This is a genomic window from Bradyrhizobium sp. WSM1743 (assembly GCF_000473065.1).
Lineage (GTDB): Bacteria > Pseudomonadota > Alphaproteobacteria > Rhizobiales > Xanthobacteraceae > Bradyrhizobium.
The window spans coordinates 1-57,671 of sequence record NZ_AXAZ01000010.1; the positions used below are offsets into that span (position 1 = coordinate 1).

Annotated in this window: 49 protein-coding genes and 1 pseudogene (1 of these 50 running past the window's edge); 19 read left to right on the top strand and 31 right to left on the bottom strand. The window is 65.4% G+C overall.

The window, feature by feature from the left end:
* The 10 genes and pseudogenes from YU9_RS49550 to YU9_RS0108085 form a co-directional block, all read left to right on the top strand.
* Positions 1–202 (top strand): annotated as a pseudogene (locus YU9_RS49550) (group II intron reverse transcriptase/maturase); the annotation flags it as partial.
* 429 nt (positions 203–631) lie between these two features.
* Positions 632–1,612 (top strand): signal peptide peptidase SppA, encoded by a 981-nt coding sequence (sppA, locus tag YU9_RS0108045; RefSeq protein ID WP_027572337.1) that lies wholly within the window; start codon positions 632–634, stop codon positions 1,610–1,612.
* 172 nt (positions 1,613–1,784) lie between these two features.
* The gene (locus YU9_RS0108050) at positions 1,785–2,090 is read left to right on the top strand and encodes an integration host factor subunit beta (RefSeq protein ID WP_008539997.1); all 306 of its coding nucleotides are present in this window, start codon (positions 1,785–1,787) and stop codon (positions 2,088–2,090) included.
* A 156-nt stretch (positions 2,091–2,246) separates the two neighbouring features.
* Positions 2,247–2,639: a lipopolysaccharide assembly protein LapA domain-containing protein gene (locus tag YU9_RS0108055; RefSeq protein ID WP_027572338.1), complete on the top strand. Its 393-nt coding sequence runs from the start codon at positions 2,247–2,249 to the stop codon at positions 2,637–2,639.
* A 63-nt stretch (positions 2,640–2,702) separates the two neighbouring features.
* On the top strand, positions 2,703–3,374 hold the full coding sequence (locus YU9_RS0108060) for a phosphoribosylanthranilate isomerase (protein WP_027572339.1): 672 nt from the start codon (positions 2,703–2,705) through the stop codon (positions 3,372–3,374).
* Positions 3,371–4,585: a tryptophan synthase subunit beta gene (gene trpB / locus YU9_RS0108065; protein WP_027572340.1), complete on the top strand. Its 1,215-nt coding sequence runs from the start codon at positions 3,371–3,373 to the stop codon at positions 4,583–4,585. The genes YU9_RS0108060 and trpB overlap by 4 nt, the downstream gene beginning before the upstream one ends.
* Entirely contained in the window at positions 4,582–5,418 is an 837-nt protein-coding gene (trpA, locus tag YU9_RS0108070) for a tryptophan synthase subunit alpha (RefSeq protein ID WP_027572341.1), read from the top strand. The genes trpB and trpA overlap by 4 nt, the downstream gene beginning before the upstream one ends.
* Positions 5,419–5,529: 111 nt before the next feature.
* Positions 5,530–6,471, top strand: a complete 942-nt coding sequence (gene accD, locus YU9_RS0108075) for an acetyl-CoA carboxylase, carboxyltransferase subunit beta (RefSeq protein ID WP_027572342.1) — start codon at positions 5,530–5,532, stop codon at positions 6,469–6,471.
* On the top strand, positions 6,468–7,811 hold the full coding sequence (locus tag YU9_RS0108080) for a folylpolyglutamate synthase/dihydrofolate synthase family protein (protein WP_027572343.1): 1,344 nt from the start codon (positions 6,468–6,470) through the stop codon (positions 7,809–7,811). Before accD ends, YU9_RS0108080 begins: the two co-directional genes overlap by 4 nt.
* 142 nt (positions 7,812–7,953) lie before the next feature.
* Positions 7,954–8,694, top strand: a complete 741-nt coding sequence (locus tag YU9_RS0108085) for a metallophosphoesterase (protein WP_027572344.1) — start codon at positions 7,954–7,956, stop codon at positions 8,692–8,694.
* 148 nt (positions 8,695–8,842) lie between these two features.
* On the opposite strand, the gene YU9_RS0108090 is transcribed toward YU9_RS0108085, so the two are convergent.
* From YU9_RS0108090 to ubiE, 12 genes are all read right to left on the bottom strand, one after another.
* Complete coding sequence (locus YU9_RS0108090; RefSeq protein WP_256375867.1) at positions 8,843–9,901, bottom strand: ATP-dependent DNA ligase; 1,059 nt, start codon at positions 9,899–9,901, stop codon at positions 8,843–8,845.
* Between the two features lie 93 nt (positions 9,902–9,994).
* Positions 9,995–10,315 (bottom strand): thioredoxin, encoded by a 321-nt coding sequence (trxA, locus tag YU9_RS0108095; protein WP_008540017.1) that lies wholly within the window; start codon positions 10,313–10,315, stop codon positions 9,995–9,997.
* A 70-nt stretch (positions 10,316–10,385) separates the two neighbouring features.
* Positions 10,386–13,895, bottom strand: a complete 3,510-nt coding sequence (addA, locus tag YU9_RS0108100) for a double-strand break repair helicase AddA (RefSeq protein ID WP_027572346.1) — start codon at positions 13,893–13,895, stop codon at positions 10,386–10,388.
* Positions 13,889–17,035: a double-strand break repair protein AddB gene (gene addB / locus YU9_RS0108105; RefSeq protein WP_027572347.1), complete on the bottom strand. Its 3,147-nt coding sequence runs from the start codon at positions 17,033–17,035 to the stop codon at positions 13,889–13,891. The genes addA and addB overlap by 7 nt, the downstream gene beginning before the upstream one ends.
* A 275-nt stretch (positions 17,036–17,310) precedes the next feature.
* Positions 17,311–18,033: a nucleotidyltransferase family protein gene (locus tag YU9_RS0108110; protein ID WP_027572348.1), complete on the bottom strand. Its 723-nt coding sequence runs from the start codon at positions 18,031–18,033 to the stop codon at positions 17,311–17,313.
* A gap of 119 nt (positions 18,034–18,152) precedes the next feature.
* Positions 18,153–18,470 (bottom strand): PilZ domain-containing protein, encoded by a 318-nt coding sequence (locus YU9_RS0108115; RefSeq protein WP_027572349.1) that lies wholly within the window; start codon positions 18,468–18,470, stop codon positions 18,153–18,155.
* Between the two features lie 86 nt (positions 18,471–18,556).
* Positions 18,557–20,089, bottom strand: coding sequence for a tRNA (adenosine(37)-N6)-threonylcarbamoyltransferase complex ATPase subunit type 1 TsaE (gene tsaE / locus YU9_RS0108120; RefSeq protein WP_027572350.1), 1,533 nt, complete (start codon positions 20,087–20,089; stop codon positions 18,557–18,559).
* Entirely contained in the window at positions 20,086–22,590 is a 2,505-nt protein-coding gene (locus tag YU9_RS0108125; RefSeq protein ID WP_027572351.1) for a PAS domain-containing sensor histidine kinase, read from the bottom strand. Before YU9_RS0108125 ends, tsaE begins: the two co-directional genes overlap by 4 nt.
* Positions 22,591–22,968: 378 nt before the next feature.
* Entirely contained in the window at positions 22,969–23,427 is a 459-nt protein-coding gene (dut, locus tag YU9_RS0108130; RefSeq protein ID WP_027572352.1) for a dUTP diphosphatase, read from the bottom strand.
* The gene (coaBC, locus tag YU9_RS0108135; RefSeq protein ID WP_027572353.1) at positions 23,424–24,875 is read right to left on the bottom strand and encodes a bifunctional phosphopantothenoylcysteine decarboxylase/phosphopantothenate--cysteine ligase CoaBC; all 1,452 of its coding nucleotides are present in this window, start codon (positions 24,873–24,875) and stop codon (positions 23,424–23,426) included. Before coaBC ends, dut begins: the two co-directional genes overlap by 4 nt.
* Positions 24,876–24,931: 56 nt before the next feature.
* Positions 24,932–26,506 (bottom strand): 2-polyprenylphenol 6-hydroxylase, encoded by a 1,575-nt coding sequence (ubiB, locus tag YU9_RS0108140; protein WP_027572354.1) that lies wholly within the window; start codon positions 26,504–26,506, stop codon positions 24,932–24,934.
* Complete coding sequence (gene ubiE / locus YU9_RS0108145; RefSeq protein WP_027572355.1) at positions 26,503–27,264, bottom strand: bifunctional demethylmenaquinone methyltransferase/2-methoxy-6-polyprenyl-1,4-benzoquinol methylase UbiE; 762 nt, start codon at positions 27,262–27,264, stop codon at positions 26,503–26,505. Before ubiE ends, ubiB begins: the two co-directional genes overlap by 4 nt.
* Before the next feature lie 81 nt (positions 27,265–27,345).
* Here ubiE and mutM point away from each other — a divergent pair, with 81 nt between their 5' ends.
* Positions 27,346–28,227, top strand: a complete 882-nt coding sequence (mutM, locus tag YU9_RS0108150) for a bifunctional DNA-formamidopyrimidine glycosylase/DNA-(apurinic or apyrimidinic site) lyase (protein WP_027572356.1) — start codon at positions 27,346–27,348, stop codon at positions 28,225–28,227.
* 267 nt (positions 28,228–28,494) lie between these two features.
* Here the strand turns inward: mutM and YU9_RS0108155 are convergent, their stop codons facing one another.
* Both YU9_RS0108155 and YU9_RS0108160 read right to left on the bottom strand, forming a co-directional pair.
* On the bottom strand, positions 28,495–29,238 hold the full coding sequence (locus YU9_RS0108155) for a ParA family protein (protein WP_027572357.1): 744 nt from the start codon (positions 29,236–29,238) through the stop codon (positions 28,495–28,497).
* 379 nt (positions 29,239–29,617) lie between these two features.
* Complete coding sequence (locus YU9_RS0108160) at positions 29,618–30,976, bottom strand: serine protease (RefSeq protein WP_027572358.1); 1,359 nt, start codon at positions 30,974–30,976, stop codon at positions 29,618–29,620.
* 209 nt (positions 30,977–31,185) lie between these two features.
* Between YU9_RS0108160 and YU9_RS0108165 the strand changes: the two genes are divergently transcribed.
* Together YU9_RS0108165 and YU9_RS0108170 are read left to right on the top strand one after the other, a co-directional pair.
* Positions 31,186–31,989: a molybdopterin-synthase adenylyltransferase MoeB gene (locus tag YU9_RS0108165; protein WP_027572359.1), complete on the top strand. Its 804-nt coding sequence runs from the start codon at positions 31,186–31,188 to the stop codon at positions 31,987–31,989.
* A 96-nt stretch (positions 31,990–32,085) separates the two neighbouring features.
* Positions 32,086–32,361, top strand: a complete 276-nt coding sequence (locus YU9_RS0108170; protein WP_027572360.1) for a DUF3303 domain-containing protein — start codon at positions 32,086–32,088, stop codon at positions 32,359–32,361.
* Positions 32,362–32,442: 81 nt separating this feature from the next.
* Here YU9_RS0108170 and YU9_RS0108175 read toward each other — a convergent pair whose 3' ends face one another.
* Positions 32,443–33,444 (bottom strand): D-glycerate dehydrogenase, encoded by a 1,002-nt coding sequence (locus tag YU9_RS0108175; protein WP_027572361.1) that lies wholly within the window; start codon positions 33,442–33,444, stop codon positions 32,443–32,445.
* A 326-nt stretch (positions 33,445–33,770) separates the two neighbouring features.
* Between YU9_RS0108175 and YU9_RS0108180 the strand changes: the two genes are divergently transcribed.
* Positions 33,771–34,301, top strand: coding sequence for an SH3 domain-containing protein (locus YU9_RS0108180; RefSeq protein ID WP_027572362.1), 531 nt, complete (start codon positions 33,771–33,773; stop codon positions 34,299–34,301).
* A gap of 177 nt (positions 34,302–34,478) precedes the next feature.
* Here the strand turns inward: YU9_RS0108180 and irrA are convergent, their stop codons facing one another.
* Positions 34,479–34,970: an iron response transcriptional regulator IrrA gene (gene irrA / locus YU9_RS0108185; RefSeq protein WP_008131763.1), complete on the bottom strand. Its 492-nt coding sequence runs from the start codon at positions 34,968–34,970 to the stop codon at positions 34,479–34,481.
* A gap of 354 nt (positions 34,971–35,324) precedes the next feature.
* On the opposite strand from irrA, the gene fabA reads away from it, so the two are divergent.
* The 3 genes from fabA (at position 35,325) to fabI (ending at position 38,045) form a co-directional block, all read left to right on the top strand.
* Positions 35,325–35,846: a 3-hydroxyacyl-[acyl-carrier-protein] dehydratase FabA gene (gene fabA / locus YU9_RS0108190; protein ID WP_027572363.1), complete on the top strand. Its 522-nt coding sequence runs from the start codon at positions 35,325–35,327 to the stop codon at positions 35,844–35,846.
* Positions 35,847–35,885: 39 nt separating this feature from the next.
* On the top strand, positions 35,886–37,109 hold the full coding sequence (gene fabB, locus YU9_RS0108195) for a beta-ketoacyl-ACP synthase I (protein ID WP_027572364.1): 1,224 nt from the start codon (positions 35,886–35,888) through the stop codon (positions 37,107–37,109).
* A 135-nt stretch (positions 37,110–37,244) separates the two neighbouring features.
* Entirely contained in the window at positions 37,245–38,045 is an 801-nt protein-coding gene (gene fabI, locus YU9_RS0108200; protein ID WP_027572365.1) for an enoyl-ACP reductase FabI, read from the top strand.
* On the opposite strand, the gene YU9_RS0108205 is transcribed toward fabI, so the two are convergent.
* From YU9_RS0108205 to YU9_RS0108225, 5 genes are all read right to left on the bottom strand, one after another.
* Positions 38,042–38,638, bottom strand: coding sequence for a glutathione S-transferase family protein (locus tag YU9_RS0108205; RefSeq protein WP_027572366.1), 597 nt, complete (start codon positions 38,636–38,638; stop codon positions 38,042–38,044). The genes fabI and YU9_RS0108205 overlap by 4 nt on opposite strands.
* A gap of 114 nt (positions 38,639–38,752) precedes the next feature.
* On the bottom strand, positions 38,753–39,484 hold the full coding sequence (locus YU9_RS41145) for a hypothetical protein (protein ID WP_156951757.1): 732 nt from the start codon (positions 39,482–39,484) through the stop codon (positions 38,753–38,755).
* 94 nt (positions 39,485–39,578) lie between these two features.
* Positions 39,579–40,217, bottom strand: a complete 639-nt coding sequence (locus YU9_RS0108215; protein ID WP_245266327.1) for a hypothetical protein — start codon at positions 40,215–40,217, stop codon at positions 39,579–39,581.
* A gap of 281 nt (positions 40,218–40,498) precedes the next feature.
* The gene (locus tag YU9_RS0108220; RefSeq protein WP_027572368.1) at positions 40,499–40,966 is read right to left on the bottom strand and encodes a GNAT family N-acetyltransferase; all 468 of its coding nucleotides are present in this window, start codon (positions 40,964–40,966) and stop codon (positions 40,499–40,501) included.
* A 7-nt stretch (positions 40,967–40,973) separates the two neighbouring features.
* Positions 40,974–41,900 (bottom strand): hydrogen peroxide-inducible genes activator, encoded by a 927-nt coding sequence (locus YU9_RS0108225; protein WP_027572369.1) that lies wholly within the window; start codon positions 41,898–41,900, stop codon positions 40,974–40,976.
* Positions 41,901–42,013: 113 nt separating this feature from the next.
* Between YU9_RS0108225 and katG the strand changes: the two genes are divergently transcribed.
* On the top strand, positions 42,014–44,179 hold the full coding sequence (gene katG, locus YU9_RS0108230; protein ID WP_027572370.1) for a catalase/peroxidase HPI: 2,166 nt from the start codon (positions 42,014–42,016) through the stop codon (positions 44,177–44,179).
* 195 nt (positions 44,180–44,374) lie between these two features.
* Here katG and pnp read toward each other — a convergent pair whose 3' ends face one another.
* The 8 genes from pnp to rimP form a co-directional block, all read right to left on the bottom strand.
* Positions 44,375–46,537 carry a polyribonucleotide nucleotidyltransferase gene (gene pnp / locus YU9_RS0108235; protein WP_027572371.1) on the bottom strand — a complete coding sequence of 721 codons (2,163 nt, stop codon included), beginning with the start codon at positions 46,535–46,537 and terminating at the stop codon, positions 44,375–44,377.
* 377 nt (positions 46,538–46,914) lie between these two features.
* On the bottom strand, positions 46,915–47,184 hold the full coding sequence (gene rpsO, locus YU9_RS0108240; protein ID WP_008540131.1) for a 30S ribosomal protein S15: 270 nt from the start codon (positions 47,182–47,184) through the stop codon (positions 46,915–46,917).
* Positions 47,185–47,186: 2 nt separating this feature from the next.
* Positions 47,187–48,305: a tRNA pseudouridine(55) synthase TruB gene (truB, locus tag YU9_RS0108245; RefSeq protein ID WP_027572372.1), complete on the bottom strand. Its 1,119-nt coding sequence runs from the start codon at positions 48,303–48,305 to the stop codon at positions 47,187–47,189.
* Complete coding sequence (gene rbfA, locus YU9_RS0108250) at positions 48,302–48,733, bottom strand: 30S ribosome-binding factor RbfA (protein ID WP_027572373.1); 432 nt, start codon at positions 48,731–48,733, stop codon at positions 48,302–48,304. The genes truB and rbfA overlap by 4 nt, the downstream gene beginning before the upstream one ends.
* Positions 48,734–48,890: 157 nt before the next feature.
* On the bottom strand, positions 48,891–51,569 hold the full coding sequence (gene infB, locus YU9_RS0108255) for a translation initiation factor IF-2 (RefSeq protein WP_027572374.1): 2,679 nt from the start codon (positions 51,567–51,569) through the stop codon (positions 48,891–48,893).
* A gap of 70 nt (positions 51,570–51,639) precedes the next feature.
* Positions 51,640–52,323: an RNA-binding protein gene (locus tag YU9_RS0108260; RefSeq protein WP_027572375.1), complete on the bottom strand. Its 684-nt coding sequence runs from the start codon at positions 52,321–52,323 to the stop codon at positions 51,640–51,642.
* A gap of 77 nt (positions 52,324–52,400) precedes the next feature.
* Entirely contained in the window at positions 52,401–54,011 is a 1,611-nt protein-coding gene (nusA, locus tag YU9_RS0108265; RefSeq protein WP_027572376.1) for a transcription termination factor NusA, read from the bottom strand.
* Positions 54,012–54,013: 2 nt separating this feature from the next.
* Entirely contained in the window at positions 54,014–54,769 is a 756-nt protein-coding gene (gene rimP / locus YU9_RS0108270) for a ribosome maturation factor RimP (protein ID WP_027572377.1), read from the bottom strand.
* 357 nt (positions 54,770–55,126) lie between these two features.
* Here rimP and YU9_RS0108275 point away from each other — a divergent pair, with 357 nt between their 5' ends.
* On the top strand, positions 55,127–56,209 hold the full coding sequence (locus YU9_RS0108275) for a DUF2336 domain-containing protein (protein ID WP_027572378.1): 1,083 nt from the start codon (positions 55,127–55,129) through the stop codon (positions 56,207–56,209).
* Between the two features lie 95 nt (positions 56,210–56,304).
* On the opposite strand, the gene trmB is transcribed toward YU9_RS0108275, so the two are convergent.
* Positions 56,305–57,015: a tRNA (guanosine(46)-N7)-methyltransferase TrmB gene (gene trmB, locus YU9_RS0108280; protein ID WP_027572379.1), complete on the bottom strand. Its 711-nt coding sequence runs from the start codon at positions 57,013–57,015 to the stop codon at positions 56,305–56,307.
* Positions 57,012–57,671, bottom strand: the 3' portion of a protein-coding gene (locus YU9_RS0108285; RefSeq protein ID WP_036017171.1) for a M20 family metallopeptidase. The gene runs 498 nt beyond the window's last position; the window shows 660 of its 1,158 coding nt (coding positions 499–1,158); its start codon lies off the right edge, out of view; its stop codon occupies positions 57,012–57,014. The genes trmB and YU9_RS0108285 overlap by 4 nt, the downstream gene beginning before the upstream one ends.

Sequence of the window (57,671 nt, forward strand, 5' to 3'; positions counted from 1 at the left end):
CTGGAAGCAATGGAAGCGTGGGAGCACCCGCTTCGCCGAGTTGCGACGTCGCGGCGTCGGCCGGAATCTGGCGGCACAAACCGTCGGCAACCCACATGGCCCTTGGCGGCTCGCGAACAGCCCCGCGCTCACCATCGCCATGCCAATCGCGTTCTTCAGGGCACTCGGCTTGGCTTCCGTCGCGGCACAGCAACCAGCATAATCTACCGAACCGCCGGATACGGACCCGTATGTCCGGTGGTGTGGGAGGGGAGAAGCCGCGAGGCTTCCCCCTATCCCGATTGCAGCGGCATACTCCGCTGTCGTCCCGGACAAGCGCGCCGTAAACGCGCGCAGATCCGGGACCCAGCCACAGGAGTAGCCGTTGCGCGAAGCTCGCAACTTCGAGTCTTCGCCAAACCACTCCCTGTTGGGTATGGGTCCCGGATCGGCGCTCCGCCCTGGACAACGCTGCGCGTTGCCAAGAGCTGCGCTTGTCCGGGACGACAGCGAGGCTGTGGCGGCGCGGCGGCCCTCACCCAGCTCCCAGCCTTCATTTCTTCAAATTGCGCCGCAATTGATGTATCCAGATAAGCCAATGGTCACGCTGTGACGGCACAACGCGCCCAGCCTTTCATTTGGAGATATTCCGATGTCGCTCGATTCGGACATCATCGTCGATCGCCGCAGGATCCGCCGCAAGCTGACGTTCTGGCGTGTGATCGCCGCGCTGATCGCGATCGCGGCGATTGCGAGCTTCGCGCTGATTGCGACACCCGGCGCGCGCGGCACCTTCGCATCCGCCGGCTCGATCGCGCGCGTTCATATCGATGGATTGATCCGCAGCGATTCCGATCGCACGCAGGCGCTGGAGCGGCTCGAGAATTCGCAGGCCGCTGCCGTCATCGTTCATATCAACTCACCGGGCGGCACCACCGCCGGCTCCGAGCAGCTTTACGATTCGCTGGTCCGGCTCAAGGCGAAGAAGCCGCTCGTCGTCGTGGTCGAGGGTCTCGCTGCCTCCGGGGGCTACATCACGGCGATCGCGAGCGATCACATCATCGCCCAGCAGAGCTCGCTGGTCGGGTCGATCGGCGTGCTGTTCCAGTACCCCAACCTCACCGATCTGCTGAAGACCATCGGCGTCAAGGTCGAGGAGGTGAAGTCCTCGCCGCTGAAGGCCGCGCCCAACGGTTTTGAGCCGACCAGTCCCGAGGCCCGCGCCGCGCTCGATGCGCTGGTGAAGGATTCCTATGCCTGGTTCAAGGGCCTCGTGAAGGAGCGGCGTGGCATGGATGACACGCAGCTCGAAAAAGTCGCTGATGGCCGCGTCTTCACCGGCCGCCAGGCGATCGATCTCAAGCTGATCGACCAGATCGGCGACGAGAAGACGGCCGTGACCTGGCTGGTCGAGCACAAGAGCGTCAAGAAGGGGCTGCCCGTGCGCGATTACAAGCTCGAGCCGCGCTTCGGCGATCTGCCGTTCCTCAAGACCGCCGCCGCCGTGACGCTGGAAACGCTGGGTTTGGGGTCGATTGCGCATCAGATCGGGCAAACCGGCGTCGCACAGGCGGTCGATCGGCTCGGAATGGATGGAATGCTGGCGTTGTGGCAGCCGGCTGCGTCGAACTGACCGGAGACAGGCGAGTTCCGAAAGCTTTTCCCGTCCGGCGCGTGCCGGCGCAGCCCGCTTTTTCGGCATTTGTCACGCATTTTCACGACGCTCAACCTTGATTTAGCGTCTTGACAGATCACGGTATTTTCACGGAAATGGTCATCCGCACGCTTCCGGGTCCTATCTCTCGATGATCAAATCCGAACTTGTTCAGCGTATCGCCGAGCACAACCCGCATCTGTACCAGCGGGATGTCGAGAACATTGTGAATGCGATTCTCGAAGAGATCGTAGCGGCGCTTGCACGCGGCGATCGCGTCGAGCTGCGCGGCTTCGGTGCCTTCTCGGTCAAGCATCGCCCAGCGCGCGCAGGGCGCAATCCACGCACCGGCGCCCATGTGCCCGTCGATCAGAAGAGCGTTCCGTTCTTCAAGACCGGCAAGGAAATGCGCGAGCGGCTGAACCGCGACCATCCGGATCCCGGCGCGGCAGACTAAGGCGCGATGTGATCGCGCTTTAGTTTATCGTCTGAGCATGATCTTTTCGGAAAACCGCTGCACACTTTTCCGGATCATGCTCTAGGGCCGGCCTCAGGGTTTTTCGCGGTCGCGCAGGATGCGGCCGCAAGCTTGATTGATGGCGAGCGAAACGAGATGCGAAAGTTCCTGACCGCGCTGATCGTGATTCCGCTGGGCCTGATCCTGGTGGCGTTTGCCGTCGCCAACCGGCATTTCGTCACGGTATCCTTCGACCCCCTCATTTCCGACGATCCGTCACTGTCGATGACGTTGCCGCTGTTCCTGCTGCTGATCCTGGTGGCGGCCGTCGGGGTCTTCGCAGGCGGGTCTGCCGTCTGGTTCGGCCAGCGGCGCTGGCGGCGCGCGGCGCGCCGGAACGATGCGGAGGCCCGGGCCGCCCGGGCCGAACTGGCCGATCTGCGGGCCCGGGCGACCGCAGCGAAGCCCGAGTCCCAGCGCCTTCCCGTTCCCTCCGGGGTCGGCCTGTACGGGCCCATCGGGCGAGACAAGCAGCGCGCGACGTTGTAGAAGCGGCCCCGACCGAAAAACCTGCTTTCCGGCCGGCTTGCGGCCTCCATTTGCCTTGAGACCATGTCCCTGCTCGTCAAGATCTGCGGCCTGTCCACGCCCGAGACGCTCGAAACGGCGCTCGAGGCGGGTGCCGACATGGTGGGGTTCGTGTTCTTTCCGCCGTCGCCGCGGCATCTCTCCCTGGAGCTCGGCCGCGACCTCGGCCGCCAGGTGAAGGGGCGCGCGCTTAAAGTGGCGCTCACCGTCGACGCCGACGATGCCACGCTCGACAACGTCATGGACGCGCTGTCGCCGGACATTCTCCAGCTCCATGGCAAGGAGAGCGTGGCGCGGCTGCGCGACATCAAGCAGCGGTTCGGCCGCCCCGTGATGAAGGCGGTGCCGGTCGCAACAGCAGCCGATCTCGTCGTGCTGCCCGGCTACGCCGCGGTCGCCGACCGCATCCTGTTCGATGCGCGTGCACCGAAGGATGCGACGCGGCCCGGCGGCTTAGGTGAGCCGTTCGACTGGCACCTGCTGGAACATCTTGATCTGAAGCTGCCCTACATGGTCTCGGGCGGGCTGCACGCCGACAACCTGGCCGAAGCCCTCCGTGTCACCCGCGCCGGCGGCGTCGATGTGTCCTCCGGTGTCGAGAGCGCCTCCGGCGTCAAGGATCCCGAGATGATCCAGGCCTTCATCCGCGCCGCGCGCGCCACCCAAGATGCAAGTCAAGAGTTGAGCGTTCGATGAACATCGCCAAACCCAATTCCTATCGCAGCGGGCCCGACGAGCGCGGCCATTTCGGCATTTTCGGCGGCCGCTTCGTCGCCGAAACGCTGATGCCGCTGATCCTCGACCTGGAGAAGGCCTACACCGCCGCCAAGGCCGATCCGGCCTTCCAGGCCGAGATGAACGGCTACCTCAAGAACTATGTCGGCCGGCCCTCACCGCTCTATTTCGCCGAACGCCTCACCGAGCATCTCGGCGGCGCAAAGATCTACCTCAAGCGCGAAGAGCTCAACCACACCGGCTCGCACAAGGTGAACAACGTGCTCGGCCAGATCATGCTGGCACGGCGCATGGGCAAGAAGCGCATCATCGCCGAAACCGGCGCCGGCCAGCACGGCGTCGCCACTGCAACGCTGTGCGCGCGCTTTGGCCTGGAATGTGTGGTCTATATGGGCGCCGTCGATGTCGAGCGGCAACAGCCCAACGTCATCCGCATGGAGATGCTGGGCGCGAAGGTGTTTCCGGTGCAGTCGGGCACGCGCACGCTCAAGGACGCCATGAACGAGGCGCTGCGCGACTGGGTCACCAACGTGCATAACACCTTCTATTGCATCGGCACGGTGGCGGGCCCGCATCCCTATCCGACGCTGGTGCGCGACTTCCAGTCGATCATCGGCAACGAGACCAAGGCGCAGATGCAGGAGATCGAAGGGCGCCTGCCGGATTCGCTGGTCGCCTGCATCGGCGGCGGCTCCAATGCGATGGGCCTGTTCCATCCGTTCCTCGATGATCCCAGCGTTGAGATCTTCGGCGTCGAAGCCGCGGGCCATGGCCTCACGCAGCTGCACGCGGCCTCGATCGCGGGCGGCCGTCCCGGCGTGCTGCATGGCAACCGCACCTACCTCCTGATGGATGCCGACGGCCAGATCCAGGACGCGCATTCGATCTCCGCCGGCCTCGATTATCCCGGCATCGGCCCGGAGCATTCCTGGCTGCACGAGGTCGGCCGCGTGAACTATCTCTCCGCGACCGACGACGAGGCGCTCGCGGCGTTCCAGCTGCTGTCGAAGCTCGAAGGCATCATCCCCGCGCTCGAGCCCGCCCATGCCATCGCCAAGGTGATGGAGCTCGCGCCGAAACGGCCGAAAGACCACCTGATGGTCGTCAATCTCTCCGGCCGCGGCGACAAGGACGTTCCGCAGGTCGGCGACATCCTGAGGGGCAAGAAGTGACCACGCGTATCGATACCCGTTTTGCCGAGCTGAAAAAGGCCGGCCGCTCGGCCTTCGTGACCTTCCTGATGGCCGGCGATCCCGATCCCGCGACGTCGCTCGAGATCATCAAGGCGCTGCCGAAGTCCGGCGCCGACGTGATCGAGATCGGCATGCCTTTCACCGATCCGATGGCCGATGGCCCGTCGATCCAGGCTGCCGGCCTGCGGGCACTCAAGGCCGGCATGACGCTGAAGAAGATGCTGGAACTGGTGCGCGGCTTCCGCAAGGATGACGACGCGACGCCGATCGTGCTGATGGGCTATTACAATCCGATCTACATCTACGGGGTCGACAAGTTCCTGGTTGACGCGAAGAGCGCCGGCGTCGACGGCCTCATCATCGTCGACCTGCCGCCGGAGGAAGACGACGAGCTGTGCCTGCCCGCGATGAAGGCCGGCCTGAACTTCATTCGCCTGGCGACGCCGACCACCGACGACAAGCGTCTGCCGGCCGTGCTCGCCAACACCTCGGGGTTTGTCTACTACGTCTCGATCACCGGCATCACCGGCGCTGCGGCTGCGGACTCCACGGCCGTCAGCGAGGCGGTTGCCCGCATCAAGCGACACACAAAACTGCCGGTCTGCGTCGGCTTCGGCATCCGCACGCCGGAGGCCGCCCGCGCCATCGCATCCCATGCCAACGGCGCGGTGGTCGGGACCGCCTTGGTGGATGCGCTCAAGAACAGCCTCGATGCGGAGGGGCGCGCCACCGCCAAAACCGTTAACGCCGTGGCTGAGCTGACGGCGGCCCTGGCCCACGGCGTCAAGGGCGCGCAACAGGCGGCCGAATAGGCCATAATTCCGCTGCCAAGGCGGCCGACACGGCGGCTTGCCGGGCAGACGTCCGGCCGCCATATATCGTTCAGGCGATCCGCGAGGCGGGTTCGCACATCGGAGCAAACCATGAACTGGCTTACCAATGTGGTCCGGCCGAAGATCCGCAACATGCTGCGGCGGGAGACGCCGGAGAATCTTTGGATCAAGTGCCCGGATTCCGGACAGCTCGTGTTCTACAAGGACGTCGAGGCCAACCAGTTCGTCATTCCCGGCTCGAACTACCACATGCGCATGGGCGCGGTGGCGCGCCTGAAGTCGATTTTCGACAACGAGACCTGGTTCGATGTCGCGTTGCCTGAGGTCACGCCCGACCCGCTCAAGTTCCGTGACGAGAAGAAATATGTCGACCGCATCAAGGATGCGCGGGCGCGGACCAATCTGAACGACGCGGTCAAGGTCGGCTACGGCAAGCTCGAAGGTGCCGCCGTCGTCGTCGCCGTGCAGGATTTCGACTTCATGGGCGGCTCGCTCGGCATGGCCGCGGGCGAAGCCATCGTGCGCGGAATGGAACTCGCGGTCGAGAAGAAGTCGCCCTTCATCGTGTTCGCCGCATCAGGCGGCGCCCGCATGCAGGAGGGCATCCTGTCGCTGATGCAGATGCCGCGCACCACCGTGGCGGTGCAGATGCTGCGCGAGGCAAAACTGCCCTACATCGTCGTGCTGACCAACCCGACCACCGGCGGCGTCACCGCCTCCTATGCGATGCTCGGCGACGTGCAGATTGCCGAGCCCGGCGCGCTGATCGGCTTTGCCGGCGCGCGCGTGATCGAGCAGACCATCCGCGAGAAGCTGCCCGAGGGCTTCCAGCGCGCCGAATATCTCAAGGAGCACGGCATGGTCGACATGGTCGTGCATCGCCACGATCTGCGTCCGACCCTGGCGCGGCTGTGCCGCCTGCTGACCAAGGCGCCGGCGCAGGAAGGCGCTTCGAAGCCGGCGCAGCCGGTGACGAGCCCGGCGCAGATCGTATCGGCCGCCGAGACGGCGCCGGCCGCGCCGCACGCGTGAACGCCTCCCCTGACACTGCAAAGACACCGCTCGGCGAATTGATCGGGCGGCTGTCGGCCCTGCATCAGAAGCGCATCGATCTCGGGCTGGAGCGGATGCACCGCCTGCTCGAACGGCTCGGTCATCCCGGACGCAAGCTCCCGCCGGTGATCCATGTCGCCGGCACCAACGGCAAGGGCTCGACGCTCGCTTATCTGCGCGCGACGCTGGAGGCTTCAGGCTCGCGGGTCCATGCCTACACCTCGCCCTATCTGGTCCGCATCAACGAATGTTTCCGGCTCGGCCGCGTGGGCGGCGGCGTGCTCGTCGATGACGACGAGTTGCATGCCGCGCTTGAAGAGGTCGAGCGCGTCAATGCCGGCGAGGCCGCAACATTGTTCGAGCTGAAGACCGCCGCCGCTTTCCTGCTGTTTGCGCAGAATCCGGCCGACGTGGTGCTGCTCGAGGTCGGTCTCGGCGGGCGGCTCGATTCGACCAATGTGGTCGATACGCCGGTGGCCTGCGTGATCACGCCCATCAGCATGGATCACATGGATTTCCTCGGTGATACCCTGGCCTCGATAGCCGGCGAGAAGGCCGCGATCATCAAGCGCGGCGTGCCCGTGATTTGCGCCGAGCAAATGCCGGAGGCGATGGCCGCGATCGAAGCGCAGGCGAAGCGCATGCGTGCGCCGCTGTTTGCCGCAAACGAGAGCTGGCACGTCAATGTCGAGCGCGGGCGTCTGGTCTATTCCGACGAGCGGGGCTTGATGGATCTGCCGGCGCCGCGTCTGTTCGGCCGCCACCAATTCGCCAACGCCGGGCTCGCGATCGCGACGCTGCGCGCGATTCCGACCTTCAAGATCCCCCACGCCGCGTTCGAGGCCGGCATCGTCGGCGCTGAATGGCCGGCGCGGATGCAGCGCCTCACCTCGGGCGAGCTGCTGTCCTGGGGTCCGCAGAACTCGGAGATCTGGCTCGACGGCGGCCACAATGCCGAGGGCGGGCGCGTTGCGGCGGCCGCGCTCGGCGATCTCGAAGAACGCGTGTCGCGGCCGCTGGTGGTCATCGCCGGCATGATGGCCAACAAGGACGCGCAAGGCTTTCTCGCCAATTTCGCCGGCCTCACCCGTCACATCATCGCAGTGCCGATTCCCGATACCGAGAACGCGATGCCGGTCGACCGCCTCGCGGATGCCGCGCGCAGCCTCGGCATGCGCGTCGAGCCCGCGCCCTGCATCGAAGCCGCGCTGCGCGCGTTGGCGAAGCTCGCCTACGAGGTGCCGCCGCGCATCCTGATCACCGGCTCGCTGTATCTTGCCGGCCACGTGCTGGCGATCAACGGCACGCCGCCTGCATAGTCTCCTGTCCCGGACAAGGCGCATCGCGTAAGCGATGAGCCGCAGAGCCGGGACCCAGAATGCCGCCATATGGGCCCCGGCTCTGCAGCGCACCGCGAAAGACGCGCTGCGCTGCGTCCGGAGCACGAAAGAGAGACTGCACATGCGTTTTGCCGCCATCGCCGATATCCACGGAAACTACCTCGCGCTGGAAGCCGTCCTCGCCGATATCCGCGCGCTTGATATCACCGACATCGTCAATCTCGGCGACATGCTGAGCGGTCCGCTCGATGCGCGCCGCACCATCGAGATATTGATGACGCTCGACGCCGTGCATGTGCGCGGCAATCACGACCGCTATCTGCTCGACCGTCCACCCGAGAAGATGGGCCCGTGGGATCGTCCCGCGCATGCGCAGCTCGACGCCGCGCAACTCGACTGGCTGCGCGCGCAGCCGACGACGCGCGTCTTCCGCGAGCAGGTGTTTCTCTGTCACGCGACGCCCGGCAGCGACGAGGTCTACTGGCTCGACACCGTGCATCCCGACGGCGCGGTGGCGCTGTCGCCGCTCGATCGGATCGAGCAATTCGCGGGAGGCATCACGCAACCGCTGATCCTCTGCGCCCACACCCACCTCGCCCGTGCCGTGCGCTTGCGCGACGGCCGGCTGATCGTCAATCCCGGCAGCGTCGGCAGCCCTGGTTTTCGCGACAAGCATCCATTCCCGCATGTCGTCGAAGCCGGCACGCCGCATGCGCGTTATGCGATCCTCGAATTCGCTGAGGGCGACTGGCAGGTGACGTTCCGACACGTCGTATATGATCACGAAGCCATGGCCGCGCTGGCGCGGCGCAATGGTCAGCCGGAGCTGGCGAACGCGCTGGCGACGGGATGGATTGGGTAGTCATGCCTCGTGTCCCGGACGCGGTGCGGCATGAAATGACGCGACGCAGAGCCGGGACCCATGCTTCAGCGTACGCGCGGCCCCTGGGTCCCGGCTCTGCGGTGCACCGCTTGCGCGCTGCACCTTGTCCGGGACACGAGAGCGAACCTCACCCGAACAGCTTCATCGGATCGGCCGCCTTCTGCTTCAACTGCTCGAAGCGGCATTGCCGCGGCGCCTTGTCGGGGCGCCAGCGCAGGATCGAGGTGCCGTGGCGGAAACGCTCGCCGCTGAAATGATCGTAGCAGACCTCGATCACCAGCTTCGGCTTCAGCGGGCACCATTTGGCCGAGCGCTCGGTCGACCAGCGGCTCGGTCCACCCGGCGCATTGCCGGTGAAGCCGGGCTCGCCAATCAATGCCTCGAGCCGATCGGTCAAGGCCGGCTTCTCCTCTGCCTTGATAGCCGAGGTGAAGCCGACATGGTGCAGCAAGCCCTTATCGTCGTAGAGACCGAGCAGCAGCGAGCCGACGACTTTCCGGCCGACGATCTTGTTGGTGGCGTAGCGGAAGCCGCCGACCACGCAATCGGCGCTACGGAATTTCTTGATCTTCTGCATGCCGTCGCGCGTGCCGGCCTGGTAGGGCAGGTCGATGCGCTTGGCGATGACGCCGTCCGAGCCGCCGCCGGATTGCGCCAACCATTTCTTGGCGGTGGCGTAGCTGGCCGTCGCCGGCGAAAGACGGAAGATGCTGCCTTTGAGGTTGGCCCGTGTGAAGGCTTCCAGCGTCGGCCGGCGCTCGCGCAGCGCCTTCGCAGCCAGGCCTTTCTCCCGCGACGTCGCGAGTAAATCGAAAACAAGATAGAGCGCCGGTGTCTCCACCGAGAGCTTCTTCACGCGGCTCGCAGCCGGATGAATGCGTTGCAGCAGCGCCTCAAAGGAAAAGCTCTTGCCGTGCGGCACGACGAGCTCGCCGTCGAGCGTGAAGCGATCAGCTTTCAACTTAAGCGCAGCGGCGACGATCTCGGGGAAATAGCGCGCGAGGTCCTCGCCGGATTTCGAGCGCAGGTCGACGTCGCCGCCGTCGCGCGACAGCAGGCAGCGGAAGCCGTCCCACTTGGGTTCATATTGCCAGTCCTTGCCGCGCGGGATCTCGTCGACCGAACGCGCCTCCATCGCGACGAGAGGGCTCGATCTTCGGACGCGCTTTGCGGGAGGAGCTGGCAAGGGCGGGACTCGTCATACGCTGAACACGTCCCATCAACGCAAAACGGCCGGCTTTCGCCGGCCGTTTTCGAAAATAATCCTGCGCGAGGCAGATCACACCGCGGAGGTGATCCACTGCTGGAGCTTCGCCTTCGGCGCGGCGCCGACTTGGCGCGAGGCCATCTCGCCGCCCTTGAAGATCATCAGGGTCGGGATCGACATCACGCCGTATTTGGACGCGGTCTTCGGGCTCTCGTCGACGTTGAGCTTGACGATCTTGACCTTGTCGCCCATCGCACCGGCGATCTCGTCGAGCGCGGGCGCGATCATGCGGCAGGGGCCGCACCATTCGGCCCAGAAATCGACGACCACGGGGCCGTTCGCCTTGAGCACTTCGGCTTCGAAATCGGCGTCGGAAACCTTGCTAACGGCCATTGGGAGTACCTCACTCGGTTGAAAGAGAATCGGCGCGACCTGGAATCGCGCCCGGGATCATGCGGTCAACCTATGAACGGCTCCTTGCCGGGTCAAGGACGCTCACACCGAGATGAAGGGATGCCAGCGCCGCGTCCAGCGCGGGGGCCGAAATCTCCATATATTCAAGGGCCTCGGTCCAGAGCAGCACGGCCCGGATGGGCTTTTGGGGATAAAGCCGCGCCAGCACCGCGCGGTACAGCGCAAGCTGGCGGACATAGGCCGCGGGCGCCTCAGCCGCGCTTTTGGGAGCTGCCTGGTTGGTCTTGAAATCGATGATCAGGACCTCCTCGGGGCCAACGACCAGCCGGTCGATCTGCCCTGACACCAGCGCAGGCGGTCGGCCCGGCCGCTCCAGCCGGCCGGCAATGGCGACCTCCGCTCGGCTGCCGGCGCCAAACACCGGGGCAAACCGCGGCTCGGTGATCAAGGCGAGCACCTTGTCGACCAGTGCGGTGCGGTCGGCCTCCACCCAGTCCGAGGCGTTGCGCGCCATGAAGCCGAGCGCGGCCTCGGGCCGGCGCTGCATGGCGATGTCGGGCAGGGATTGCAGCAGACGGTGCACCAGCGTGCCGCGCTGCAGCGCCAGCGCGCGGGACTGGATTGATTCGCCTGATCGTACGCTGCGGCCCTCCTCGGCAGACTGGCCCGAGGGACGCACGGGATCGTCATCCATGGTCTCGCGCGGCGCCGGTGTCCGCAGCCAGTCCGGTAACGCGATGGTCTGGTGCACTGACGTCGCCGGCGTGCCGAGTGCCGCGACATCCTCCGGCCGGGCGAATCGGGTCACCCTGCCGAGCGGCGTCTCGATTACCTGCTTGTCGAGGCCTGAGCCGGCGAGCCCGGTGTCGATGAGGTCGTACCAGCTCAGCTTGCGCACCGTCTTCATGTTGCCGGGCATGCAGCCGCCAACGATGAGGCGATCGGCCGCGCGCGTCATCGCGACATAGAGCAGGCGGCGATACTCGTCCTCGGTCTCCTCGATCATCGCCTTGCGCGCCTCGGCAACGGGCTTGGGATCGTCCGCCTTTCGCCCGGCCCAGACCACGATCTCGCCGCCATTGCCGCGCGGCACCTGGATCAGCCGCAGCCGCTGCGAATCCGCGGGCGACGACGTGGTGTCGACCATGAACACCACGGAGGCCTCCAGGCCCTTGGCGCCGTGCACGGTCATCACGCGCACCTCGTCGCGCGAGATCTCCATGTCGCGCTTCACCTCGGTGTCGGCCGAACGCAGCCAGGCCATGAAGCCCTGCAGCGAGGCCGGCGCCTTGCGCTCGTAATTCAGCGCCAGCTCCAGGAATTCGTCGAGCGCATCGTTAGCCTCATGGCCGAGACGGCGCAGGATGCGGGCGCGGCCGCCATCGCCCCCGAGCAGCCAGGCGTAGAAGGCGAACGGCGTCTCCTCGCGGGCGAGGATCTCGCAGGCTTCCAGGCGCCGCAACGCCGTCGCGAACTTCTCGCTTCCAGCTGCATGCTCACCGAGCGCGCGGCGTAGCGACCCCTTGCGATTATGGGCAAGCTGAAACAAATCGTCGTCGTCGAGCCCGAACAGCGGGCTCTTCAGTGCCACCGCGAGTGCGAGATCGTCCTGCGGCAGCAGCAGCGCGTCCGCAAGGTTCATCAAGTCGATGATCGCGATATGCTCGGTCAGCTTGAGCCGGTCGGCGCCGGCGACCGGAATGCCGGCGTGCTTCAGCGCCTGGATCACGGCGTCGAACGCGTTGCCGCGCCGGCGCACCAGGATCAGCATGTCGCCATAACGCAGCGGACGGCGCTCGCCCTCGTGGCCCGTCAGCGTGCCGCTCTCGACCAGCCGCTTGATCTCGGCCTGGATGCGGCGGGCGAGCTTGACCTCGGGACTGGTGACGGCGACGCCGTCGAACGGCGCGCGCCAGCCCTCGATGTCCTGCCGATCGTCGGCCTCGGCGAGATCCCACAGTTCGATCACGCTCGGGCCGGCGTCCGCGAGCGCATTGTGCAGGGGATGACCGATCTCGACCGAGTGGATGCTCTTGTAGATATCCGGTTCGCGGAAGACGTGGTCGACTGAGTGCAGGATCGTCGCGCCCGAGCGGAACGAATAAGTGAAGGCGACCGGATCGAATTTCAGCCCGGCGGCGGTGAACTTGCGATGCAGCTCGCGTCGGCGCGCATCGAATTCATGGGGGGCAGCGCCCTGGAATGAGAAGATCGACTGCTTCTCGTCGCCGACGGCGAAGATGGTGCGGTTGAGCCCCTCGCGCGCGCCCTCGCCGGCGGTGAACTCGGAGATGATGTGCGCGACGATGTCCCATTGCCGCGGGCTGGTGTCCTGGGCCTCGTCGATCAGGACGTGATCGACGCCGCGGTCGAGCTTGTAGTGCACCCAACTCGAGGAGACGCGATCCAGCATCGCCAGCGTCTTGTCGATGAGGTCGTCATAATCGAGCAGCCCGCGCTCCTGCTTCTCGCGGCGGTAGTTCGCGGCAGCCGCGGTCGCGATGTGGAGCAGGGCCGCGGTACGGTCGCGCATGGTCACGGCGCGGCGCTTCTCGATCAATCCGCCGAGGCGCTGCGCCTCGGCTTCGAACAAGCGTGCGACGGACGGGTTGTGATCGCAAAACTTCTTGGTCAGGACCGCCTTGCGCGGCAGCTTGTCGTCGGTGAGGAAGACGCAGAGATAGGCATCGACCTGCGCGCTGCCGGAAAACACCTTGGCCTCGCGCAGGCGGGCCGCCTGGTCGTTGTCCGATTTGCTGCCGTCCTCCAGCGCGAATGCGATGTCGTCCCAGCGCGATCGCGGCAGGAACGGGCCATCCAGAATGTCCGTCTCGACGTCTTCGATCCGGTCGCTCGCGTCGACGCCGAGCACCGCGGCCATCTGCGCCGCTGCGGCCTCCGCATTGCCGGCCTCGTCGGTCCAGGCCATGAAATGGTCGCGACTGAGACAAGCCTCGCGCACGACCTCCTTGAAGGTGACGTCGGCAGCGCTCGCCATTGCCGTCAGCAGTGCGCGGCCGGTGACGCTGTCGGGATCGCGCGCAGCCTCCAGCAGCACCTTCAGATTGGCGCGCTCCATCATGTCGGTCTGGTCGCGCTCGTCGATGACCGAGAAGCGGGCGGGGACATTGGCCTCGAACGGAAATTGCTGGAGCAGGCGCGTGCACAGCGCGTGGATGGTCTGCACCTTCAAGCCGCCCGGCGTTTCCAGCGCACAGGCGAACAGTTTTCGCGCGTCGCGGCGCAGTTTTGCGCCGGGATGCGGGATGCCGACCGCACGGATCGCCGCGTCCAGCGCATCATCGTCCAGCGTCACCCAATGGCCGAGCGTGGTGAACACGCGCTCGGCCATATTGGCAGCGGCAGCCTTGGTGAAGGTGATGCAGAGAATCTTCTCCGGCGGCACGCCCGACAGCAAGAGGCGGATCACCCGCTGCACCAGCACATGGGTCTTGCCGGAGCCGGCATTGGCCGACACGAAGGCCGATGCGGTCGGATCGGACGCACGCGCCTGCCGTGCGCGCACCTCGTCGGGGATGGGACGCGGCAGCTTCACCATTCCTCGATCCCCAATCCGCCGGCAGCCGACCATTCCTTGATCCGCGCGAGATCGTCATATGTGCCGTAGCGATTCGCCCACATCGGCAGGTTCAACGAGGTGTAGGGCTGATTCTCGTCGTCGAAGGCGCGGATCAGGGCCTCCAGCTTGGCGCGTGCTTCGGCTGCTGCCGTATCCGGCGGCTGCGGCTCGTCCCCCGGCTTGTACTTCAATTCGAGGATGCGTTCCTCGCCCGGCGGATTGTTGCCGCTCAGGCGGACATAGACGAGCTGGCTCACGGAGGAGCCGGCGTCGATATCAGGGAAACCGCCCTCGCGCAGGATCGCGGCTTCCAGCGTGAGCTGCGGCGACAGGCCCATGCGGACCTGCTTGCCGGTGGGCGGCTGCCCGGTCTTGTAGTCGAGAATGGCGTAGCTGCCGCCCTGGCGCCGCTCGATGCGGTCGGCGCGGGCGGAGAGCTTAAAGCTGCGCTGATGATCGAGCATGATCGAGATCTCGCCATGGGTCTCCGCGACGATCGCCTCGATCGCATCGCGCCGCGCCGTCTCCCATTCGCCGAACCAGCGCGCGATGCGCTGGAAGCGCGGCCACCACAGCGCCCGCGCCTCGGGTCGCTCCATCAGCGGCGCGAAATGCTTCTCGCCGATCGCGCGCAGCACGCGCGCGGGATCGTCGGGCAGACGCGTCGCATAAACTTCCGTGAATTCGCCGATCGCTTCGTGAATCGCCGAGCCGCGGTCGGCGGCCGACAGCGGCATGTCGACAGGATCGAGCGCATCGAGCCGCAGAATATACCTGGCATAGATCGTGTAGGGATCGCGCAGCCAGTCCTCGATCGCAGTGACGGACATTTTCAACGGCCGCGTCGCGCGCGGCGGTCGCGGCTCCGGCTGCTTGACCGGCCTGACCTCGTCGGGCTGGTCCAGTGCGGCCGCGAACTGCACATATTTCTCGCCGGCGCGAATGGCCGCCTTCCAGAGCTCGTCGCCCGCCACCGCCTCCAGCCGATGCAGGAAGCGCGAGGCCACCGCCGGCGCGCCGCCGGCCTTGGCCGAGTGGGTGAGGATCACTTCATCCCCGCCGAGCAGCTGCGCGAAGTCATGGGCGGAGAGGCCGATGCGGCGCTCCGGCAGATCGAGCCCGAGTTCGTGCCGCATCGGCCGGCTGAGCCAGGGATCGATGCGTGGCGCCGGCGGCCAGACGCCTTCGATCAGGCCGCCCACGATGATGCGGTCGGCCTGCATCAGGCGCGACTCCAGCGGGCCGTAGATCTGCAAGCGCGCGCCCGGCCTGTCGCGACGCCGCACCGCGCGATCGCCGAACGCAGTCTGGAAGACGTCGGAGTAATCCGGCAGCGGCACCATCAATCCGCTGGTCGTGCCGCCGCGCAGGAGATCGTCAAAGGCGCTGGCGAGCGAAAGACCATCGCGCTCCTCGAAGGCAAGCGGGATGCCCTGCTCGTCGCGCGACAGCTCGATCATGATCTCGCGATGGCGGTGTGCCAGCTCGGCAAAGTCATACGGCTTCGAGGGCGGCAGGCTCTCGATCGGCGCCAATGCCTTTTGCAGGGCATCGATCAGAGTTTGGATGCGATCGAGATCCTCGGCCTTGAGACGCGCGCGGGGCTCGGCCTTGTGGAGCGCGGAGACCTCGCTGCGCCACAGCTTTGCCAGCTCGTCGCGAAAACGATTGAACTCGCGCAAGGGGCCTGCGGTGCCCGCCGGCGGGCGTGTGCCGCGCAGCACGGCAAGCTCGAGGCCCTCGATCGCCGTCTTCCACCCGCCCGCCGCACGGCCGAGCCGGCACAGCGGATGCTTCAGCATCGCCAGCAATGTCGGCGGCTCCAGGCCCTCGGTCGCCGCCTCTGCCGCGAGGCGAGCAAAAGTGCCGGCGGATGCTTCCATCAAGACGTCGCCGCCGGAATCGTCGAAGGCGAGATCCCATCGGGTCAGCGCGGCCATCACCCGCCGCGCCAACGCGCGATCCGGTGTCACCAGCGCCGCCGATTTGTCGAGATGCCGCGCCTCACGCATCGCAATCGCGATCGCGAGCGCTTCCATTTCAGGATTGGGGGCTTCGACGACCGCGAGATTTTTCATGCCGCCCGCGATTTTTGCGGCGACCTCAGGCTGCTTCAGCCGGTCGTGCCAGACTTCGGTCTTGGCCGACGGCCGCATCGATTCGGACGCGAGCAGGTCGCGGCCGCCTTCCGCCGCCGGCTGAAGAATCTCGACGTCGCTGCGCTTGATGCCGAAGCGCTGCAGCAGCGCATGCATGGCATATTGCGGATGGTTCGAGGCCGGATGCTCGGCGAATTTGCCGAGCGAGTCGCGCACGCCGCCGATGCTGCGCCAGGCGTCGTCGTCGAGATCGGTGTCGAGGCCCGGTAGCACCACCGCGCCATGCGGCAGCGCGGCGACGGCATGGAGGAATTTCGCGGTAGCCGGCATCGAGCCGGTCGAGCCCGCTGCGATCACCGGCCCGTTCGGATGCGTGGTCAGGCGCCTCGCCTCCGCCGCGATCAGGAGATCGCGCCGCGCGGCCGGCTCGATGCGGTTGATCTCGGCGAGATGATTGGGCCAGGCAATGCGGGCGATGCGCAAAAATTCGAGCGAGTGCTGCCAGTAACGGTCGAGGTTATCCGGCACCAGGCCGTCGAGCGCGCTCCAGTCGACACCGCGCGTGACCATGTCGTCGATCAGGCGCGCGAGATCGCCGGCGAGAGCAAGCGTCGAGGCGGGGCCGCCCACCACCAGCGGCGCTAGTACCGGGCCCTTGGCCCAGGCGGCGACGAGCTGCGCCAGCGTCAGCCGCCGGTCGAGTTCGCCGAGCCGTGGCGGAATGTCGAGCGGCGCGGCGCCGGAAAACTGTTCGCTCTCGTCGGCGAAAGCGAGCTCGTCCTCGTCGATATCGCCGAGCGCGACGATGCGCGGCAGCACCACCGCGTCCGATTTCATCTCGTCGAGAAAGATCTCACGCACGACGCGCATCGCGCGCCTGGTCGGCAGATAGAGCGTGGCATCGGCCAGCCGCGCCGGTTCCTTGCGCGCCTCGAAGCCGTCCACCAGCCGGCCATCGAGCAGGGCCGTGACGACCGTGCGCAGGAACGGAACTGAGATGGGAACGCTGAAAACGCGCATGGGCTGCCTGATTCGGGAATCAGGGCAATATAGGCAGGCGGGGTCAAATGGTCATGGGTGGGAGTGAGTCATCCCCGCTGTTCGCGAGACCTCCGCTCTCGTGCCCCGGACGCAGCGCAGCACGTAGTGATGCGCTGCTGAGCCGGGGCCCAGTACTTCGTTCCGCAAGTGAGGATGGGCTGGGTCCCGACTCTGCGGAGCGGCACCGTAGCGCGTCAAAGACGCGCGTAAACGCGCTTATGGCGCCGCACCGCGTCCGGGACACGAGAGCGGCCCTACGCCACGCTCTCCAGGAACGCCTCTTCCGCGGCATGCACGGCATCGGGCGTGCCGACATGCATCCAGACGCCGTCGAGGCGGAGGCCGAACAGCCGCTCCTGCTCGTTGGCGCGGTCGAACATTTTTGTCAGCGAGAACTCGCCTTTGGGCGCATCCGCGAAGATCGACGGGGACATGATCGCGGCGCCGGCATAGACGAACGGCACGACCTCTTTTTCCTTGCGCTTGCGCAGGGCGCCGTCGGGCAGCATGCCGTAATCGCCGCGACCGCTATAGCCGATGCTGGTTGCGGTCGGCGCCATCAGCAGCAGAATATCCATGCGATCAGGGTCGAAATTTTCAGCGAGCCGCGTTAGGTTCGAGCGCACGCCGTCGATCCACAGCGTGTCGGAATTGACGTGGAAGAACGGCGCGTCGCCGAGCAGCGGCAGCGCCTTGACCACGCCGCCGCCGGTGCCGAGCACCTGGTCGCGCTCGTCCGAGATGATCACACGTGGAAGCTGACGCGATGCGACGTGGTCGATGATCTGGTCCGGCAGGTAGTGCACGTTGACCACCGCCTCGCTCACGCCGGCCCGGCCGAGCTTGTCGAGCACGTGGTCGAGCAGCGGCTGGCCCGCCACCGGCACCATTGGCTTCGGCATCTTGTCCGTCAGGGGGCGCATGCGCAGGCCAAACCCTGCGGCGAGCACCATGGCTTTGGTCGGCTTGACGGACATCCTTTGCTTTCTCAGAACTTTCGTGTTCGCAGCAAATCCTAGCACGGGACTTGATCAGCCGCACCGCGTCTCAACCGCCTTAGCCACCCGCCGTGACGGTTGTACGACGGGTGTTGCCGTCATGCCCCAATGGCTGTGGAACGTGCCTTTTTCTTCTTGTCACCGACCTTGAGGAAATTGACGCCGATCTGGTCGCCATTGACCCAGGCCAGTTCGCAGCGCCGGTACGCAAGTCCCGTGGACGACAGCAGCAGGAAGAATTCCTTCAGGTGCAGGCCTTCGACCGAACCGTCGATGGTCAGCTTGGCGCCGCTCTCGGAGACGTCCTCCATGGTGCAGTCGCGCCGCCAGGTGCCGTCGATTCCCATCATCTGGGCCGGAATGCCGCGTTCGAAAACAACCCGGCTGTTGCCGCGCGGGTCCGTCTTAACCGCCATCTGCTCCGCTCCAGCCCGTATCTATCCGGCTGCCTCGCCGCCAGAATACCGAGGTCTTGGCTAACAGCCGGTAAATCGGGCCCGAATCAGGCCTGGGACGGCGTTTGGGGCGGCGGCACGTTGGCGAGATACCAGTCGCGCAGATGGTTGAGTGAGGGATGCGCCAGCGAGCGCTGGAGATAGGTCCAGATCCGCGGCTGGTGGCGCAGATAATGCGGCTTGCCGTCGCGGCGGTTGAGCCGGGCGAAGGTGCCGAGCAGGCGCGTGTTCCGCTGCGCCGACATGATGGCGTAGAGCTCGGCGAAGCCGGCAGCATCGAAGCTGGTGTCCTGCTTCCGCCGTGCCTTGATGTAGCGCGACAGCAGCGTCAGCTCGAGACTTTCAGGCACGTCGATGCGGGCATCCTGGAGCAGCGACACCACGTCGTAGGATTGCGGCCCGAGCACGGCGTCCTGGAAGTCGATCACGCCGACGCGTTCGATGCCGGTGCGATTCTCAAGCCAGATCAGGTTCGGCGAGTGATAGTCGCGGATGATCCAGGTCCGCGGCGCCGCCAGCGGCTTCCTCAGCAGTTCGCGCCACATCGCGAAAAACTCTGAACGCGCCGTCTCGCTCAGCGGCGCGTTGCGATCGGGCAGATACCATTCCGGCATCAATCCGATCTCGATCAGCAGCGCCTCGATGTCGAAGAGGGGGATCTCGTAGGTCTGCCCGTCCAGCGGCAGCGTCTCCGGCAACGCCCTGCCGTGCAGCATTGCCAGCACATCGGTGGCGGCCTCGTAGCGCTCGGCGATCGGGCGCGGCGGGTCGCCTTCGATTACGCCTTCACTGCCGAAGTCTTCGGTGATCAGGAAGCCGTGGTCGAGATCGGAATGATGGATCGCGGGCGCGGAGATTCCCTGCGCGCGCAGGCCTTCGTCGATGGCGACGAACGGTCTCACATTTTCGGCGAGATGCACCGCAGCGCTGTAGGATTTTCCGTTGTAGAGGGCCGCACCATCGGGCCGCTGCGGAAAGTTCATGAGGATGACGATCTCGTCGTCGCGCAGCAGCCGCGCATAGGAGCGCGTCGAGGCGTCGCCATTCATACGCCGTCGCGTCGCGTCGATGTAGCCGGATGCATCGAGGAATTCGCGCAGCGCCTTCAGTCGGGCGACCTGCGCAGCGCCCTTGCCATGACCGGAGATATCGGCCGCGCGCGCATTCGAGCCCAGCGCGGGGCGATGCGTCAGCGCGATGTCGATGCGGTCCTCAGGCATCGCGGACGGTGCGCGCTCCGGCCATTCGATCAGCACCAGCGTGGCGTCCGGCAGCGGCGACAGCCCGATCTCCTCCAGCTCGCTCTCGTCCTCGACGCGGTAGAGATCGGCATGCATCACCGGAAACGGCGGCAGCTCGTAGCCCTGCACCAGCGTGAAGGTCGGGCTTGGCACTTCCAGCGCCTCGTCGCCGGCGAGGTAGCGGATCAGCGCGCGCGCCGCTGCGGTCTTGCCGGCGCCGAGATCGCCAGTGAGGGTGATGACGTCACCGGGACCGACCAGCAGCGCGAGGTCGGCCATCAGCTGCGCGGTGGCCGTCTCGTTGTGAAGCGCGACGGAGAATGTGGTTGGCGCTGTCATTCGGCGGCGTCGCGATGCGCCGCCTGGTCGGTCGGGAAATCGCAGATCACGACCGTGCCCCGGCCGACGATCGAATCCACCCGCACCTTGCCGCCATGCAGCTCGACGAAGGAGCGCACCAGCGAGAGCCCGAGCCCGGCGCCGCGGTGACGCGAGCCCTGCGAGCGGCTTTCGAACCAGTTGAACACCTTGTCCTTCATGTCGGCAGGTATTCCAGGCCCGGAATCTGTCACGGTGAAGACCACGCTGCGTTCGGTGCGGCGCGCGCTGATGCCGACAGTGGAATCCTGTGGAGAAAACCCGACGGCGTTGGCGAGGAGGTTATAGAGCACCTGCACCACGCGCTTCTCGTCGCCGATGAAGCTGCCGACATCGGGCGCGATCTCGACCTTGAGGCGGATGCGGTCGGTGGCGAGCCGGTCCTGGATGCCCTCGGCGGCGAGCTCGATGGCCTTGCTGACGTCGACTTGCCCGAGTTCCAGCTTCATCGCGCCGGCGTCGATGGTCGCGAGATCCAGGATGTTGTTGGTGAGCGCGAGCAGTGCGTTGGTCGATTTGGTGACGTAGTCGAGATATTCGGCCTGCTTCGGCGTCAGCGGCCCGGTCGAGGGATCGCTGAGGAAATGCGCAAAGCCGATGATGGTGGTGAGCGGCGAGCGCAACTCGTAAGAGACGTGGTGGACGAAATCCACCTTCATCTGGTCGGCGGCCTCCAGCGCCTCGTTGCGCTCGCGCAGCGCGCGCTCGACATTCTCGGTGTCGGTGATGTCCTGGAACGTCAGCATGGTGGCGCCGTCGGGCAGCGGCCGGATCATGCCGTCGAGCACGCTGCCGTCCTTGCGCTCCAGCTTCAGCGGCACGTCGGCGCGGTTTTCGATCGAGGTGATGGCCTCGCGGATCTGGCGCCAGACCACGGGGTCGTCGAACAGCTGATGGCACCAGCCTTCCACCGTCTGGATATGCGGCTCGTCGCGCATGGCGTCGCTCGACAGCTTCCACATCCGGACGAAGGCCGGATTGAACAGCTGCGCCTTGCCGTTGCTGCCGAACACCGCGACGCCCTCGGCGAGGCTGTCCAGCGTCTCGCGCTGAACCCGGATCAGGCCGTCAAAGCGGCGGGCGAGGTCGAGGCTTTCGGTGACGTCATCGAACAGATAGGTGACGCCGCCCTCCGGGTTCGGCGTGGTGACGACCGAGAGCGCGCGGCCGTCAGGCAGAAACCAGGTGTCCTTGGCGGTCTCGACCGCGCGGTAGGCTTCGTGCAGCTTGGCTTTCCAGGCGCGGAAGTCCGGCTGCTCCGGCAATTTGCGCGCGGCGCGGAGCTGGTCGAGTATGCTGGAATCATCGGGATTGGCGTCGAGGAAGTTGCGGTCGAGGTCCCACAGCCGCCGGTAGGAATCGTTGTAGAAGGCAAGGCGGCGGTGGCCGTCGAACACGGCAACGCCGGAGGAGAGCTGGTCCAGCGTGCGACGGTGCGCCTCCGCCATGCGCACCAGCGCCGAGCTCAGCGCATCCGCTTCGCTGGCATCGATGGCGACGCCGACGCTGCCGCTGCCGACATTGACGGCGCGCACGTCGTAGATGCGCCGCTCGCCGCCGATCACGATCGGCAGCCGCGAGTTGAAATTGGCCGCGTCCTTCAGCCCCCGCTCCATCGCGGTGCGGTCGGCGCTGTCGAGCAGCTCGAGCTTGCGGTCCTGGGCATCGGTGACGCTGTTCGCCTCGGTGGCGCGGACATAGGCCGGGTTGGCGTAGGTCAGCGCGCCGTTCTCGCCCTTGGCCCAGATCGGCCAGGGTGCGGCGGCGGCAAAGCCGCGCAGCATCTCGGTCTCGTAGGAGAGCGCGTTGTAACGCAGATTGGTCTCGGCCAGTTCGCGGCGCAATCCGGAGAGTTCACGAATCCGGACGATGGCCTGGCCGCCGATGGCGCGGCCGATGGCCTCCAGCGTGTGGCCATGCGCCGTGGTCAGCGTCAACTGGAACCCGTCGCCGCGGTCGCGCAGCGCGTCGACAGCGTGGTCCATTTGGAGTGCGGGTTCCGGCGGCAGCCAGGTTCCGAACGCCAGCACGCGCTGCGGCGAGGAATCGCGCGGCAGCACCATCGAGACGTCGCCGGAAATCTGCGCGCGATTGTCGCCGGCGGGCCAGGAGATCAGGATCTGCGGCTCGGCGAACAGCAGCGCGCCGAAGCGGTCGGCCTGGAGTTGCAGTTCCCCGATCCGGGCGCGCAGCCGCGCCTCATTCTTGGCCGTGCGCACCCGCGTGCGCATTAACAGGATCGCGGCCACCACGGAGAAGCCGAGCAAGGCCAGCGCGGTGGCGAGCACCGCGAGCTCCTGCCGGTTGAAATCCAGCATGAGGGAGAGGGTGTCGATGAGGTCGGCGGCCTCGGCCGGCGCAGCCGGCAGCAGCGCTGCGAGAGCGCCTCCCACCAAGCCGTTGCGCGCCAGCGATGTGCACGACAGCAGCGTCCGACGCATCGACACGATCACGCCTGACATAGTTGCCCCAAGACCGCACGAATCTACGCGCGGCGACCCCGTCGCGCGCGAATCAAAAGACAATACCCTCACCGCGACTCCGCCGGTAAGAGTCCAGATCGTGAACGCAAAGGCGGCCCCACAAAAATGCCGGGCGCGGTGTTCCGAGTCACGTAGTTCTTCGGATGATTCGGCTGGGATTGCCGTGCGTTAGCGGGGCTGAAGATTTGAGCGAGATCGCCGCCGCGGAGCAGGTGCGCTCCCTCCCCCGCTTGCGGGGGAGGGCTGGGGAGAGGGTGTCTCCGCAACAGGACAGTCCCGGTGTGGAGAGAGCCCTCACCCGGCGCTTCGCGCCGACCTCTCCCGCAGGCGGGAGAGGTGTAACGACTCGCAGCCGTGCTAGCGGCCGGTGGAACCAAAACCGCCGGCGCCGCGATCGGTCGCTGACAAGATGGCCACGGGAACCAGCGCGGCCTGCACCACGGGCGCGATCACCATCTGGGCGATGCGTTCGCCGCGCTTGATCACGAAGGGCGCCGCGCCGTGATTGATCAGGATCACCTTGATCTCGCCGCGGTAGTCGGCGTCGATGGTTCCCGGCGAGTTCAGCACGGTGACGCCGTGCTTGGCGGCGAGCCCCGATCGCGGCCGCACCTGCGCCTCGTGCCCGGGCGGCAAGGCGATGGCGAGGCCGGTCGGCACCAGCGCATATTGGCCCGGCGCGAGTGTCAGCGGCTCGCTGTCCGGAACGGCTGCCATCAGGTCGAGGCCGGCGGCCTCCGCCGTCTGATAGACCGGCAACGGCAGGCCTTCAGCGTGGGCGAGGCGTTGCAGTTCGACGGTGACCTTCGTGCTCAAGATGCCGGCTCCCGGGGTTTCTCAGTCACGCTTCTGGCGATGTGCGCGACCAGTTCGATGGCCACCTGTTCCTTGGTCATCACCGGCCAGGAATCAACTGCAATCTCGCCGTCCTTCGCACCGTTCTTGCGGCTGAGGAGGTGGACCGTGTTGCGGTCGCCGCCCATCACGCCGGTCGCGGGCGAGACGTCGTTGGCGACGATCCAGTCGCAGCCCTTGCGCGCGAATTTTGTTTTGGCGTTCTCGATGAGATGCTCGGTCTCGGCGGCAAAACCGATCACCAGCGGCGGACGCTTGTCGCTCAGCTTCGAGATCGTGGCGAGGATGTCGGGGTTCTCGACCAGCTGAAGCGTCGGCATGCCGGCCGCGGTCTTCTTCAGCTTCTGCTCGCCCTCGTTGGCGACGCGCCAGTCGGCGACAGCGGCGGCGAAGATGGCGACGTCGACGGGCAGGGCGGTCTGCACCTGCTCCAGCATCTGCCGCGCCGATTCGACATGCTTCACTGTGACACCAGCGGGATCGTCGAGATCAACTGGGCCGCTCACCAGAATCACGTCAGCGCCCGCGGCCTGCGCGGCAGCGGCGATGGCAAAGCCCTGCTTGCCGGAGGAACGGTTGGCGATGTAGCGCACCGGGTCGATCGGCTCGTGCGTGGGGCCTGCGGTGATCAGCACTCGCTTGCCGGCGAGCGGCTTCGGCACGGGCGGTCGCAGCAGCCGTTCGGCGGCGTTGGCGATCTCGATGGCTTCCGACATGCGACCGACACCGGCCTCACCCGCTTCGGCCATCTCGCCCGAGTTCGGGCCGATCAGCACCACGCCGTCGCGCTGGAGCTGCGCGACGTTGCGGCGCGTCGCCGCGTTGGCCCACATCAGCGGATTCATCGCCGGGGCGAGCAACACCTTGCGGTTGGTCGCGAGCAGGATGGCGCTGGCGAGATCGTCGGCGTGGCCGTTCGCCATTTTCGCCAACAGGTCGGCCGTCGCCGGCGCCACCACGATCAGGTCGCAGTCGCGCGCCAGGCGAATGTGTCCGGCATCGAACTCGCTCTGCGGGTCGAACAGGTCGGTATAGACGCGCTCATGGGAGAGTGCGCTCACCGCCAGCGACGTCACGAATTGCTGCGCCGCCTTGGTCAGCACGCAGCGGACCTCGATGCGGCGCTCCTTCAGCCTTCGGATCAGGTCGAGCGACTTATAGGCCGCGATCCCGCCGCCGATGATCAGGGTGACGCTGGCCTCGGGAAGCGCGCCGGTGCGATGGGGCGTTGGGGCGATGGATGGCGCTGGCGGCGCCGAAAACGGCGTCAGCGGCTCCTCACGGCCTTCGATCAGCTCCCGCAGGATGACCCGGACCTCTTCCTCGACCGACCTGTGGTTCTTGGCCGAGCGCAGCCGCAAATAGGTTTTGACGGCGTCGTCGAGCTTGCGGATGGTCAGGCTTGCCATGACGCCCTCCAGCACGGAATGATAGCGATGCTATCACCAACGTGATTGCAGTGCAATCACAAATTCCGGACGGCGATCAGGATCCCGATGAAGGTCGCGGCGATAATCCAGAGCGCCACGGTGCGCCAGCGGTTCTTGCGGCCCTCGCTGCGCCCCATGGCGGCGATGCTCTCCGGCGACAGGCCTATGCCCTCCCGCGTCATGGTCTCGAGCTGCTCGAGCACCTTCATCGATCGCTCGGCGATCTCCGGCAGGCGCATCAGCACGCGCGCGATGTCGCCGGTCCCGGTGAGCGCGCCCTGGACCCGGCCCAAGGGTCCGAGATTGCGCTCGATCCATTCGCGCACCACGGGGTCGGCGATCTTCCAGATGTCGAGCTTGGGATCGAAGCCGCGCGCCACGCCCTCGACCACCACCATGGTCTTCTGCAGCAGGATCAGCTCCGGCCGCGTCCTCATATCGAACAGGCCGGTGACCTCGAGCAGCAGCGTCAAGAGCCGCGCCATCGAGATTTCCTCGGCGGTGCGGTTGTGAATGGGCTCGCCGATGGCGCGGATGGCTTGCGCGAAATTCTCCACCGAATGGTGCGCGGGCACATAGCCCGCCTCGAAATGCACCTCGGCGACGCGACGATAATCCCGGGTGATGAAGCCGAGCAGGATTTCGGCAAGGAAGCGCCGCTCCTTCATGCCGAGCCGGCCCATGATGCCGAAATCGACCGCGACGAGGCGGCCGGTATCATCCAGGAACAGGTTGCCCGGATGCATGTCGGCGTGGAAGAAGCCGTCGCGCAGCGCGTGGCGCAGAAAACTCTGGATCACCTTGCGGCCGAGATCTGGCAAATCGACCTGCGCCTCCGCGAGGCGCTTGTGGTCGTTCAGCGCGATGCCGTCGATCCACTCCATCGTCAGCACATTGTGCGTGGTGCGATCCCAGTCGACGGCCGGCACGCGGAAATCAGGGTCGTCGTGCGTGTTCTCCGCCATCTCGGACAGCGCGGCTGCTTCCAGCCGCAGGTCCATCTCCATCGCCACCGAGCGCGACATGGTGTTGATGACTTCGACGAGGCGCAGCCGCCGCGCCTCGGCCGAATAGGCTTCCGCCTTGTGCGCGACGAAGAAGAAATCGGAGAGATCGCGGCGGAAACGTGCGGCGACATTCGGCCTGAGCACCTTAATCGCGACCGGCTTGCGGACGCCGTCGCGCAAGATTTCGCCGCGATGCACCTGCGCGATCGAGGCGGCGGCGACCGGCGGGCCGACGCTCGCGAACACGTCGCTCAGCGGTCGTTCCAGTGACGTCGTGATCGCCGCTTCTGCTTCGGCTTGCGAGAACGGCGGCAGGCGGTCCTGGAGGCTTTCGAGGTCTCGGGCCATGACGACGCCGACCACGTCGGGACGCGTCGCCAGGAATTGACCGAGCTTGAGATAGGCCGGGCCCATCCGTGTCAGAGCGCGCGAGATTCGCGGGCCGTGCTTGGCGCTGCGGCGCTCCACGACGCGCGCGAGCTTCAGCGCGAGCTGTCCGGGCGGCGGCACCAGGCTCGGATCGACCGCGCCGAACACGCCCTCGCGCGCAAACACGAACGCGGCGCGGATCAGGCGCACAATGTGGGTGATGGCAGAGATCACAAACGCCAGCCCGAATGCAGTGCGACGATGCCGCCGGAGAGTGTCTGCCAGCTCACGCGGGAGAAGCCGGCCTCGCGGATCATGTCGGCGAAGATGGCAGGCTTCGGGAATTTGCGGATCGATTCGACGAGATATTGGTAGGATTCGGCATCGCCCGTGACCATGCGCCCGAGCGGCGGGATCACCTTGAACGAGAACAAATCATAGAGCTTGTCGAGACCTGGCATCTCGACGGTGGAGAATTCCAGGCACAGGAAGCGGCTGCCGGGCCTGAGCACGCGATAGGCCTCGCGCAGCGCAAGGTCGATCCGGGGCACGTTGCGAATGCCGAAAGCGATCGTATAGGCATCGAAGCTGCGGTCGGCGAAGCCTAGCGATTCGGCATTGCCTTCGACGAAATCGACCTGGGTCTCGAGATGCCGCTTGGCGGCGCGTTCGCGGCCCACCGCCAGCATGTCGGTGTTGATGTCGCAGACCGTGGCACGGAAGCCGGGGCCGGCCGCCTTGGCGGCGCGGAACGAGATGTCGCCGGTGCCGCCGGCGACATCGAGCAGCGCGAACGGCCGGTCGCCCTTGGGCGGGTCGAGCGCGATGATCATGATGTCCTTCCAGACCCGGTGCAGGCCACCGGACATCAGGTCGTTCATCAGATCATAGCGCGACGCCACGCTGTGAAACACATCGTTCACCAGCGTCTGCTTGTCCCCCAGGGGGACATCCCTGAAGCCAAAATGCGTGGTTTCGCCCGGCCGATCCATTACTCTACTCCACTGGGCGGACCATAGCCCGCCCGCCGCAATGGCGCTATCACACCGCCCTCATAAGGTGAATGCCTGACCATGCCCGAATTGCCCGAAGTCGAGACCGTCCGCCGCGGCCTTCAGCCCGTCATGGAGGGGGCGAAAATCCTCAATGCGGAGGCCCGCCGGCCGGATTTGCGCTTTCCGTTCCAGCCCGACTTCGTGGCCCGGCTCAAGGGGCAGGTCGTCACCGGGCTTGGCCGCCGTGCAAAATATCTCATGGCCGATCTCGCCTCCGGCGACGTGCTGCTGATGCATCTCGGCATGTCGGGCTCGTTCCGCGTCATCAAGCCGGAGAGCGACGCGCAGCCCGGCGCGTTTCACTATCCGAAGGCCAAGGATTCCGCGCACGATCACGTGCTGTTTCGGATGTCCTCAGGCGCCGACATTGTGTTCAACGATCCGCGCCGCTTCGGTTACATGAAAGTGATTGCACGCAATGCGCTTGACGACGAGCCGCTGCTGCGCGGGCTCGGACCCGAGCCGCTCGGCAACGAATTCGACGCCGCGATGCTGGCGCGCTCCTGCGCCGGTAAGACCACCAGCCTGAAAGCGGCACTGCTCGACCAGCGCGTGGTGGCGGGACTCGGCAACATCTATGTCTGCGAGGCGCTGCACCGCTCGCATCTGTCGCCGCGCCGGATCGCGGCAACGCTGTCGACCAAGAAGGGCGAGCCGACCGATCACGCCAAGCGACTGGTCGGCGCGATCCACACCGTGCTGAACGATGCGATCAAGGCCGGCGGCTCCAGCTTGCGCGATCATCGCCAGACCACGGGCGAGCTCGGCTATTTCCAGCACTCGTTTAGAGTCTACGACCGCGAGGGCGAGACATGCACGACCCCGCGCTGCGGCGGCACGATCAAGCGGTTCACGCAGAATGGTCGGTCGACCTTCTGGTGTCCGAAATGTCAGAAGTGAAGATCAGGCTTGCCGCCGAGAGGCCGTGAGTCTCGGCGAAGGTGGCGACCTCGCCACGCCCGTCATTGCGAGCGCAGCGAAGCAATCCAGAATCCCTCCGCGGAAAGACTCTGGATTGCTTCGCTGCGCTCGCAATGACGAGGGGATGGAGTGTTTAGAGCCGCGAAGCGAAGCAATCCGGCCGGGCTGGTGGGCCGGACTGCTTCGTCGCTCGGGCTCTTTCACCGGATAGCGAAGAGCCCACCTGTCATCCGAGCGATCATCCGCTCAGGACGCCAGGGTCGTGGTCCCGTCTGCCGCAAGCTCGGTGGCGGCGTGCAGCGTGCCGTCTGAGGCCGACGTCACTTGGTCGATCAGGACATTGCTCGGGGCTTCGAGCTCGAGCCGGGTCTCGATCCAGCGCCAGAGGCCGCGGATCTCGTCCGCCGACTTGCCGTTCGGCGCGAATTCGCTCACGGCGAGACCATTCGCGAGCGCGTCCTGATGGTCGTTGCGCATCACGATCAGCGGGCGCGCGAGCACCTCGACGAGATCGAGCGCGGCTTCCTCGGCGAGCGCGCCCGCGGCATTGTCGATGCGCTGGCCGCGGATCGGGGTCTGGTTCAGCACGAAGCTGTAGGAACGCTTCCAGGCGCGCGCGACGCTGAGCGTCGAGGCGGTGGCCTCGATGTCGGCGACGCTCGGACGGGCCGGGATCAGGCAGAGGTCGGAATGGCGGATCGCGGCGGTGGTCGCGGCGCTGAGACCGGCCGCGGTGTCGACGATCGCGAACTGCAGGCCGCTATCGGCCAGCATCTTCAGGCGCGGCGCGATGTCGGCGGCGTGGTAGATCGGTTCGACGACGACATCATCGGTGGTGCGGCGGCGCTGCCAGTTGGACAGGGTGCCCTGCGGGTCGGTCTCGATCAGGCGAACGGTGAAGCCGGCCTGCTTGGCCGCCAGCGCGAGGCCGATGGCGAGCGTGCTCTTGCCGCTGCCACCCTTTTGGGTGGCCAGTACGATCGTGTGCATTGAGGATCAATCCTTTGGAGTGCTTGGGTCAGGAATACGCCACGCGAACGTGCATCGATCTCGATGCTGAGCTCTTCTCGCTCAGGACGTGCCGGCCCGATCCAAAGGGGATCGCGGAGGTCCGAATCAACGGTAACGATCATGGCGGAATAGCGAATGCCAGCGAATCCGTACCATTACCGGACCCGTAGTCGTACGTGGGATGTGAGATGATTGGGCTGAACGCGTGCCCCGGACAAAGCGCAGTGCGAAGCACTGCGCTGCAGAGCCGGGGCCCAGAGTGCTGCACTCGATTGTCGGAGACATGGGTCCCGGCTCAGCAGCGCGGCACTATGTGCCGCACTGCGTCCGGGACACGAGCGCTGTGCTTGGCGCCGACTTACTTCCGTACGCAGATCACGCGCACGACGGCGGTCTTCGCGTCTGTCGACGTGCCATTCGCCGTGACGCCATTCGTCTTCAGGAATCCGCGCACCGTCTCCGCGGAGACCATCACGGCCTGCGACGCCGGCACTGACGTCGCAGGTCCTGCAACCATTGCCGGTTTTAAAAGCGCAATGCCGGCGAGCTTACCGTCGGCGTCGATGGCGGGGCTGCCGGAGAATCCGACCGCCGGTGGCGGAGACAGTGCGGAATTGCTTGATGTGATCGGCGCCAGCGCCGCCTTGAGGCTCGACACGCCGGCCGCACCGCCCTGGCTCTGCGGATCGGCGATGCCGACGACATCGACATTCGCCTTCGCTGCACCGCCGGCGAGGCTGAGCGGCTTCAGGCCGCGCGCGCCGTAGATGTGCAGCAGTGCGAGATCGTGCTCCTTGTCCTCGGCGAGACGGTCGGCGCTGCCGTGGCCGGCGATCGTGATCGCGAGACAGCCATCGGTGACGAGGCGGTCGGTGACGATCGCGCCGTCGTCGCTGACGACGATGCCGGTGCCGTATTCGACGGTCTTGCGCGGCGGCGGCCCGGCCAGCGGTCCCGACGGAAATGCATTGAAAGCGCTCGACATCGCGATCACGACCGGATCGACCGTGTTCTCGGTCGCCTGATCGTAGAGGATCGTCATGGTGCGGACCTCGTCGCCTTTGAAGGTGCCGCGCACGTAGAATTTCTTCAGGCCCTGCAATCCCGACAGCACGAAGAAGTCGGGCTTCACCACGGTGTAATCGACCTTGCGCCCGGACGGCTCCTTCTCCAGATCGGCGAGCTTTGCCGAGGTCGGGTTCGCCTCCTTGCGGCGGCTGAGAACCACCTGCACCGTGCCAGTCGGCGAGGTCCATTTCGAGCCGTTGGCGTCGCTTGCCTGCTGCGGCACCAGCTTGCCGGGGATGCCGAGCCGGGCGCCGCTGGTCGGCTCCGTCACGATCTTCCAGCCGACGCTCTCCTGCTTCTTTCGCGCCGTCTCGGCGAGCGCGGCGCGCTCCTGCGGATTGAGCACGCCGGTCGGCTTGCCGCCCTTGGCTTTTTGGTATTCCTTGATGGCATTGACCATGCGCTCGCTGACGTCGCCGGTAATGGCGCCGTTATACTGGCCGACCCAGGCGAGGTCGGACTGGAGCGCCAGCCGCTCGGCTTTTGCCATGGCATCGGCCGTCGCCGACGGCGTCTGCATTGCGGGAGGCTGGACGGGTACGGTCTGGACCGTTTTCGGCTTGGCGCCCGGCACCTGTGGCGCCGTCATCTGGGCGTTCGCGCCCGTGGCGGCCGCAAACATCAATGTTGCCGCAAGCATCGATCTCATGACAAATCCAGCCAGCCCATTGAACGCCAAAACATTGAAAAGCATGCCATTGAAGCACATCTCGTTGGTCGCGAACAATGTTGGGGTGGTTCAGGCCTGTGACCCTCATCCTGAGGAGCCGCGTAAGCGGCGTCTCGAAGGATGCAGGCCGAGCTGAAGCAGCAGGGCCTTTCATGGTTCGCCATGAGGGTTGAGAGGAACGTACGACAATGCTGAGCCCGGACGAACTCGAACGCTATGCCCGCCATATCGTGCTGCGCGATGTCGGCGGTCCCGGCCAGGCCGCGCTGAAGCGGGCCTCGGTGCTGGTGATCGGTGCCGGCGGGCTCGGCGCGCCCGCTTTGATGTATCTGGCCGCCGCCGGCGTCGGCACGCTCGGCGTGGTCGATGACGATGTGGTGTCGCTGTCCAACCTGCAGCGCCAGGTGATCCACACGACGCCCGATATCGGCCGCCACAAGGTCGAGAGCGCCGCCGAGCGGATTGCCGCGCTTAATCCGCATGTCCGCTTCGTCGGTCACGCCACCTGGCTCAACGTCGACAATGCGCTCAGCCTGATCGGCGATTACGACCTCGTGCTCGACGGCTCCGACAATTTCTCGACGCGTTACCTTGTCTCCGACGCCTGTTTCTTCGCGAAGCGGCCGCTGATCACGGCGGCGCTCGGCACCTTCGACGGCTCGCTCACCACCATCCGCGCGCACGAGACGAACGAGCAGGGCGAGTTCAATCCGACCTACCGCTGCCTGTTTCCGGAAGCCCCACCGCCCGGAACCGTTCCAGCCTGCGCCGAGGCCGGCGTCATGGGCGCGCTCGCAGGCGTGCTCGGCTCGATGATGGCGCTGGAGGCGATCCGGGAGATCGTCGGCTTCGGCGACGGCCTCGTCGGCCGCCTCCTGATGATCGATGCGCGCGCGATGCGCTTCGAGACGCTGCGCTACGCGCGCGATCCCGCCAATCCGCTCAACGGCGATGGGCCTGTGTTTGAGGATCTGAGCGTCCATCGCGCGTAGGCGCGTGGCACGAAAATAGACACTTGCAAGCGCCTCTCTTCGTGATTGAATTCACCTCGCCGCAAGGCAAATGGAAATTTCAGATTGGAGATTGCTATGAAGTACATCTCGAGCTGGAAATTGCCGCCGAATTTGATCGACTCTGCAATCGAAAAATTTCTGAAGACAGGGGGAGCGCCACCTGAAGGCGTGAAGATGCTCGGCCGCTGGCACGGAATGAATGGGACGGGCTTTGCAATTTCGGAGAGCAACGACCCGAAGGCCATGTATCAGTGGTATGCCCAATGGGCCAACGTGATGGAGATCACGGTTACTCCATGCGTTGAAGACGCCGAAGCCGGCCCAATCCTGGCCGCCTTGGCGAAGCAGTGACCAGCTCGGAGCGGCCGTAGTACGCTGCGGCCGCTCCGCTCAAATCTGCAAGCCAAATCTGCAAGCCTTGGCGAGCAGCGCTTAGAGCATGCTCGGCAGCACGCGATCCGGCGGCTTGTGGGCGTCGAGGAATGTGCGGATGTTGATGATCACCTTCTCGCCCATCTCGACACGGCCCTCGATCGTGGCCGAACCCATATGCGGCAGCAGCGTCACCTTGCCCGCCTTGGCGAGCCGCACCAGCTTCGGGTTGACCGCGGGCTCGTGCTCGTAGACGTCGAGACCGGCGCCGCCGATCTCGCCGCCCTCGATCAGCTTGATCAGCGTGTCCTCGTCGGTGACCTCGCCGCGCGCGGTGTTGACGATATAGGCGTCTTTCCGGATCAGCTTCAGCCGCCGCGCCGAGAGCAGGTGATAGGTCGCCGGCGTGTGCGGACAGTTCACCGAGATGATATCCATCCGCGCCAGCATCTGGTCGAGGCTTTCCCAATAGGTCGCGCCAAGCTCTTCGGCGATCACAGGGGCGACGGGACGGCGGTTGTGATAGTGGATCTGCAGGCCGAAGGCGCGGGCGCGGCGCGCAACCGCCTGGCCGATGCGGCCCATACCGATGATGCCGAGACGTTTTCCCCCGATGCGGTGGCCGAGCATCCAGGTCGGCGACCAGCCGGCCCAGGATTTTCCTTCGGTCAGGATCGAGGCGCCTTCGATCATTCGCCTGGGCACGGCGAGGATCAGCGCCATGGTCATGTCGGCGGTATCTTCGGTCAGAACCTTCGGCGTATTGGTGACGGTGATGCCGCGGGCATGGGCGGCTGGGACGTCGATATTGTCGACGCCGTTGCCGAAATTGGCGATCAGGCGGAGCTTGCAGTCAGGCTGGTTGATGACATCGGCGCTGATGTGATCGGTCACGGTCGGAACCAGCACGTCGGCGGTGCGCGCGGCTTCCGCGATCTGGTCGGCCGACATCGGCGTGTCATCGAGATTGATTCGCGCATCGAACAGCTCGCGCATTCGCGTCTCGATCGAATCCGGCAGCTTGCGCGTCACCACGACGAGGGGCTTTTTCTTCACCGACATGTCCTGCTCTCATGAGGCATCGCAAGCCGCCTCTGTCGCCAAAGGCCGGTCGTTGAGGCCTCATTAACCCGGTTGTTCGACACTGCCCTTGCCGTGTCCGTCCCCGGCGTTTCCTCCAAGCTCTCCCGACATTTCCGGCCGGAAAATCGGGGCAAACTGGTTGTTCAAGTGCTCGTCCTCTCTAGCAGAAGGCCGGGCCAAGACAAGAACCACGGGCTGAGGAGTTGGAACCCGCGTGGGGCGGGAAACGGGGGCAGACGCGGCAGGGTTCTTGGAATTTGGGGTGAGGATCCGGCCTGGCCGGGTCTTCGACAGGAGACGGGTTGATGGCGTTGGGGCGTTTTTGTTCGGTGATGGCGCTCGTTTGCACTTGGTTGAGCGCCTCGGTCGGACCCTCGCATTCGGCGAAGGATAATACCCCGCAGACCGCCAGCGGCTTGCCGGTGCCGCGCTATGTCAGCCTCAAATCGGATCACGTGAACGTCCGCGCAGGCCCGACCAAGGACAATGACGTCGCCTGGGTCTACACCCGCGCCGGCCTGCCGGTCGAAATCACCGCCGAATTCGAGAACTGGCGCCGGGTGCGCGATTCCGAAGGCGCCGAGGGCTGGGTCTATCACTCGCTGCTGTCGGGCCGCCGCACCGCGGTCGTCACCATGAAGCACAAGGACGACCTCGCCCCGATCTATGACCGGCCCGATCCCGAGGGCGCGATCGCAGCAAAGCTCCAGGCCGGCGTTGTCACGCAGGTCAAGAAGTGCGCCGCAAGCTGGTGCCGCGTCATCGGCAACGGCTTTGACGGCTGGATCCAGCAGGAGCGCCTCTGGGGCGTCTACGCGGACGAGCAGGTGAATTAACGCCGACAGGTGTCATCCCGGAGCGATGCGCAGCATCGAATCCGGGATCTCGAGATTCTCAGGTGCGCAAGCGCGCACCATAGTTCGGTGCTAGCGCACCATCCCGGAATGACAGTGAAAATAGCAATGGCCGGGACAAGCCCGGCCATGAGACGATCTCAGCAGTTTAAGACGATCTCAGCGCTTCTTGCGCAGGCGCACGACCATGTCGATGCGGGCGATCTCGTAGCCCTCGGGCACTTCCGGCATCTTCGACAGCGCCAGATGCGGATCCTCGATGTCAACCAGCTCGTGGCTGTTCTCGAGGTAGTAGTGATGGTGGGTGGTGACGTTGGTGTCGAAATAGGTCTTGGTGCCGTCGACACTCACCTGGCGGAGCAGCCCGGCATCGGTGAGCTGGTTCAGCGTGTTGTAGACGGTCGCCAGCGACACCGGAACCTTGGCCAGCGTGGCTTCCTCGTAGAGCATTTCAGCCGTGAGGTGGCGCGCACCCTTGCCGAACAGGAGCCAGCCCAGCGCCATGCGCTGGCGCGTCGGACGGAGCCCCGCGGACTGGAGCATTTCGTTAACGTCGTGCCAAGGGCAGCCGGTCAGGGCCGGCTGGCGGCCGGACAGGAGGGCCGCGGCATGGACGTCGTCGTCGTGATGGGGCGCGGTATTCTCGCTCATTTCCAGATTTCGGGCACGCGTGAACAATATCTCCCTGTAATATAAGAAGAGAAAGATGCAGATGCAAGTTTCTCGCAACTAGAGAGGTTCTAATCAGGCTTGGAACCGCCTGGGGAGCGCGTCATTTTACCTTCATGGATGCGCTTTGCCACCCGAAATAGCCTGTGTTAGAGAGCGCGCGGTTCCGCTTAGCCGATTTTGGCGCAGCCGGGCATGAAAGCTTGGGGCGCAGTCCATTTCGGGGCTTGCGCGAGTCGCGGCCGGCGGTGGCAATTGGCGTTGCTTTCCGATCGAGACGGGGCCCATTTTCGCCAAAAAACGCCGCTCAACCGGGATTTGAACAGAGGCTCGTGAATGCTGAACAGGCGCAACGGTTACGAATACGAAGATCTGCTGGCCTGTGCCCGCGGCGAGATGTTCGGCCCGGGCAATGCCCAGCTGCCGCTGCCGCCGATGCTGATGTTCGACCGCATCACGGACATCAACGACAATGGCGGTGAGTTCGGCAAGGGCCTCGTGCGCGCCGAGCTCGACGTGAAACCCGACCTCTGGTTCTTCGGCTGCCACTTCAAGAACGATCCCGTGATGCCCGGGTGCCTTGGCCTGGATGCGTTGTGGCAAATGGTCGGTTTTTACCTCGGCTGGATCGGCGGCGAAGGCCGCGGCCGGGCGCTCGGCCTGAGCGAGCTGAAGTTCGGCGGCCAAGTGCTGACCGACGCCCGCAAGGTTGTGTACAACGTCGATATCAAACGCGTGATGCGTTCAAAGCTCGTGCTCGGGATTGCCGACGGGTGGCTTTCGGTCGATGACCAGATTATTTATCGCGCCAAGGATCTGAAGGTCGGCCTGTTCAAGCAGGGCACGAGCCTGGGCTGAGCGCATTATCCAAGAAGACAACGATGAGGCGAGGCTGACATGAGGCGGGTTGTGGTCACCGGAATGGGCATCGTCTCGTCCATCGGAAACAACACCCAGGAAGTGCTTGCGAGCCTTCACGAGGCGAAATCGGGCATTTCGCGGGCTGAGAAATATGCTGAGCTCGGCTTCCGTTCGCAGGTGCAAGGTGAGCCGACGCTCGATCCCTCGACGGTGGTCGACCGCCGCGCGATGCGTTTCCTCGGCCAGGGTGCGGCGTGGAATCACATCGCGATGGAGCAGGCGATCCAGGATTCCGGTCTGTCGCCTGATGAAGTCTCCAACATCCGCACCGGCATCATCATGGGCTCCGGCGGTCCCTCGGCGCGCACCATCGTCGAAGCCGCCGACATCACCCGCTCCAAGGGACCGAAGCGCGTTGGCCCGTTTGCGGTGCCGAAGGCGATGTCCTCCACGGCCTCTGCGACCCTTGCGACCTGGTTCAAGATCAAGGGCGTGAACTATTCGATCTCCTCGGCCTGCGCGACGTCGAACCATTGCGTCGGCAATGCCTATGAGACCATCCAGATCGGCAAGCAGGACGTCATCTTCGCCGGCGGCTGCGAGGAGCTGGACTGGTCGCTGTCGGTGCTGTTCGACGCCATGGGCGCGATGTCCTCGAAGTACAACGATACGCCGGCCACGGCCTCCCGTCCCTACGACCTCAATCGCGATGGCTTCGTCATCGCCGGCGGCGCCGGCGTGCTGGTGCTGGAAGAGCTCGAACATGCCAAGGCGCGTGGCGCGCGCATTTATGGCGAGGTCGTCGGCTACGGCGCGACCTCCGACGGCTACGACATGGTCGCGCCATCAGGTGAAGGCGCCGAGCGCTGCATGCGCATGGCGATGTCGACGGTGAAGACCAAGGTCGACTACATCAATCCGCACGCGACCTCGACACCGGCCGGCGATCCGCCGGAGATCGAGGCGATCCGCAAGGTGTTCGGCGTTGGCGAGAAGTGCCCGCCGATCTCCGCGACCAAGGCGCTGACCGGCCACTCGCTGGGCGCCACCGGCGTGCAAGAAGCGATCTATTCGCTGCTGATGATGAACAACGGCTTCATCTGCGAGAGCGCGCACATCCAGGAGCTCGACCCCGTCTTCGCCGACATGCCGATCGTGCGCAAGCGCATCGACAACGCCAAGATCGGCACCGTGCTGTCGAACTCCTTCGGCTTCGGCGGCACCAACGCCACGCTGGTGTTCAGCCGGCTGGATGCGTGAGGCCTTGGGTACGCACTGGTAGTTTCTTCGTCATGGCCGGGCTCGTCCCGGCCATCCACGTCTTTGCTCTCGGTTGCGGAAGAACGTGGATGCCCGGGACAAGCCCGGGCATGACGGCAGCGGAGTAATCGCAAGATGGAAGGTTTGATGAAAGGCAAGCGCGGTCTGATCATGGGCATCGCCAATGATCATTCCATCGCCTGGGGCATGGCGAGGACGCTGCATGCCCACGGCGCCGAGCTCGCCTTCACCTTCCAGGGCGAGGCCCTCGGCAAGCGCGTCAAGCCGCTCGCCGAGCAGCTTGGCGTGGATCTGGTGCTGCCTTGCGACGTCGAGGATATCGCCAGTGTCGATGCTACCTTCGCGGTGCTGCGCGAGAAATGGGGTCGGCTCGACTTCGTGATCCACGCGATCGGCTTCGCCGACAAGAACGAGCTGAAGGGCCGCTACGCCGACACCAGCCGCGAGAACTTTTCGCGGACCATGGTGATCTCCTGCTTCTCGTTCACGGAAGTCGCAAAACGCGCCGCCGAGCTGATGACGGAAGGCGGCAGCATGATCACGCTGACGTTCGGCGCGTCGGAGCGCGCGATGCCGAATTACAACGTGATGGGCGTCGCCAAGGCCGCGCTGGAAGCCTCCGTGCGCTATCTCGCCGCCGATTTCGGACCGCGCGGCATTCGCGTCAACGCGATCTCCGCCGGCCCCATCCGCACGCTCGCCGGCTCCGGCATCGGCGAGGCGCGGGCGATGTTCGCGTACATGCAGAAGCACGCGCCGCTCCGCCGCGGCGTCACGCTCGACGACCTCGGCGGCTCGGCGCTGTATCTGTTATCGGATCTCTCCGGCGGCGTGACCGGCGAGATCCATTATGTGGATTCCGGCTACAACGTCATCCTGATGCCGCGGCCGGACGACTTGAAGTCGCCGGACTAGCCGGCCGCGATCTTCTCAGCGCGCTGGAATGCTGGCCGCGCCATGCAGCGGGCGAGATAGGCATCGAAAGCCGGGCGTGACGGCACCATCTTGAACAGGCGCACCGCGAAATTCAGGCCGGCGCCGACCGTGATGTCGGCGGCCGAAAATTCCTCGCCGAGAATCCACGGCCCCTTGGCGAGCGCGGCCTCCAGCACGTCGAACACCTGCGTCGCGCTGCCCCAGGCCGCGGTCGAGGTCGGGATCTCGATCTTGGTGAAGATCTGGATGATGGCGGGCTCGATGCAGCCCGGCGAGAAGAACAGCCATTGCAGATAGCGCGCGCGGCGCGGGTCGGTCACGGCGGGCGCGAGCTTGGTCTCGGGATAGCGATCGGCAATGTAAGCGCAGATCGCGGCGGCTTCGCCGAGCGCGGCATCGCCGTCGGTCAGTGCCGGCACCTTGCCCATCGGATTGATCTTGAGATAGTCCGACGTTTTCTGCGCGCCAGTCGAGATGTCGGTCAGCACGCGCTCATAGGGCAGGTGGCTCTCCTCCATCAGCCAGAGCGTCGTGAACGAGCGTGAACGAGGCGAACAATAGAGCTTGATCATGGCGCGGACCTTTCATCGGCAGGAGGCAAACAGCGCGCATTCATGGCGCGTCTGCCGCCCATTCGCAACGCACTACGTCTAGACGGATGAGCCGTTCGGCGAGCGATATCTTGGTCAACGCGACGAAGGCGATGTCGGACGTTGCAACAGAGTTGGAAGCGTCTTGTCGAGGCTCTTGATCAGCATCGTTCGCACGCCGTCCCGCAGCACCGCGTTCTTGACTGCCTCCGCCGGCTTCTCGGGGAACATGGCAGTATCCACCTGCATCGAGGGGCCGCCGAGAAAATTGTGCCGCATACGCTCGATATAGGTGTCCTCGGTCATCAAGGCCGGCGCCTCCTTGATCAGCTCGAAGGTCCGGCCGTCATAGATCCGGATGAACATCATGGCGAAGAGATGCACGGGTCCGCCATACGGGTATTGCGAGATGCCGATACCGTATTCCCGCTGAGTTCCGCCGTGCCGGTGCACGACCAGGTAGCGTTCGCAGCGGAGCCGTGGTGCCAGAAATTGGACGAAGCTCCCGACCGCGGCGGCTTGGCGGTAGCTTGCGAAGAGCGAACCCTGTTCTCGACGGCCGCCGGACCAGAGTTCCTTCGGCGTATATGGAATTCTGCGGACGGCAGTGCCGGGCGCGGCGGCACGAACGCGGGAGACGACGAGGTCGTCGAGCGCCCACGCCGCGACCGAAGTGCGCGTGTACTTGTCGAGAAACTTCAGGGGACCGAACTTCTCGACCATGAAGAGGTCGCCGGCGATCGGAATCACACCGATCTGGCACGGGCCACTTTCGACAGGCTTGGTCGGCGCGACAGTTGCAGGTTTCCTGATAGCAGGCTTCGTCACCTCCGGCTTTGGCGCAGGCTGCTCTTGCCCACCTGTCGGCGACAACAGTGCATACGAGACAAATGCGGCAGCAAGCAATTTCATCGTCGCACCGTCACGGCGCGAAATACGGCGGCAAGGTCTTGTCCAGCCGCTCCGTCAGGAAATCGCGAATGTTGTCGCGCAGGGTCGTGCTGCTGGCGGCGTCGGCCGCCGCGACTGGAAACAGGGAGTTGTCCACTTTGCGCAGATGTTCGTCTTGCCCAAAGCTGTCGGCCATACGCTTCACGACGGCTTCCAATGTCACGCCAGGCCCCTTCCTGATTTCAAAGCTCTGGCCGTCGAACACGGTAACGCCGAGATAGACGTAAAGAAACGAATGGCTGATGATGCCGATACCGCGATTGAGAATGCCGAGTCCCCTGAGTGGCTGATTGGTCCCAGGCAGCATGCCCTCGCCGCGTGTGACGACGACATATCGTTCGCAGCCAGCATTGCCCGCGATCTGACGGACCAGGTTCGTCAGCTCTTCGCGCTCGTTGCGAAACAGGCTGGGCTTCGGGTGATAGTAGGCGTCGAACGCGCCTTTGGCGTAGGTGATTCGCCGGAGCGGCGTGGCGCCAGCAGCCGCACGCACGCGCGCGAAAACGAGATCGTCCAGGCCCCAGGAAACCGGCACTTCCGCATATTCGTTGCCAAACACCGTGAGGCCGATCTTTTCGACGATGAAAGGATCCTGCGTCGCAGCGATCACGCCGATGCCGCAGGGACTGGCGGCCGCCTGCTCCGCGGGTTGGGCTGGCTGTGCTTTCGGCTTTGCGGACTTCTTGGTCGCCGGCTTTGCCGGCGTTGCAGTCTGAGCAGGAGGCGCGGTGGGTGCGGGCGGAGTTTGCGCGGCGGCGGGAGGCAGAAGGGACAGGAGCGCGATCAGCAAGACAGCAATTCGAACCATGGATTCCTGGATGTCAGAGGCAGAAGGTCATCGGTCGCCACACTAGGTCGGGCTCGTGACAACCGCAAGCTGCATCCGAAAGATCACCGTCTATCCGGGCTGCTCCGCCTCCACCGGTAATACTTCATCATGAACCCGTTCGACGGCTCGATCTCTTCCTTCTCGAACACAAAGCCTTCGCGCTCGTACCAGCGCCAGGCCTTTTCGTTCTCGCGCACACAGCGCAGGTACATCTCGTCAAGCATTTGCGTGCGCGTGAAGGCGAGCAGCTGCCGGCCGAGCGATTGGCCCTGATAGGCGGGCGCGACGAAGAGCATGTCGAGATAGAGCTTCGGCAGATGCAGCGCCAGCATCGCAGCGATCGTGCCGCGATCGTCGGCGACGAACAGGCTCCAGCCGTCTTCGATCTCGCGCCTGATGCGCGCGCGCAAATTGGCGAGGAGGAAGTCGCTTGCTTCGGCAAGCCCGGTCGAGACCCAGCTCTCCATCCAGACACGGCCGATCTCGTCATACTCCTCTGGGCGGGCGGGGCGGATGATCGGATGCGACATGCGCCGCTCAAGCCCGCTGGCTGCGCACGGATTGCTGCGCACGCTCCTTGCCGGCCGACAGGCACACCACCTCGGAAATCTGCAGCAGCTGCCGCGCCAGCGGGCTGGTCTTGCGCCAGACCATGCCGATGGTGCGCGACGGCTCGGGGTCGCGGAAGCGCGCCAGCGAGACCGAGGCCGATCGCGTCTCCACCGGCACCGCCATCTCCGGGATCAAGGTGACACCTATGCCGGCGCTGACCATCTGCACCAGTGTCGAGAGTGAATTGGCATCCAGCATCTCGCGCGGCGGCGCCGATTGCATGTTGCAGAAGGAGAGCGCCTGGTCGCGGAAGCAGTGCCCCTCCTCGAGCAGCAGGAGCCGCATCTCGCGCATCATCTCGCGCGACGGCACCGGTGTGCCTTCATCCGCGCCCGGCCGCACCAGCAAGAATTTCTCCTCGAACAGGGCGACCTCGGTGAGCGAGGGCTCGGATACCGGCAACGCCACGATGGCGGTGTCGAGCCGGCCTTCCACCAGTTCCTGGATCAGCCGCGGCGTCATGGTCTCGCGCACGCGGATGTCGAGCTCCGGATGCATACGCGTGAGATTCTTGGTGATCTTGGGCAGCAGGTAAGGTGCGATGGTCGGGATCATGCCGATGCGCAGGCGGCCGGCGAAGCGGTCCTGCGACGCCCGCGCGAAATCGCCGAGCTCATCAACCGAGCGCAGGATGTCGCGGACCCGCTGAGCGAGCTCCTCGCCGAACCGGGTCAGCGCGACCTGACGCGCACTCCGCTCCAGCAGCAGGCCGCCGAGCGTCTCCTCCAGCTCCTTGATCTGCATCGACAGTGCCGGTTGCGAGATCGAGCAGGATTCAGCCGCACGGCCGAAATGGCCGTGGCGCGCCAGCGCGTCGAAATACCGGAGCTGGCGCAGCGTCAGATTTATCATCAGAAAATCCTATCGCAGCGATCATTAAAGTCAACTTCACCTGATAGGAGGCGCCGCTTAGAGTGGTTCTACCTGGTCAATGGCGCCGTCGGACGCCACCAGAGGAGGTAATCATGGATGACACTTCGAAGTGCCCGTTTTCGGGCGGAAAACCCACGCGCGTGAACCGCGACTGGTGGCCAACCCAGCTCAGCATCGAGATGCTGCACAAGAATTCCGACCTGTCCGACCCGATGGGCAAGGAGTTCGACTATGCCAAGGAATTCAAGACGCTCGACCTGAACGCGGTCATCAAGGACCTGACCGCTTTGATGACGGATTCGCAGGAATGGTGGCCGGCCGACTTCGGCCACTATGGCGGCCTGATGATCCGCATGGCCTGGCACAGCGCGGGCACCTACCGCATCACTGACGGCCGCGGTGGCGCCGGCGCCGGTCAGCAGCGCTTCGCGCCGCTCAACAGCTGGCCCGACAACGCCAACCTCGACAAGGCCCGCCGCCTGCTCTGGCCGATCAAGCAGAAATATGGCCGCAAGATTTCCTGGGCCGATCTGATGGTGCTCGCCGGCAACGTCGCGCTGGAATCGATGGGCTTCAAGACCTTCGGTTTTGCCGGCGGCCGCGCCGACGTCTGGGAGCCGGAAGAGCTCTATTGGGGTCCCGAAGGCACCTGGCTCGGCGATGAGCGCTACAGCGGAGAGCGTCAGCTCGCCGAGCCGCTCGGCGCGGTGCAGATGGGCCTCATCTACGTCAATCCGGAAGGCCCGAACGGCAAGCCGGATCCGCTTGCCGCGGCCAAGGACATCCGCGAGACCTTCTTCCGCATGGCGATGAACGACGAGGAAACCGTCGCGCTGATCGCCGGCGGCCACACCTTCGGCAAGACCCATGGTGCCGGCGATCCGTCGCTGGTCGGGCCCGAGCCGGAAGCGGGCGCACTCGAGGATCAGGGCCTCGGCTGGAAGAGCAAGCACGCGTCGGGCATCGCGGGTGATTCCATCACCAGCGGTCTCGAGGTGACCTGGACGACGACGCCGACGAAGTGGAGCAACAACTTCTTCGAGAACCTGTTCAAGTACGAATGGGAGCTGACCAAGAGCCCGGGCGGTGCGAACCAGTGGACGGCCAAGGGCGCCGAAGCGATCATTCCCGACCCCTTCGACAAGTCGAAGAAGCATCGGCCGACCATGCTGACGACCGATCTCTCGCTGCGCTTTGATCCCGCCTACGAGAAGATCTCGCGGCGTTTCATGGAGAACCCGGATCAGTTCGCGGACGCCTTCGCCCGCGCGTGGTTCAAGCTGACCCATCGCGACATGGGTCCGATCCAGCGTTATCTCGGCTCGCTGGTGCCGAAGGAGACGCTGATCTGGCAGGATCCGATTCCGGCCGTGAATCACGAGCTGGTCGGCGAGCAGGATATCGCCTCGCTGAAGAGCAAGATCCTGGCTTCGGGTCTCTCGGTCTCCGAGCTGGTCTCGACCGCCTGGGCGTCGGCCTCGACGTTCCGCGGCTCGGACAAGCGCGGCGGCGCCAACGGCGCGCGCATCCGCCTTGCCCCGCAGAAGGACTGGGAAGTGAACCAGCCCGCTCAGCTCGCCAAGGTGCTCGGCAAGCTCGAAGCGATCCAGAAGGACTTCAATGCGTCATCTGGCGCGAAGAAGGTCTCGCTGGCGGACCTGATCGTGCTCGGCGGCACCGCCGCGGTCGAGAAGGCTGCCAAGGATGCCGGCGTCGACGTCAAGGTCGGCTTCACGCCTGGCCGCATGGACGCCTCGCAGGAGCAGACGGATGCGGCCTCCTTCGCACCGCTGGAGCCGCGCGCCGATGGTTTCCGCAACTATGTCGGCAAGCGGCACCAGTTCCTGCAGCAGGAAGAAGCCCTGGTTGATCGCGCGCAGCTGCTCAAGCTGACCGGCCCCGAGATGACGGTGCTGGTCGGCGGCCTGCGTGTGCTCGGTGCCAACGCGAACGGTTCGAAGCACGGCGTGTTCACCGCGAAGGTGGGAACGCTGAGCAACGACTTCTTCGTCAACCTGCTCGACATGAGCACGCAATGGACGCCGGCGGCCGACGGCAGCTACGAGGCACGCGACCGCAAGACCAATGCGGTGAAGTGGACCGGCACGCGCGTCGATCTCATCTTCGGCGCACACTCGCAGCTCCGTGCTTTCGCCGAGGTCTATGCGACCTCGGATTCCAAGGAGAAGTTCGTCAAGGACTTCGCCAAGGCCTGGACCAAGGTGATGAACCTCGACCGCTACGACATCGCGGCGTGAGGCTTTGCACCTCTCCCGCCTGCGGGAGAGGTCGCGCCGAAGGCGCGGGTGAGGGTTCTCTCAACACGGGGACAATCCCGATGCGGAGAAACCCTCTCCCGCAAGCGGGAGAGGGAGCGCAACGCTCGCCGGAGCGAACACAAACAAAAAGGGCGGCCTTTCGGCCGCCCTTCGTGTTTCCGATGTCGCGAGACCTTACTCGCCGGCCGCTTCGCGCGGGGCCTTCTCGCCCTCCGCGGCCTTGTCCTTGGCCTCGAGGTCCTCGCCGGTGGTCTGGTCGACCACCTTCATCGACAGGCGGGTCTTGCCGCGGTCGTCGAAGCCGAGCAGCTTGACCTTGACCTTGTCGCCTTCCTTGACGACGTCGGAGGTCTTCTGCACGCGGTTGGCCGCGAGCTGGCTGATGTGCACGAGGCCGTCCTTGGAGCCGAAGAAGTTCACGAAGGCGCCGAACTCCATCACCTTGACGACGGTGCCGTCATAGATCTGGCCGACTTCAGGCTCGGACGCGATCGACTTGATCCACTTGATCGCGGCCTTCATCGCTTCGCCGTCGCTGGAGGCGACCTTCACGGTGCCGTCGTCCTCGATGTTGACCTTGGCGCCGGTCTTCTCGACGATCTCGCGGATCACCTTGCCGCCGGTGCCGATCACTTCGCGGATCTTGTCGGTCGGGATCTTGAACGTCTCGATGCGCGGCGCGTATTCGCCGAGCTCGGCACGGGCCGCGGTGAGGGCCTTCGCCATCTCGCCGAGGATATGGATGCGGCCTTCCTTGGCCTGGCCAAGGGCGACGCGCATGATCTCTTCGGTGATGCCCTCGATCTTGATGTCCATCTGGAGCGAGGTGATGCCCGTTTCCGTGCCGGCCACCTTGAAGTCCATGTCGCCGAGATGGTCCTCGTCACCGAGGATGTCGGAGAGAACCGCGAAGCGCTTGTCCTCGAGGATCAGGCCCATCGCAATGCCCGCGGTCGGCCGCTTCAATGGCACGCCGGCATCCATCAGCGCCAGCGAGGCGCCGCAGACCGAGGCCATTGAGGAGGAGCCGTTGGACTCGGTGATCTCCGAGACCACGCGCACCGTGTAGGGGAATTCATGGTGCGGCGGCAGCACCGGATGGATCGCGCGCCAGGCCAGCTTGCCGTGGCCGATCTCGCGGCGCTTGGTGCCGCCGAGGCGGCCGGTCTCGCCAACCGAATAGGGCGGGAAGTTGTAGTGCAGCAGGAACGTCTCCTTGTACGTCCCCGACAGTGCGTCGATATACTGCTCGTCCTCGCCGGTGCCGAGCGTGGTCACGACCATCGCCTGGGTCTCGCCGCGGGTGAACAGCGCCGAGCCGTGGGCGCGGGGCAGCACGCCGACTTCGGCGACGATGTTGCGTACGGTCTTGACGTCGCGGCCGTCGATGCGCTTGCCGGTGTCGAGGATGTTCCAGCGAACGATCTTGGCTTCGAGCTCCTTGAACACGCCGGCGACACGGAGCTTGTCGTATTTCGGCTCCTGCCCTTCCGGGAAGTAGTGGGCCATCACCTTTTCCTTGGCGACGCCGACGGCAGCATAACGCTCCTGCTTGATCGGAATCGCATAGGCAGCGCGCAGCTCCTGCTCGATCAGGCCGAGCATTTCCTTTTCGAGCGCAGCATTGTCGATCGTGGTGACTTCGCGCGGCTCCTTCGCAGCCTTCTCGGCAAGCTCGATGATCGCGTTGATGACCAGCTGGAAGTGGCGGTGACCGAACATCACGGCGCCGAGCATCACGTCTTCATTGAGCTCCTTGGCTTCCGATTCGACCATCAGCACGGCGTCGGCGGTGCCGGCGACGACGAGGTCGAGCTGGGTGTCGACCATCTCGTCGAGCGTCGGGTTGAGGACGAATTCGTCATTGGCAAAGCCGACACGAGCCGCGCCGATCGGACCCTTGAAGGGCACGCCGGACAGCGTCAGGGCGGCGGAGGCCGCGACCATCGCCACGATATCGGGGTCGTTCTCCATATCGTGCGACAGCACGGTGACGATCACCTGGGTCTCATTGCGCCAGCCGTCGACGAACAGCGGGCGGATCGGACGGTCGATCAGGCGGGAGACCAGCGTCTCCTTCTCGGTCGGACGGCCCTCGCGCTTGAAATAGCCGCCGGGAATGCGTCCCGCAGCGTAGGTCTTTTCCTGGTAGTCGACCGTCAGCGGCAGGAAGTCGACGCCTTCGCGCGGCGCCTTGGCCGCGACGACGGTGGCGAGCACCACGGTCTCGCCATAGGTGGCGATGACGGCTCCGTCGGCCTGGCGGGCGATCTTGCCGGTTTCGAGCTTGAGTGGGCGTCCGCCCCAGTCGATCTCGACTGAATGCTTATTGAACATAGAGGTCTTCTTTCATGGGTTCTCGAAAGAAGGGACGGCTCTCGAAAAACAAAAACCATGCGCAAGATTGCGGGGCGCTGATTGGAGCGGATGATCAGCGTCCTGCGATCCTGCCATGGTTTTTGGATGTCGGATGGCGTCCATCCTTTCGGGTCATACGGGCGCCTTGCCCGTTGTGCCCAGCCGCCGGATTGCTGCTGGACTGTCAGTCGGCACGAACGCGAACACCGAACCGCGGTCCTCGCCCTTCATGCCCCGGATGCTAGCCGTCAACGGCTCGCATCCGACGCGCACGCAGCCTCGATCAAAAACCTTTAAGGAAGCGCTTTCGTTCGAAACCACGCGCGAAAACGCGCGCCAGTGGCGCGCGCAGGAACTTAACGACGAATGTTGTGCTTCTCGAGCAGCGCCTTGTACCGCGCCTCGTCCTTCTTCTTGAGATAGTCGAGGAGCGAGCGGCGGGTGGAGACCAGCTTCAAGAGGCCCCGACGCGAATGGTTGTCCTTCACGTGGGTCTTGAAATGGTTGGTGAGGTTGTTGATGCGTTCCGACAGGATCGCGACCTGAACCTCGGGCGAGCCGGTATCGCCGGCCTTGGTGGCATTCGTCTTGATGACTTCCGCTTTGCGTTCTGCGGCAATCGACATCGTCAATTTCTCTCGTTGCGACCGGGGCTGGCAGTCAGGCCGGTCAGGTTGAACACACGCTTGGGGATGATTTCGCCATTGCCAACTTCGGCAAGCGCCAAAAGACGGCCTGCCACCGTGACATAGACTGTGCCGCTACAAGTGGGCGCATCCCGTCCGCGCAACAAAACGGCCTGGCCCCGATGGAGCCTTGCCGCATCAGCCCGAGTGACGGCCAGTGCCGGGATGTCGTCCAGCGCGGTCTCAACGGGCAATAGCGCGTCGGCGAGGCTGCCCTCGCCGGACGCGGCTCTATCGCACAAAGCCTCCAACTGATCCAGCGGAATCATGTCGTTTTCGCCAAATGGGCCGACCAGGGTCCGCCGCAGGGCGCAGATATGGCCATAAGTGCCGAGAATCCGGCCCATATCGCGGGCCAGCGCTCGGACATAGGTGCCCTTGCCGCATTCGGCCTCGAACACGGCTCGGTCGTTATCTGGTTGATCCACAAGGGTTAAATGGTGAATCTCGACCGGGCGGGGCGCCAGTTCCACGACCTCGCCGTCGCGGGCAAGGTCATAGGCGCGCTCGCCCTGGACCTTGATCGCGGAGTAACGCGGCGGGATCTGCTCGATCACTCCGGTGAAGCGGGGCAGGAGGGCCAAGATGGCTTCCCGAGTCGGGCGCTGGTCGGAGGTCGCGGTCACCCGGCCCTCGATGTCATCGGTGTCGCGCTCCTCGCCCCAGCACACCGTGAACTGGTAGCGCTTGCGGCCGTCCATCACGAAGGGGACGGTCTTGGTGGCCTCACCGAGCGCGATCGGCAGCCCGCCCGAGGCGAGCGGATCGAGCGTGCCGGCGTGGCCGGCGCGCTTGGCGTTGAACAGGCGCTTGAGCACGGCGACCGCCTGTGTCGAGGTCATGCCGATCGGCTTGTCGAGCACGACCCAACCATGGACGTCGCGCCGGTCGCGGCGAACCTGATTGCCCTTCTGCTGCTTGGCGCGCGGATCGTTATTGACACGGCGCGGCTCCTGATGCGGCCGGGCATCGCTGCCTGCGTCCGCAAAGTTATTCTTCTGCACGTCGCGCTGATCGGCATCGTCGCCGCCGATCGTGCCGTGAGCCGGGTCCATCGTCATTGCTCTTCTTCCCGATCCGAAGCCGGATTCTGTTCCAGGTCCTTCTGCACCGCAGGTGTTCGCAAAAGCTTCTCGATCCGTTCCGCTTCGTCGAATCGCTCATCGACGCGGAAGCGAATGTCAGGTGCAAATTTCAGGTTAACGCGCCGCGCGACCTCGCCGCGCAGGAATTTCTTGTTGCGCTCGAGCGCAGCGATCACGATCTCGGTGTCGCGGCCACCGAGCGGCATCACGTAGACCGTCGCGAGCTTCAGGTCGGGCGACATCCGCACCTCCGGCACGGTGATGATGTGACCTTCGAGATCCGCATCATGCACATTGCCTTGCGCCAGAATATCGGCCATCGCGTGGCGAACCTGCTCGCCGACGCGCAACTGACGCTGCGAGCCGCCGGGCGCGGAACTCTTCTTTTGATGATGCCGTGGCATTCTCGAAAAATCACCTCGTCATGCCCGTGCCTGGGGGACACGGGCATTGTCATTTGTCCTGTTGAAACGAAGTGGGGTGGATGGCCGGAAAAATCCGGCCATCGCACTCCCGCAATTTCAGTTCAAAAAGATCCGAACGCTTCGGTAAGATTTGGACTTACAGGGAGCGCTGGATCGTCTCCACGCGATAACACTCGATCACGTCACCAGCACGCATGTCGTGATAGTTCTCGAAGGCCATACCGCATTCCTGGCCGGACTGGACTTCCTTCACTTCGTCCTTGAAGCGCTTCAGCGTCGACAGCTTGCCTTCGTGCACGACGACGTTGTCGCGGATCAGGCGCACATTGGCGCCGCGTTCCACGGTGCCGTCGGTGACGCGGCAGCCGGCGACCTTGCCGACCTTGGAGATGTTGAAGATCTCCAGGATCTCGGCATTGCCCAGCATGGTCTCGCGCAAGGTCGGCGCGAGCAGGCCGCTCATCGCCTTCTTCACGTCGTCCACGAGGTCGTAGATGATGTTGTAGTAGCGGATCTCGATGCCGTTGCGCTTGGCGGCCGCAGCGGCTTCCTTGTTGGCACGAACCGAGAAGCCGATGATCGCGGCGTTGAAGCCTTCGGCCAGCGTCACGTCGGATTCCGAGATACCGCCGACGCCGGCATGCAGGATGCGGGCGGCGACTTCGTCGGTACCGAGCTTCTCCAGCGAGCCGAGGATGGCTTCCAGCGAGCCCTGCACGTCGGCCTTGACGATCAGCGGGAATTCCTTGCGGCCCGCCGTCTTCAATTGCGACATCATCTGCTCGAGCGAGCCGCGCATGCCGGAGATCGAGGCTGCCGCGTTCTCGCGCTTCTGGTGCGCACGGTAGCTCGTGACCTGGCGGGCGCGGGCTTCGTTCTCGACCACCGCGAGACGATCGCCGGCCTCCGGCGGACCGTTGAAGCCGAGCACTTCGACCGGCACCGAAGGACCGGCCTCCTGCACCGTCTCGCCCTGATCGGAGATCAGCGCGCGGACACGGCCCATCTCGGCGCCGGCGACGATGATGTCGCCGACACGGAGCGTGCCGCGCTGCACCAGCACGGTCGCGACCGGACCACGGCCGCGATCGAGCTTGGCCTCGATCACGGTGCCTTCGGCCGGACGCTGCGAATTGGTCTTCAGGTCGAGGATTTCGGCCTGCAGCGCGATCATCTCGAGCAGCTTGTCGAGATTGGTCTTGTTCTTGGCGGACACCTCGACGTCGACGACCTCGCCGCCGAAGGACTCCACCTGCACCTCGTGCTGGAGCAGCTCGGTGCGCACGCGCTCGGGCTTGGCGTCGGGCTTGTCGATCTTGTTGATGGCAACGATGATCGGCACCCGCGCCGCCTTGGCGTGGTTGATGGCTTCGACGGTCTGCGGCATCACGCCGTCATCGGCCGCGACCACCAGCACGACGATGTCGGTGACCTTGGCGCCGCGGGCGCGCATCGCGGTGAACGCGGCGTGGCCGGGCGTGTCGATGAAGGTGATCTTCTTGCCGCTTTCGGGCGACACCACCTGATAGGCGCCGATGTGCTGGGTGATGCCGCCGGCCTCGCCGGAGACGACGTTGGCGTGGCGGAGCGCATCGAGCAGCGACGTCTTGCCGTGGTCGACGTGACCCATCACGGTCACGACCGGCGAGCGCGTCTCGGTGTCGGTGGAATCGTCGACGGTGTCGAACAGGCCTTCCTCGACGTCCGATGCGGCAACACGCTTGACGGTGTGGCCCAGTTCTTCGGCGATCAGCTGCGCAGTGTCGGCGTCGATCACGTCGGTGATCTTGTGCATCGCGCCCTGCTTCATCAGCATGCGGATGACGTCGACCGCGCGCTCGGACATGCGGTTGGCGAGTTCCTGGATGGTGATCGCTTCCGGGATAGTCACCTCGCGGACCAGCTTTTCCTTCGGCTCGTTCGAAGCGTGGCCCTTCAGGCGCTGGGTGCGGCGGCGGAACGAGGCGATCGAGCGCTCGCGCACGTCGTCGGCATTGAGCGCGGTGACGACGGTGAGGCGGCCGCGTTCCTTCTGCGGGCCAGGCTTGTGTGTGGTCTTCGGGGCTGCCGCGGGACGCATCGCGCCGCCGGGGCCGCGACGAATCTGGCGCGGCGCCTCGTCGTCATCAGGCTCGGCCGCGACAGCGGGGCCGCGACCGGGGCCAGCGGGACGCTGCGCGGTCGTCGTTGCAGGCCGCGCGGGCGTTGTTCCCGGGCGTGCCGTCGTGGTGCCGGGCCGCGGCGCAGGAGCGGTCGATGCCGCGGCTGCGGGACGCGCGGCGGCCGGCTGCTCGCCTTCCCCAAAACGCTTCTTGGCCTCGGTCTCGGCCTTCCGCTTGGCTTCGTCCTCATGGCGATGGCGCTCTTCCTCGGCCTTGCGACGGGCTTCGGCGGCTTCGCGCTCGGCGCGTTCGGCGGCCTCGCGGACAGCGCGGCGCTGAGCCTCTTCCTCGGCCTGGCGGCGTTCCTCGACTTCGCGCAGCTTGGCATCGGCCAGCGCGCTGGCGCGGGCCGAACGCTCGTCCTCGGTCAGGGTGCGCAGCACCACGCCGGAACCGGCGTTGCGAGGCGGGGGCGGAGCCGGACGCGACGGCGCGGCGGGGGCGGCCGGAGCCGGCTTTGCAGTCACCTCGGGCGCGTGCGGCTCGGGCCCGTCGCCAATGCGGCGCTTGCCGCGCTTCTCGACCACGACCTGCTTGCTGCGGCCATGGCTGAAGCTCTGGCGCACGGTCCCCGTTTCGACGCGCGGCTTGAGCGATAGCGTCTTGCTCGGAACGCTCAGCTTCTTGTCGCCAGGGGTCTTGGTATCAACCATTCAGCAGTCCTAATCCTGATTTATCAGTGTTGTGCGTTGCCGCACCGTCCAATTGGGTTGTCGTTGTCTCTCAGAGATCCTGGCCGGGCTTTTCGGCAGTCTTGTCATCGTCCGCCATCCGGTATCGGACCAGCATCTGGCTACGTGACAGGAATGACTTGCTCGCCGGGCCCGCGAGCAGGGCAGCATGTATCACATTTGACCGGGTCAGTGCCAAATCCAATTCTATCGATTTCAGTGCGGTGACGACGGGAATCTGCGGCTTGGCGCCGCGATTTCCTGCATTTTGACGCGCAAGCATGTCCAATTTGCGGATTCCGTCCGCGGCCCCGTCGCTGGCATGGATCAGGACCTCGACCGTGCCTTCCCGAAGGGCGCTCTCGACCTTGCCGAAGCCGGCCACGACCTGGCCCGCCTTGGCGGCGATCCCAAGGGCTTCCGTCACGCTCCGAACCAGGAGCGCCTCGATGTCAGTGGGAAGCGTCTGAGGGACGCGCAGGTCGCGCTTGAAGGCCTTGCTGAATTGGTGACGCCGCACGGCTTCCGCAACCACCTTGCGCGAGGCGGTGGTCCACATTCCGCGTCCCGGCAGCTTGCGCTTGAGATCGGGAACTATGTGCCCGTCCGGCGAGACGACGAAGCGGATCAGCTCGTCGATCGGCCGGACCTCGCGGCTGACCGCGCACATGCGCATGGTCGCGGACCTCTTGGTCCACGGCCCATGGTCGAGTTCGCTGTCAGTGCTGGCGAGCATCCGGGCGACATCCTCCTTCGCCTTCTAAGTCGCGTGTTCTCTAAGCAAAACCGGTCTCCACTTTTGCTGAACGCGCCTTAAGCCGGCTGGTCTTCGGTCGCCTCGGCCTCTTCGGCAGGCTTGGCGAGATCGGCCTCGGTGATCCAGCCGGCCTTGACGCGGGCCTGCATGATCATCGCTTCGGCGTCGTCACGGGAGATGTCGATGCCGTCGAGCGCACCGGCGTGCTTGGTCGGCTCGCTGCCTTCCTTGCGCTCGGTCCAGCCGACCAGATCGTCGGTGGCGCAGCCGGCGAGGTCGTCGACGGTCTTGATGTCGTTCTCGCCGAACTTCACCAGCATCTTCGAGGTCACGCCGGGCACGTCCTTGAGCGCGTCCTCGACGCCGAGCTCCTTGCGCCTGACCTCGAGCTCGGCTTCCTGCTGCTCGAGATATTCGCGCGCGCGGTTCTGCAGCTCCTGCGCGGTCTCCTCGTCGAAACCCTCGATGCCGGCGAGTTCCTTGACGTCCACCATCGCGAGTTCCTCGACCGAGGTGAAGCCTTCGGACGCCAAGAGCTGGCCGACCACTTCGTCGACGTTGAGCGATTCCATGAAGACGCGGGTCGAGTTCTCGAAGTCGGCCTGGCGGCGCTCCGATTCCTCCTGCTCGGTCAGGATGTCGATGTCCCAGCCGGTGAGCTGCGAGGCCAGACGCACATTCTGGCCGCGGCGGCCGATCGCCAGCGAGAGCTGGTTGTTGGTGTCGGGCACCACGACCTCGATGCGCTCGCGGTCCTCGTCGATGACGACCTTAGAGACTTCCGCCGGCGCCAGCGCGTTGACCACGAAGGTCGCGATGTCGGGCGACCAGGGAATGATGTCGATCTTCTCGCCCTGCAGCTCGTTCACCACGGCCTGCACGCGCGAGCCGCGCATGCCGACGCAGGCGCCGACCGGATCGACCGAGGAATCGCGGGAAATCACGCCGATCTTCGCACGCGAGCCCGGATCGCGGGCCACCGCCTTGATCTCGACGATGCCGTCATAGATCTCCGGCACTTCCTGCGCGAACAGCTTCGCCATGAACTGCGGATGGGTGCGGGAGAGGAAGATCTGCGGGCCGCGCGTCTCGCGGCGGACGTCGAAGATGTAGGCGCGGACGCGGTCGCCGTTGCGGAACACTTCGCGCGGCAGCATCTCGTCGCGGCGGATGATGGCTTCGCCACGGCCGAGATCGACGATCACGCTGCCATATTCGACGCGCTTGACGACGCCGTTGACGATATCACCGATGCGGTCCTTGAATTCCTGATACTGCCGGTCGCGCTCGGCTTCGCGCACCTTCTGCACGATCACCTGCTTGGCTGATTGCGCGGCGATGCGGCCATATTCCAGCGGCGGCAGGGTGTCGGCGATGGTGTCGCCGACCTGGGCGCCGGGATTGGCGCGCTGCGCGTCGACCAGCGAGATCTGGTTGGAGTGGTTCTCGACCTTGTCGACGACCAGCATGTGGCGCGACAGCCGCAGCTCGCCTTTCTTCGGGTCGATCTCGGCATGAACGTCAGTCTCGCTGCCGTAACGAGCCCTGGCGGCCTTGGCGATGGCGTCCTCCATCGCCGCGATGACGATGCCGCGGTCGATCGATTTCTCGCGTGCGACGGCGTCCGCGATCTGAAGCAATTCAAGTCGGTTGGCGCTGACTGCCATGGCTAGTCTCCTTGGTCAGGCTCGGTCTCGCCGCGCCGCGCGCGTTCGGCGGCAAGGCGATGTTTCTTCGTGTTGGTCGGGGCCGGCTTCTTCTTCGGCTTGGTGTTCTTGGTGGTCTTCTCGCTGATCGTGGCGTGCGGTGCCTGCGGCGGCTCGAGACCGAGATTGCGGCGCATCTCGCGCGCCTCGGCCTTGCCGCGGCGCATGGATTCGGCTATCAGCTCGTCGGTCAGCACCAGCCGCGCCTCGCCGATATCCTCCATGGTCAGGAGAACGTCGGCATCGTCGCCCGCCTTGACGTCGTCGCGATGCAGATGCACGCGATCGCCCTCGACCGCGCCGAGCGTGCCGCGGAAGCGCTTGCGCCCCTCATGCGCGACCGCCATCTCGATCTTCACCAGATGCCCGGAATAGCGCTGGAAATCGGAGCGGCGCACTAGCGGGCGGTCGATCCCCGGCGAGGAGATCTCGAGGCGATAGGCCCGATCGATGGGATCGGCGACATCGAGCACGGGCGACAATGCCCGCGAGATCGCCTCGCAATCCTCGATCTGCATCGAGCCGTCCGGCCGCTCGGCCATGATCTGCACCGTGCAGCCGGCCTCCCCGGAGATGCGGATCCGGACCAGGCGGTAGCCCATGCCCTGGAGCACAGGAGCTGCCACCGCGGACACCCGCGCCGCGACGCCCGGCTCGACCACGAGCCGCGGCTCGGCCAGCAATTCGGCATCCGTGGAACCAGGGTTCGGTTCGGTCATGTCCAGGGTCAGGGCGCTCGATGGTTAAGGCTTGGTTACGACGTCAAAGCCCGTTTCGGAACTTTCCCGACGGCGCGTCGGGCCACATCTCCCGCCAAGCCGCGTTCAGGTAATAAAAAAGAGCGGGTCCTTGCGGGCCCACTCTCACTACGCGGATCGTATGAGAAGATGAATTAGCGCTGATATAGCGCTTTCCCTGCTCCCGGACAAGGCCCATTGCAGCGGGAACGGGCCTTTTTGCGCCGATCCGCGGACCCAGCGCAACGCTTCTTTCATCAAGCAGGCCTAGATTCCCGGATTGTGGGGCGGCTTGAACCGAGGGCGCACCCGCGGCGTGCCCCGTTCGAGTTGCGTTTCATGACCGTTGCCACGTCGCTCATTCCTGGACTGGACGATATCGTCAAGCGCGGCGATCCGCGGCGACGCGGCGAGATCGCGCGGGCCATCGCCCAGTTGTTTTTCCAGGATGCGGAGAAGCTCCGCCCCGAGCTGATCGATCTCTTCGACAATCTCCTGATCGATCTCGTCCCACATGCCGAGCTCGCCTCGCGTGTCGATCTGGCCGAGCGCTTCTCGCGCCTGAACAACGCGCCGCCGCACCTCGTCAATCAGCTCGCACGCGAAAACGAGATCATGGTGGCCGGTCCCGTGCTGCGCCGCTCGCCCGTGCTCGACGACGCGGCGCTTGTCGAGATCGCGCGCTTGAAAGGCCAGGGCCATCTCCTGGCGATGACGGAGCGCCCCGCTCTGTCTCCCGTCGTCACCGACGTGCTGGTCGAGCGCGGCGATCGCGACGTGGTGCGCCGCGCCGCAGCCAATGCCGGTGCGGTGTTCTCGCCGAGCAGCTATTCAGAGCTGATCAAACGCGCGGCGCAGGACGGCGTGCTGACGCTCAAGATCGGCCAGCGCAATGATCTCTCAGGCGAGCACCTGAAACAGCTGCTCGACGGGACGCTCGACGTCATCCGCCGCCGCCTCTCCACCGTGGTCAATCCCGCACGCCAGGTCGAGATCAAGCGCGCCATGGCGGCGATCGAGGAGGCCGCGCTGCCGCCGGGGCCGCGCCGCGATTACTCCGCGGCACAGCGCACCGTGCTGACGCTGCATCGCGAGGGCCATCTCGGCGAGAGCGCGCTGCTTGGTTTCGCCAAGGCGCACAAATACGAGGAAGCGATCGCCGCGCTCTCGGCGATGTCAGGTGTTCGCCTTCAGGTCCTCGACCGCCTGATAGCGGGCGATCGCTACGATCCGCTTCTGATCTTCGGCCGCGTGCTGAACCTGGGCTGGCCCACGGTGCGCGCGCTCATCCTGCTCTGGTACGGTCCGCACCGCACGCCGGCCGATGCCGACATCGAGGCCACGCGCCTGAACTTTACGCGCCTGATGCCGGCGACCGCCGAACGCGTCGTGAATTTCTGGCGCAACCGGCAGACGATCTAAGATTGCTCTCCTCTGTCATTCCGGGGTGCGCGAAAGCGCGAACCCGGAATCTCGAGGTTCCGGGTTCGACGCTTCGCATCGCCCCGGAACGACGGTTATTTCCGCCTGAACCGCAAGTAAGCCGCCTTGCGCCCTTCGCGCGCGGCCTTCCGGCCGTAGCGCGTCATGGTGTAGCCCGGCCATGGCTGCCGGAAATCGTCGGCGCGTTCGGCGAGCCAGGCGAAGTCCTGCGAGCGCGCGAGATGCGACAGCGTCCAGGCGACGTAATCGTCGATGTCGCAGACGAAACGGAATTCGCCGCCGCTCCTGAGCGCGCGCGCCATCGCGGCTATGGTCCGGTCCTGGACGAAGCGCCGTTTCCAGTGTCGCCGCTTCGGCCAGGGATCGGGATGTATCAGGTCGATCCGCGACAGCGAAGCCTTCGGCAGCCAGGCCAGCAGCTCGGCGGCATCGCCCGCGAACAGGCGGATGTTGCCGATGTTGGCGGCCTCGATCTGCGCGAGGATCTTTGCCATGCCGTTGACATAGGGCTCGCAGCCGATGAAGCCGGTCGTGGGGAAATTCTTCGCTTCGGCCGCAAGATGCTCGCCGCCGCCGAAGCCGATCTCGAGCCTGACATCTTCGGCTGCAGGGTCGAAGATTTCGCGGGCGTCCGCCGGCGCCTTACCGTCGATGTCGAGCGCAAGATGCGGCAGCAGCTGCTCGATCAACCCGGCCTGGTGTTGCCTGAGCTTGTGACCCTTGCGGCGTCCGAAGAAGGCGCGCTCGCTGTCCTCGCGATCGGGGTCCGATTTACGTTCGCTCATCGCAGCGTCTGATACAGGCGATGGAGCAGCCGCGCGCGCGGCGCGAGCGAGGAGACATAGAGCTGCTCATAATGGGTGTGTGCGCCCTTGCCGTCGACGCCGAGCCCGTCGAGCGTCGCGGTGTGCGCGGCGGTGAAATTGCCGTCCGAGCCGCCGCCGGTGTGGGTGTCGATCAGCTCGAAGCCGATCGCGCTGGCGAGCGTCTTCGCATGCTCGTACAGCGCGGCGCCTGCATTGCTCTTCTCGTATGGCGGTCGATTGAGCTCGCCGCTGACCGTGACGGTGACGCCGTCGCTCTTCGACGTCAGCGCCAGGATCTTGCCGACGAGCTCGTCCGCGTCGTCGAGGCCCATTACGCGCAGATCGACTTCGGCATAGGCCTGTTCCGGAATGACGTTGGGCCGCGTGCCGCCGCGTACCACGCCGACATTGACGCTGACGCCGCGCTTCAGGTCGTTCATCGCTTCGAGCGTCTGAATGACGTTGGCGAGCTCGCGGATGGCACTGCGGCCGTCCTCGGGACGCGTGCCGGCATGTGCGGGCACGCCCTTGATGAATACCTCGAAGCGTCCGACGCCCTTGCGTGCGGTGACGATCTTACCGCCGTCACGCGCCGGCTCGGTCACCAGCACATATTTGGCCTTGCGTCCCTCCCG

Bases quoted from the DNA above. Each gene is read 5' to 3' on its own strand.
- sppA (WP_027572337.1), top strand. From the start codon at position 632: ATGTCGCTCGATTCGGACATCATCGTCGATCGCCGCAGGATCCGCCGC.
- YU9_RS0108050 (WP_008539997.1), top strand. From the start codon at position 1,785: ATGATCAAATCCGAACTTGTTCAGCGTATCGCCGAGCACAACCCGCAT.
- YU9_RS0108055 (WP_027572338.1), top strand. From the start codon at position 2,247: ATGCGAAAGTTCCTGACCGCGCTGATCGTGATTCCGCTGGGCCTGATC.
- YU9_RS0108060 (WP_027572339.1), top strand. From the start codon at position 2,703: ATGTCCCTGCTCGTCAAGATCTGCGGCCTGTCCACGCCCGAGACGCTC.
- trpB (WP_027572340.1), top strand. From the start codon at position 3,371: ATGAACATCGCCAAACCCAATTCCTATCGCAGCGGGCCCGACGAGCGC.
- accD (WP_027572342.1), top strand. From the start codon at position 5,530: ATGAACTGGCTTACCAATGTGGTCCGGCCGAAGATCCGCAACATGCTG.
- YU9_RS0108085 (WP_027572344.1), top strand. From the start codon at position 7,954: ATGCGTTTTGCCGCCATCGCCGATATCCACGGAAACTACCTCGCGCTG.
- trxA (WP_008540017.1), bottom strand. From the start codon at position 10,315: ATGGCCGTTAGCAAGGTTTCCGACGCCGATTTCGAAGCCGAAGTGCTC.
- addA (WP_027572346.1), bottom strand. From the start codon at position 13,895: ATGGTGAAGCTGCCGCGTCCCATCCCCGACGAGGTGCGCGCACGGCAG.
- addB (WP_027572347.1), bottom strand. From the start codon at position 17,035: ATGCGCGTTTTCAGCGTTCCCATCTCAGTTCCGTTCCTGCGCACGGTC.
- YU9_RS0108110 (WP_027572348.1), bottom strand. From the start codon at position 18,033: ATGTCCGTCAAGCCGACCAAAGCCATGGTGCTCGCCGCAGGGTTTGGC.
- YU9_RS0108115 (WP_027572349.1), bottom strand. From the start codon at position 18,470: ATGGCGGTTAAGACGGACCCGCGCGGCAACAGCCGGGTTGTTTTCGAA.
- tsaE (WP_027572350.1), bottom strand. From the start codon at position 20,089: ATGACAGCGCCAACCACATTCTCCGTCGCGCTTCACAACGAGACGGCC.
- YU9_RS0108125 (WP_027572351.1), bottom strand. From the start codon at position 22,590: ATGTCAGGCGTGATCGTGTCGATGCGTCGGACGCTGCTGTCGTGCACA.
- coaBC (WP_027572353.1), bottom strand. From the start codon at position 24,875: ATGGCAAGCCTGACCATCCGCAAGCTCGACGACGCCGTCAAAACCTAT.
- ubiE (WP_027572355.1), bottom strand. From the start codon at position 27,264: ATGGATCGGCCGGGCGAAACCACGCATTTTGGCTTCAGGGATGTCCCC.
- mutM (WP_027572356.1), top strand. From the start codon at position 27,346: ATGCCCGAATTGCCCGAAGTCGAGACCGTCCGCCGCGGCCTTCAGCCC.
- YU9_RS0108155 (WP_027572357.1), bottom strand. From the start codon at position 29,238: ATGCACACGATCGTACTGGCCACCCAAAAGGGTGGCAGCGGCAAGAGC.
- YU9_RS0108160 (WP_027572358.1), bottom strand. From the start codon at position 30,976: ATGAGATCGATGCTTGCGGCAACATTGATGTTTGCGGCCGCCACGGGC.
- YU9_RS0108165 (WP_027572359.1), top strand. From the start codon at position 31,186: ATGCTGAGCCCGGACGAACTCGAACGCTATGCCCGCCATATCGTGCTG.
- YU9_RS0108170 (WP_027572360.1), top strand. From the start codon at position 32,086: ATGAAGTACATCTCGAGCTGGAAATTGCCGCCGAATTTGATCGACTCT.
- YU9_RS0108175 (WP_027572361.1), bottom strand. From the start codon at position 33,444: ATGTCGGTGAAGAAAAAGCCCCTCGTCGTGGTGACGCGCAAGCTGCCG.
- YU9_RS0108180 (WP_027572362.1), top strand. From the start codon at position 33,771: ATGGCGTTGGGGCGTTTTTGTTCGGTGATGGCGCTCGTTTGCACTTGG.
- irrA (WP_008131763.1), bottom strand. From the start codon at position 34,970: ATGAGCGAGAATACCGCGCCCCATCACGACGACGACGTCCATGCCGCG.
- fabA (WP_027572363.1), top strand. From the start codon at position 35,325: ATGCTGAACAGGCGCAACGGTTACGAATACGAAGATCTGCTGGCCTGT.
- fabB (WP_027572364.1), top strand. From the start codon at position 35,886: ATGAGGCGGGTTGTGGTCACCGGAATGGGCATCGTCTCGTCCATCGGA.
- fabI (WP_027572365.1), top strand. From the start codon at position 37,245: ATGGAAGGTTTGATGAAAGGCAAGCGCGGTCTGATCATGGGCATCGCC.
- YU9_RS0108205 (WP_027572366.1), bottom strand. From the start codon at position 38,638: ATGATCAAGCTCTATTGTTCGCCTCGTTCACGCTCGTTCACGACGCTC.
- YU9_RS0108220 (WP_027572368.1), bottom strand. From the start codon at position 40,966: ATGTCGCATCCGATCATCCGCCCCGCCCGCCCAGAGGAGTATGACGAG.
- YU9_RS0108225 (WP_027572369.1), bottom strand. From the start codon at position 41,900: ATGATAAATCTGACGCTGCGCCAGCTCCGGTATTTCGACGCGCTGGCG.
- katG (WP_027572370.1), top strand. From the start codon at position 42,014: ATGGATGACACTTCGAAGTGCCCGTTTTCGGGCGGAAAACCCACGCGC.
- pnp (WP_027572371.1), bottom strand. From the start codon at position 46,537: ATGTTCAATAAGCATTCAGTCGAGATCGACTGGGGCGGACGCCCACTC.
- rpsO (WP_008540131.1), bottom strand. From the start codon at position 47,184: ATGTCGATTGCCGCAGAACGCAAAGCGGAAGTCATCAAGACGAATGCC.
- truB (WP_027572372.1), bottom strand. From the start codon at position 48,305: ATGACGATGGACCCGGCTCACGGCACGATCGGCGGCGACGATGCCGAT.
- rbfA (WP_027572373.1), bottom strand. From the start codon at position 48,733: ATGCCACGGCATCATCAAAAGAAGAGTTCCGCGCCCGGCGGCTCGCAG.
- infB (WP_027572374.1), bottom strand. From the start codon at position 51,569: ATGGTTGATACCAAGACCCCTGGCGACAAGAAGCTGAGCGTTCCGAGC.
- YU9_RS0108260 (WP_027572375.1), bottom strand. From the start codon at position 52,323: ATGCTCGCCAGCACTGACAGCGAACTCGACCATGGGCCGTGGACCAAG.
- nusA (WP_027572376.1), bottom strand. From the start codon at position 54,011: ATGGCAGTCAGCGCCAACCGACTTGAATTGCTTCAGATCGCGGACGCC.
- rimP (WP_027572377.1), bottom strand. From the start codon at position 54,769: ATGACCGAACCGAACCCTGGTTCCACGGATGCCGAATTGCTGGCCGAG.
- YU9_RS0108275 (WP_027572378.1), top strand. From the start codon at position 55,127: ATGACCGTTGCCACGTCGCTCATTCCTGGACTGGACGATATCGTCAAG.
- trmB (WP_027572379.1), bottom strand. From the start codon at position 57,015: ATGAGCGAACGTAAATCGGACCCCGATCGCGAGGACAGCGAGCGCGCC.